The sequence below is a fragment of the Streptomyces coacervatus genome, from assembly GCF_029223485.1.
Taxonomy (GTDB): Bacteria; Actinomycetota; Actinomycetes; order Streptomycetales; family Streptomycetaceae; genus Streptomyces; species Streptomyces coacervatus.
In genome coordinates this window covers 451,418-507,452 of sequence record NZ_JARHTP010000004.1, presented here as the reverse complement: position 1 = coordinate 507,452, position 56,035 = coordinate 451,418, and the positions used below count along the sequence as shown (strand labels likewise).

Here is a 56,035-nt window from a genome sequence, read left to right as displayed (position 1 = left end):
TGCGGCAGGAGCCAGGTAGCGGCGCTGAACGGGCCGATGGCGAACCGGTCGCCGGGGGCGAACTCGTGCAGACGGTACGCCGGTGCGAGCATGCCCGGCCTGTCGAGCGCCAGCACCGCGTCGAGGGCCCCGTGCGGGGCGTACACGGGCAGGGGCGGGGGAGGATCGTCGCTCAGTGCGCGGGCACGGAGCAACGGGTTGAGGTCCGCGCAGTGGTCGGGGTGCCCGTGGCTGACCACTACGGCGTCGACTGCGTCGACGGTGTGGTGCTGCAGCAGGCGGGGCAGGGTGGCGTAGCCGGGATCGACCAGCAGGCGGAACCCGTCGTACTCGACGAGATAGCCGCTGCACGCCTGGGCTGCCGTGGGCCAGGCGCCGCAGCCGCCGAGAACCGTCAGTCGCATGGCACGAGAGCCTAACGCGATACCCGGAAAGCCAAGGTCGCGATGCCCGGAAAACCCAGAAGACGGGCCCCACCGCCCCCTGTTAGCGTTCGTTCCATGAACGTCAGGACCTGCTGTACTCCCACCGCAGCCGCGCGAGCGACCAGCTCCCCGGCTGCCGACGCCTGACCTCTCCACCCTTCCCCGGCGGCCGGAAACGGATCGCCGGGATGTGTTTCCACCCTCAGCGCAGATTCGCAGGCTGCTCCCGCGGTCCTTTCCGGTCCCACGACCCGATAGGGACACCGCCATGAACACCGACCGGACCGTACGGACGTTCACCGACTTCTACCGTGAGCGCGGCCACCACCTCATCACCGGAAGCTCCCTCCTGCCGCCGCCCTCGGACCCGGTGCTGTTCACTACCTCCGGCATGCACCCCCTCACGCCCTACCTCCAGGGCCGCCCTCATCCCCAAGGACGGCGCCTGATCAACGTCCAGCGCTGCCTGCGCACCACCGACCTCGACGAGATCGGCGATCCCACCCACCTGACGGTCTTCGAGATGCTCGGCTCGTGGTCGCTCGGCGACTACGGCCATTCACAGAGCCTGCGCTGGGGGTACGAGCTGCTGCGCGACGGATTCGGCATCCCGCAGGAGCGGCTGTACGTCACGGTCTTCGGCGGCGACGACCAGGTCGGCCCCGACACCGAATCTCTGCGCACCTGGCAGGAGTTGGGACTGCCCGTGGAGCTGACCGACGACGAGAACTGGTGGTCCAACGGGCCGGTCGGCCCCTGCGGCCCCGACTCGGAGATCTTCGTCTGGACCGGCGACCCCGGCACCCCGCCCCAGGGCACCCCCACCACCGACCCTCGATGGGTGGAGATCTGGAACCACGTGAACATGCGCTACCGCCGCAACGAGGACGGCACCCTCGACCCGCTGCCGCAGCCCGGCATCGACACGGGCATGGGCCTGGAACGGCTGACGACCGTCCTGCAAGGACACCGTTCGGTCTACGACACGGACCTGTTCGAACCGTGGATGCGTCTGCTCCCGCCCCTGTGGGACTTGTCCGTCCCATCGACGCGTCTCGTCTGCGACCACCTGCGGTCAAGCATCGTCGTACTCGGCGACGGCGTACGCCCGTCCAACACCGGCCGCGGCTATGTGCTGCGCCGCCTGATCCGCCGCCTCCTCACCACCCTTCGCCGCGACGACCCCTCACGCACCGTCACCGACCTGCCCATGGAACTCGTGGACCACACGCTGGAGCACTTCCGCCAGACCTGCGGCACCGGCACCGTCCGCGAGGTGCTCCTGGACGAGGAACAGCGCTTCACCAGTCTCCTCGAACGCGGCCAACGCGTGCTCTCCCGGCGGGAGTTCGTAGGCCCGCTGAGCGAGGAGCACTACCGCTACCTCCACGACACCCACGGCCTGCCCCGCGACCTGGTCGCCGGTCTGCTCACCGGCGACTGACGCGTCCGGGGACAACACCGCGGCTCCGAGCGGTTGACCGCTCGGAGCCGCGTCCGTGCTGTGGGCGTGAAGGGCGGTCGCCTACGCGGCGAAAGGCTCTGCAGGGCTTCAGCTGTCATTCCGCCTGACGTTCGGCGATGGCGCGTCAGCGGTGCTGGCAGGGTCAAGTAGGGTGCGCGCGTGGAGCGGATCCTGGTGGTGGGTGTCACGGGTGCGGGGAAATCGACGCTCGCGCAGGCCGTGGGCGAGCGTCTGGACGTGCCGTACCACGAGATGGACGCCCTGTACTTCACCGGTCCCGACTGGGCTGTCAATGACAGATTGACCGAGGCGGTGTCGAGCGTCGCGGCCGAACCCCGCTGGATCATCGACTCGATGGGCTACCCGGAAGTCCGTGACCTGCTCTGGGGGCGGGCCGACACCGTGCTCTGGCTGGACTACGGCAAGCGCGTCGTGATGCCCCGCGTCCTGCGCCGTTCGCTGCGGCGCTCGGTCACCCGTGAGCCCGTCTTCGGCGGCAACAAGGAGACCTGGGCGGGCTGGCTCAGCAAGGAACACCCGGTGTGGTGGGCCTGGTCGCAACACGCGGGACGCCGCCACGAGATCGCCCGGCGCACCGGCGATCCGCGCTTCGCGCCCCTGCACACCCTCCGGTTCTCGCACCCCGACGAGACCGCGGCCTGGCTCGCATCCCTGTGATGCCGGAACCGGGCCCTGCCCCTGCGGCACTCACACCTTCAGCGGCGGCAGCACCCGGCCCAGATACGGCGCCGTAGCGCTCCCCGGCACGCCCGCCACCTCCGTCGGTGTCCCCGCCGCCACGATCCGTCCGCCCGCGTCCCCGCCGCCCGGACCCAGATCGATCACCCAGTCCGCGCCCGCCACCACCGACATGTCGTGCTCGACGACGATCACGGTGTGACCGGCGTCGACGAGGCCATGGAGCTGGCGCATCAGGACCTCGACGTCGGCCGGGTGGAGACCGGTGGTCGGCTCGTCGAGTAGGTAGAGGGTGTGACCGCGGCGACCGCGCTGCAGCTCGCTGGCCAGCTTGATGCGCTGCGCCTCGCCGCCCGACAGTTCGGTGGCGGGCTGGCCCAGGCGCAGATAGCCGAGGCCCACGTCCAGCAGCGTGGTGAGGCTGCGGGCCACCGACGGGGTATCCGCGAAGAACTCCGCCGCGCTCTCCACCGTCAGGTCCAGCACCTGCGCGATGTTCCGCCCCCGGTACGTCACTTGGAGCGTCTCGGGGTTGTAGCGGTCCCCGCCGCAGTCCGGGCACGGCGCGTATGTGCTCGGCAGGAACAGCAGCTCGACGCTGACGAACCCCTCGCCCTGGCAGGTCTCGCAGCGCCCGCCGGCGACGTTGAAGGAGAAACGGCCGACGCCGTAGTCCCGGGCGCGCGCCTCGTCGGTGGCCGCGAACACCTTGCGTACGACATCGAACAAGCCCGTGTAGGTGGCCAGGTTGGAGCGCGGCGTGCGCCCGATCGGCTTCTGGTCGACCGACACCAGGCGTTCCACGCCCGTCAGGTCCTCGGTGCTCTCCCCGATGAGGGTCGACTTGCCGGAGCCCGAGACACCCGTGACCGCGGTGAACACGCCGAGCGGGAACTCTGCCGTCACCCCGCGCAGGTTGTGCCGGGTGACCGGGCCGACCTTCAACTGGCCGCGGGCAGTGCGTACTTGGCGTACGGCAGCGGGGGAGCGGTCGAAGAGGAAGCGGGCCGTCGCCGACTGAGGGACCGAGGCCAGTTCCGCCACCGGGCCGCTGTGCAGCACCTCTCCGCCGTGCTCGCCGGCCCGCGGGCCCACGTCCACCAGCCAGTCGGCGCCGCGCACGACATCGAGGTGGTGCTCGACCACGAACACCGAGTTGCCCGCCGACTTCAGCCGCTCCAGGACCGTGAGCAGGGCCTCCGTGTCCGCCGGGTGCAGTCCCGCGGACGGCTCGTCGAGGACGTAGACGACACCGAAGAGCCCGGAGCGCAGTTGCGTCGCGAGGCGCAGCCGTTGCAGCTCGCCCGCCGAGAGGGTGGGGGTGGAGCGGTCCAGGCTGAGGTAGCCGAGGCCGAGTTCGAGGATGGGCGCGATACGGGAGTCGAGGTCTTCGGTGAGGACGCGGGCGGTCTCGTCGCCCGCCACCAGATGGCCCGCGAGATCGGTCAGTGGCAGCGCGGCCAGCTCGGCGATCGTGCGGCCCGCGAAGGTCACCGCCAGCGCCTCCGGACGCAGCCTGCTGCCGCCGCACGCCGGGCAGGGCGCACTGGCCAGGAAGCGTTCGGCCTTGGCCCGCAGCGTGGGGCTCTTGGAGTCGGAGAAGGTCTTCATGACGTACCGGCGGGCGCTCATGTACGTGCCCTGGTACGGCCGTTGGATGCGGTCGGCGTCGCGTACCGGGTGCACGGTGACGACCGGCTGCTCGTCGGTGAACAGGATCCACTCCCGCTGCTCGGCGGGCAGTTCACGCCACGGACGGTCCACGTCGTGGCCGAGTGCGTCGAGGATGTCGCGAAGGTTCTTGCCCTGCCAGGCGCCCGGCCATGCGGCGATCGCACCCTCCCGGATCGACAGCGACGGGTCGGGAACCAGCAACTCCTCGGTCGTACGGTGGACCTGGCCCAGGCCGTGGCACTCGGGGCAGGCTCCGGCGGCCGTGTTGGGGGAGAAGGCGTCGGAGTCGAGGCGCTCGGCGCCGGGCGGGTAGTCGCCGACGCGGGAGAACAGCATCCGCAGGGAGTTCGAGAGATTGGTGACCGTGCCGACGGACGAGCGGGACGTCGGGGCGGAGCGGCGCTGCTGGAGGGAGACGGCGGGCGGCAGGCCGGTGATCTCCCCGACCTTCGGCGCACCGACCTGGTGGATGAGACGGCGCGCGTATGGTGCGACCGACTCGAAGTAGCGGCGCTGGGCCTCGGCGTAGATGGTGCCGAAGGCAAGCGAGGACTTCCCGGACCCGGACACCCCTGTGAACACGGTCAACACATCCCGCGGGATGTCGACGTCCACACCCTTGAGATTGTGCTCGCGGGCGCCGCGGACGCGGACGTAGGGGTCGTGTGGGTCGTGCATGAACGGGAACTCCGTGCGGGTCTTCGGCTGCGGCGGGGGACAAACGCCGCGATTCTAAGCCGTCGGCGTCGCCTGTGTGACGTCGTCCCAGCTCACGCCGGGTAGGGTGCGGCTTCGCGCGCCGACCGTAGTGCACCGGCCCACCAGGCCAACTGCTCGAGCAGCGTCTTGGCGTAGCCGGGGGCCTCGGGGTCGAGGGGGCGACCGTCCTGCCACGAGGTGAAGTAGTTCGGGAAGGCGAGACCGTCGCGGATCGTCACCGCGTGCAGTTCGGTCAGCACGTTCTCCAGATGCAGGACCGCGTGCCGGCCACCCGCCGCGCCGCCGTAGCTGACGAAGGCGACGGGCTTGGCCGTCCACTGGGTGAAGTGCCAGTCGATGGCCGCCTTCAACGACGCGGGATAACTGTGGTTGTACTCCGGCGTGACCACGATGAACGCGTCGGCGTCCTCCAGCGCAGACGTCAGTGCCGCCATCCCGGCCGGACGGGGGTAGGCGTCACCGGCGTACTTCGGCGACGCCGCAGGCAGTGCCAACGGGATGTCGATCTCGGCCAGATCGACGACCTCCGCGTCGAAACCACCGTGAGCGCCTGCCTGTTCGGCCACCCACGAGGCCACGGCCGGGCCGAACCGTCCGTCACGGACACTTCCGACGATGATCACCAGTTTGTGCTTGTTCTGCTTCATGCCCACCACGATCACGCGGCGCCGTGACGCCAACCAGACCGTGCTCAGGCTGGCCCCCACAGGGCCATGCTGAGCCCTCCGAGATTGGCGGGCAGCGTCTTATGCTCCCCCCATGGGCACGCCGTTGGGGGACTTCATCCGGGCCAAGCGCGACAGCATCCAGCCCGAATCGGTGGGACTGCCGACGCACGGCCGCCGCCGCTCGCCGGGCCTGCGGCGGCTGGACCTCGCCGCGCGGGCCGGCATCAGCGTCGAATACCTCACCCGCATGGAACAGGGCCGTGACCGCAACCCGTCGGTGGCGGTGGTGAACGCGCTCGCCGATGCGCTCAGCCTCGACCCCGAGGAGCGCAACCACCTGCGCTACCTCGCGAAGATCACCGGCGGCGAGTGCTCCGTTCACACCCAGCCCGCACCACCGCGCCGCCAGGTCCGGCCGTCGGTCCTTGAGACACTCCGCCTCCTCGAGCCGGGCATTGCCGTGGTCACCAACCGGTTGGGTGACGTCCTCGCCCACACCAGCAGCTACGAATCGGTGATGAGCGGCGCCGGACTGCTCGACGCGGACGCCCCGAACCTCACCCGCTACGTCTTCACCGACCCGCGCGCCCGGACGTTCTTCGCCGACTGGGACGACGTAGCCGACCAGCAGGCCTTCGACCTGTGGCTCGGACCCACCGTTGGGAGTTCCGAGTGGTTCACCGCCGAACTCGCCCCCGTTGCCGGCCCCGACTTCACGGGCCGTCTGAACCGGCACGTGGTTCCGCAGCGTGGCGCCCTCCGTCTCAACCACCCGTCCGGGCGCGAACTTCGGCTGGCCCGCGAGATGCTCGAACTCCCTTCGGACGCCCAGCAGTTGGTGGTCTTTCTGCCCGCGGACGAACAGACTGCCCAGGCCGTCGACCAACTCCGCAGCCGGCCGCGCGGCCGGCTCCGGGCCATCTCGTAACCCGGGCACCGCCCGCTTCCGGACAGTGATCACCACCGGCAGGCGATACGGGCAAGCCGCCGGTACGAGTCCAGCAGCGCCGCCCGGTCGTATGTACTCGTGGTGACCAGCACCTCCTGCGCCCCCGTCTCCTTCAGCACCGTCTCCAACTCGTGCGCGACCTGCTCCTCGGTGCCCGCGAGGTGGCCGGCGAGCCCGGACTCGTAGAAGCCGCGTTCCTTTGCGGTCATCGCGAGGGCCTCGACGCGCTCGGCGGGCGGCAGCGGTGGGAAGGTGCCGTGGGTGCGGGAGTACGCCATTGACCAGGCCTCCGGGACCAGCAGCCGCCGGGCCTCCTCGGGGGTGGCGGCCACGGCGATCGAGCCGGAGATGACGACGTACGGTTCGCTCGCCCACGGGGAGGGCCGGAAGTGGGTGCGGTAGTGGTCGATGCCGCGCTGCATCTTCTCGCGGCCCCGGAGGTCGCCGATGACCATCGGCAGGCCCGCGCGGGCCGCGACCGCGGCGCCCTCGCCCATGGCCAGCACGAACGGCGGCACGGTCAGGCCCTCCGCGGGGCGTGCGTGCACACCCGTCGGGGACGTCCCGCGGAACCAGCCCAGCAGTTCCTCCAGCTGTGCCCCGAAGTCCTCGGCGTCGCCCTTGTCCCGCCCAAGCGCCCTGCGCACCCCGTCCGTGAAGCCGACCGACCGCCCCAGCCCCATGTCGATCCGACCGGGGAAGAGGGACTCCAGCACCCCGAACTGCTCGGCCACGACGAGGGGTTGGTGGTTGGGCAGCATCACACCGCCCGTGCCGACCCGGATCGTGCTCGTCGCACCCGCGACGGCGGCGGCCAGCACGGTCGGCGCGGAACCGGCCACGCCCGGCACCCCGTGATGCTCGGACACCCAGAAGCGGTGATAGCCGAGCCCCTCCAGCTCCTGTGCCAGCCGCACGGTGTCGCGCAGCGCCTCGGCGCCGCTGTGCCCCTCGCGGGTGCGGGAGCGGTCGAGGACGGAGAAGCGGGTGGCGGCGATCAAGGAACTCACATGGAGTTCAACGCATGACGGGCCACGGCATTCCCGCCCCGCCCGCCCTATCGGTCACAACGGGTCAAGTCCAGTCACGTACGGTCAGATGATGTCCTGGTGATCCTCCGGTGCCTTCTCCAGCTGCTTCACCTCGTCCGGAGCGGGCTCCGCCGCCAGGAGCTTCTCGGCGCGCTGGTCGATGGTGCGGGTCAGCGCCAGCTGGGCCACCCCGAACACGACGGCGTAGGTCATGACGCCACGCCACGCATCGGGTGCCTGGATAACGGGCAGGGCGGCGGTGTCCACCAGCACCAGCCCGGTCACCGCGGTCAGGGCGCCGGTGGGCAGTTTGATCAGCTCCTGGAACAGCGGCAGCCCGTACGGGTTCCAGCTGCCGCCCATCTGCTGGAGCCGCGCCGCCACATGCAGGGCGGCGCCGAGCACGCCGAGCAGCATGACGACACCGACCTCGCGTACGCCGGGCGCCAGGGAGTCCGGGCAGTTGCGGCCCGCTTCGCAGACGGGGACGGCGCCGTCGACCCACAGGGGCGCGACGAGAGCGGCGGCGAGCAGGAGGCAGAGGACCGAGCCGGCCCGGATGAGCCGGTTGCGGAAGTTGCGGCTGCGCACCGCGCGCTCCTCCTGGAGGGCGTAGGCGGCCTGCAGCAGCGCGGCCAGGGCCCACGGCAGACACTCGTCGTCCGGATTCTGCTTGGACTTCAGCGCCCTGACCCGGGCGAGCCGCGGGTCCCCTCGGCGCAGCGGACGCGCGGTGACCAGGATCGTGTCGAGGCGCTGCCAGGCCCGGCGGGGCCGCGACATGGCGAGGACGGCGACGTCGGCGGCGTGCAGACAGGCCAGCGTGCCTTCGTAGGAGTGCCCGGACCACCAGCTGCGCAGCCGCCACAGCCATGACCGGCGCTCACCGGCCTCCTTGATCAGGTTCTGCGCCGAGTCGAGGAGGCAGTCGGCCCCGGTCTGCAGCACCGCGAACCGCACGCCGTCGCGGGCGGGCCGGTCCGGCGGGGGGTAGGTGGCGTCCAGTTCCATCCGCAGGACGCACAGGCGGGCCTGGGCGCGGTGCAGCCAGGTGTTGGGCCGCCGGGGGATGGGATAGGGATGGCTCCGGGGCCGGACGGGCCGGACACGGAGCGCCGACAGCTTTCCCGCAACCGGCTTGCCGGTACGGCGAGTCGGCGCGCGCAGGGGGCTGTGCCGGCGGGCGCGAGGGCTCATGGTTCCTCCGTCGCCGGGTGCCGTCAGCCGGCCGCGTCCGGCCCGGAGTGCCGGCGGTCCAGCCACCGGGTGAAGTCCCACGTGGACAGGAACTTGCCGGCCGCGTCCTTTCCTTGGGCCAGGAGGTAGTCGGCCTGCTCGCGGGTGAGCTGGAAGTCGGTGGAGCGCACGCACTCGGTGTCGATGAAGACGGTACGTTCCTGCACGGACGGGTCATCGATGTGGAGCCGGTCGTGTGCGTCGGTCATCGTCGAGATCAGCCGCTGGATCAGCGTGACCGGATTGCCGGCGGGGCGCCAGTCCTGGGCGGGCGTGGTCTTCATCGAGAGTTTGAGCCCCCAGGTGGGCCAGCGGGGCGGGCGTCCGTCATGGCGGTCGAAGAGGGCCACGGGGAAGTTGGACAGCATCCCGCCGTCGACCAGCACGAGGCGTTCCGAGCCCTGGTCGGGTCCGCATTTGAGGGGGACGGGCCGGAAGAAGAACGGGATGGACGCGGACGCCCGGACCGCGTCCGCCACCTTCAGCGTGTCCGGGTCCACACCCAACAACTGCTCACAGTCCCAGGGCAGATGCAGCTCCCGGCCCCGGCTGATGTCGCTGACCGTGACGACCAGGCGGTAGGGCGGCGTGCCGGGATCGTCCCCCGGCTCCTCGTGCCGCAGGTCCTTGAAGGTCACGACGTTCTTGCGGGCCAGACGCTCCTCGATCCAGGCGTGCAGCGCATCGCCCTTGAAGACGCCGTTGTGCAGCAGGAAGGCCAGCGCCCAGCCGGGCTTGCCGAAGTGGCGTGCCCAGCCGTCCTCGAAGGACGCGAACTGCATGTCCCTGAGGGTCTCTTCGAGCTCGGGCACCGTATAGCCGGCGGCCAGCAGCGCCCCGGCCACGGCGCCCGCCGAGGTACCCGCCACCCGCCGTACGGTGTGCCCCGCGCAGATCTCCTGCAACGCACCGACGAAGGCGATCCCCTTGACCCCTCCGCCTTCCAGAACCAGGTCCACCCGGGACTTCGTCTCCGGGCCGGCAGCCGCGTGTGGCTCCACCGCCCTCACCCCCGTCGCGGTCGCGGGCGCGCCCACGGTGGCGTGCCGCGCTGTCACACCGCTCGGATACGAGGATCCTCAGATGTGCGGACCATGTCCAGGATGTCGGCAGGAGTCGGGATATGGCGGACTTGTTGCTCGTGCTCGCAGATGTCGTCGATGCCGTACGTGTCCCAGGCGGGGAACGGGTCGACGTCAGGGAGGCGTTCGCCGGGCCTCATGAGGCAGTCCGCCAGGACGGCTTGAATCCTGTCCGCCTTCAACTGGACGCCGATCAGCACCAGTTCCTGCGCATACGGCGCCTCGGGATCACGCGCGGCCGACGGCTCGAAGCGGGCCACCGAGCCGGCCTGGGACCACAGGCCCGTCACCCGGGAGCGGCCGGCCAGGGTGAAGAAGCCCTTCGAGCGCAGGACCCGGCCGAATGCGCCGCCGTCCAGGTCCTCGGTCACGAACTGCCACAACCGGCCCGGGTGGAAGGGGAGTTCGGAGCGGAAGACGGTCGACGAGATGCCGTACTCCTCCGTCTCGGGCACATGGTCGCCGTTGAGCTCCCGCACCCAGCCCGGCGCCTGCTGGGCGCGTTCGAGGTCGAACAGGCGGGTGCCGAGGACCTGTTGGACGTCCACGCGCGCATGGGTGGCCGGGACGATGCGGGCGAGGGGGTTGAGGCGGGCGAGCGCCGCCCGCAGCCGGTCGGCGGTCCGGGAGTCCACCAGGTCCAGCTTGTTCAGGACGATGACGTCCGCGAACTCGACCTGGTCGACGAGGAGATCGCTGACGGTGCGCTCGTCGTCCTCGTAGGGGGCGAGGCCGCGTTCGGCGAGTTCGTCGCCGCCCTCCAGCTCCGGCAGGAAGTTCGCCGCGTCCACGACCGTGACCATGGTGTCCAGCTCGGCGACATCGCCGAGGGTCGCGCCGTCGTCGCGGGCGAACGCGAAGGTGGCCGCGACCGGCATCGGCTCGGAGATACCGGACGACTCGATCAGGAGATGGTCGAAGCGGCCCTCGCGAGCCAGCCGGTCGACCTCCTCCAACAAGTCGTCGCGCAGGGTGCAGCAGATGCAGCCGTTCGTCATCTCGACGAGACGTTCCTCGGTCCGCGAGAGGGCGGCCTCACCGCCGCGCACCAGCGCGGCGTCGATGTTGACCTCGCTCATGTCGTTGACGATGACGGCCACCCGCAGGCCCTCGCGGTTCGCGAGGACGTGGTTGAGCAGCGTGGTCTTGCCCGCCCCGAGAAAGCCGGACAGGACGGTGACGGGCAGGCGGTCGTGCGGCATGTCGTACGGCATTGCGGGCTCAGCCTTCGGGGCGCAGCAGCCCGCGCTCGTACGCCCTGACCAGGTGCTGCGGTACGAGATGGGTGACGCCGTCGAGGGTGAACGGGACGAGCTGCGGGGTGGCCGCCTTCCACTGGGCGCGGCGGTGGCGGGTGTTGCTGCGGGACATCTTCCGCTTGGGAACAGCCATGGGAAACCTCCTCGGTGGGCAAGCACCGAGGACGCTACATGAAAATGGATCCCATTAACAATTAGGGGTCCAGGATCGGGCGTCGAGTCAGCGACGGCTGCGCACCCGTGCGTCCCGCGGCGGCTGGATGAACTGCAGCTCCAGCGTGACCGGCGGCTGGGCGATGCCCGGTCCGCCCGCCGCCGCCCAGCCGATGACCTCCTCGGTGCAGTCGTCGTCCATCGCGAAGCCGACCCAGGTGGCCCGGCCACCGGCCCGGCGCCCCGCGGCCGACGGCTGTACGACGATGACGTTCGCCTGGTCGCAGGGGCCAAGGCAGTCGGTCGTACGGACCTGGAAGCCGGACTCGGCCGCCGCAGCGCGCAGCCGCTCCAACTGCCACACGTGGTCGGTGCCGGGGTGCTTGCGCGGGTCGCCGCAGCAGCAGCCCCGGCACACGACGAGCGTGCAGGGGCGCTGCTGGGCCGCGCCGATCAGAGTCGTACGAGGGGCGGGGAACCGGGATGACATGGGAGAAGCATGATCCATGCCCTCTGTTCCTCACACCACCGGGTCAGAACCGCGCCCCGATGTTCGCCCCGCTCCGCGGCACCAGGAACGCCGGCGCCGAGGGCAGCGAGCCGTCCGCCGCGCGCGGGCCCGTGAGGGGCGTCGGGTCCGTGCTCAGCACCGAGGAGGCGTTCCAAGTGCCGTCCAGATCCCAGGAGTTGCCCTTGGAGACGGTCGCCGAGCCGAGGGCGGCCGCCTTGCCGTCGGCGACGGACAGGTTGGCGGTGAGGGTGGCGGTCCCGCCGGAGACGTCGGCGTCGAAGCCGGTGCCGGCGTTGGCGTAGGCGGAGTCACGGGTCAGGCTGAGGGCGCCGGTGTTGCCGTTGTCGGTGAAGCCGTGCGCCGCGTTCTTGAAGGAGACGCTGCCCCGGACCGTGTGGGCCACCGCCGGGGCCGGGGTGCCGCCGCCGAGCTTGAAGCCGTTGCCGTCGCCCGCGAAGTTCGGGAAGTTCCAGCGGTTGAAACCGTTGCCGTACGCGACCGAGTTCTCGATCAGGATCGGCGAGGCGAACTTCCAGGCGTCGAAACCGTCGTCGACGTTGTTCCACAGACGGGCGCCGCGCACGACGTTGCCGGTGCCGCTGCCCTCCTTGATGGCCAGGCCGTCGGCGCTCTCGCCGTTCTTGCGCGGATCGCGGTTGAGGTAACTGTCCAGGTTCAGGATCTGGTTGTTGCTGGAGGCGCCCTGGAGCTGGAAACCGGTCTCGTAGTTGTCGTGCGTGGACAGGTGGGAGAAGACGTTGCCGTTGCAGCCGTCGCAGTAGATGCCGTACGGCCCGTTGACGATCTCCAGGCCGGAGATGCGCCAGTACGAGGCCTCCTGGTGGATGGCCCCGCGCTCGGCCCGCGGGATGCTGCCGCCGACCGGCGTGTGACTGGCGGGCAGTTGCTCGCCGTCGACCACGACCCGCTCGCCCTGGTAGGCGCTCAGCGTGATGGGCTGGGACGCCGTTCCCGAGGTGGCGATGGTGATGTTGTCGGTCAGGGCGTAGGTGCCGCCGCGGACGGCGATGACGTCCCCGGGGGCCGCGAGGTCCACCGCCTTCTGGATGGTCTTGAGGGGCCGGGCGAGTGTGCCGGGTGCGGAGTCGTCCCCGTTCGTGGCCACGACCAGGGTTTTTGAGGCGGCCGCCGCCTCGTCCGCCGTCCCTAACGCCGTCATCAGTGCCGCGCTCACGACTGCCGCCGTCCAGATCGCCGCATTACTGCGCATGGGGCCTCCCGTCTCCGTCTGTCTGCCGTGTCGTACGGAAGTGGTCGCCGCCGGCGGGGAGGTTGCCCGCCGACGGGATGCGGAGCCGGAGTGCTTGGACTACTGGACTGGCTGCGTTTGCTCGTCGGCGTGCTCTCGGTTGTTGCAGGCGTCCTCCAGGGCTTGGTCGGACACCGGCGCGATCACGGGGACGAGCGTGAGGGCTTCCCTGCAAAGAGCGGAGGAAAACGGGCTGTGGTGGCTGCTGTAGACGCGGGGGCCGGGGTTGTTGCCGTTGTCGGCGTGGGCGGGGGTCGCGAGCGCGAGTCCCGTCATGGTGAGGGCCGCGAGCGCGGTGATCTTCTTCATAGCCGGGTCAACGAGATCGGATCGCCCCAGGTCACGCCGCTGTTCGAGACCAACCCGTCGGCCGCCGGGACGGCGTGGTCAACGCAGCCGGTCGGCCAGAGCGATTGCATCCTCGGTCTTGGGGTGGGTCCTGCCCAGTCGGGTCTGGAGGATCTGCGCGCCCCGGCGCGCGAAATCCGCTGCGGTCGGGTCATTCAACGTGTGCAGGACCTGGGCCTTGAACACGAGGACGTAGCCGATGTACAGGTGGTCCGGCGCGTAGACGGCCTCGCGGATCTCCAACGCCCGTGAGATCAGCGGCAGGGCCGTGGCGTGGTCGCCGAGGTCGACGTGGACGTTCGCCAGTGCGATCAGGTCGAAGCTCACGTACGGGTCGTCCGGCCCGTGTGCCGCCTCGTCGATCTGCAGCGCCCGCTCGGCCAGTGGCAGCGCTGCCCGGTGTTCACCCAGAAGGCACAGTGTCCGCGCAAGCGTGGCCAGGTCCGTCGCGATGGCTGGACTGTCCGCCGGCAGGCAGGACTCGTGCAGCCGCAGCGCGCGTTCCGCCAGGGTGCGTGACCTCTCCGGCGCGTCGAGGTCGCGATGGATCTGCGCCAGCGTGATCAGGTCGAAGCCGGCCTCCGCGTCCCGGCCGTCGAGCGACTCGTCGATCGCGAGGGCACGTTCACACAGGGGCAGTGCCACCGAGCAGTCGCCGATCTGGATGAGGAACGTCGACGCCAGCCTCAGCAGCACCGCCGTCTCCGCAGCGCACTCGGCCGGTGGCTCGTCCTTGGTCACCGCAATGACGTGCGGGAGCAGCTCCTGCCACCGCGGCCGCGCGTCCGGGTCACCGTGGATGTCGTGCGGAACGGCCTCGACCAGTGCCCGACACAGCCGGCCCCGAGCGTCGAGGTGCGCCTCGTCCGGCATCGCGGCCCGGACGGCCGCCTGCACCAGCCGGTGCACCACCAGGGACGCGTTCCCGCGCCTCGCAAGGCCCAGACCGGCCAGGGCGCCGACCGTCGTGTCCCACGCCAGCGGGTCGTCTGCGCCCACGTTCAGGATTTCGGGGCTGCCGGTGAACAGGTCCAACGGGATCGGCTCCGGCGCCAGCAGCGCACACAGCTCCAGCAGCCGTACCGCCTGCGGCTGGTCCGTCTCCAGCCTTCGCACACTGAGCTGCCACAGGGTCGCGACCACCACCGTCGGCCGGTCGGCGAGCTCACCCCGCGCGATCATGTCCTCCAGCCGCGACGTCAGCAGAGTCAGATACGCCTCGGGCGCCGTGTGGTTGTAGCCCATGTACCCGGCCGCCTGCTCCAACGCCAGCGGCAGGTCCCCCAGTTGCTCGGCGATCCGGTCCGCCACCGTCGCGGTCATGCCGGGCACCCGCAGGGTCAGCAGTTCCACCGACTCCTGCCTGGTGAACACGTCCAGGTCGATGACGCCGGCTCTGCTCGACCAGCCGCTCACCCTGGTGGTCACGATGACATGGCCGTTGCCCGCCAGGTCACCCGACGGCAGCGCGTGCGTGAGCGCGGCCGGTTTCTCCCCGTTGTCGAAGATGATCAACCAGGGTCTGCGGTCCACCAACTTGCCGTACACCCGTGGGATGACCTGCCCGGAACTTGCCTCCGTCAGCCCCAGCTCCCCGGCCAGCGACACGAACTGCGACGCCACCAGATCGGGGTCCTCGGCGTCCACGAACGCCACGAACCGGTACTTCGACAGATGGCGGTAGGCGTACTCGACCGCGAGCTGGGTCTTGCCGACGCCGCCCAGCCCGTGCACCACCAGCATCGCGACGTCGCTCACCGAGGTGAGGCGCCGGCGCAGCTCCCGCAGGGTGCCGTCGCGGCCGGTGAAGTTGGTGTTGCGCAGCGGCAGCCGGTGCGCCACGGGCGCGAGCGACTCCTGCGCACGGTCGCGGCGCGGCGCCTGCCACAGCCCGATCAACGACACGGGTATCAGGAGGAGGAGCACCACCCACGGGTGGACCCGTACAAAGTCGAGCGGCCCCGGCCAACGGCTTTGCCCGGACGCCGCGTTGAAGGCGAGACTGCCGACGAACAGCACGACCAGACCGGCCACCGCGCCGGTCAGCGTTCGCCACATGGCTCCCTCTTCGGTATGACGGCTACCGCAACCATCAACAGCCCGCGCGATCTTACTCCCAGGAGTTGCCCCCGTGAGTGACTGGCCGCTGACCCAGACCTTCCGCAGTACCTCCGGCGACGTCCGCTGGAACCGCCTCGGAGAGCCCGGACAGGCCCCGGTCGTCCTCTGCCACGGCACGCCCTTCTCGTCGTACGTCTGGCGGGCCGTGGCCCGTTCGCTCGCGCGCCGGTACCAGGTGTTCGTGTGGGACATGCCCGGCTACGGCACATCACAGATGTACGCCGGGCAGGACGTCTCCCTGGCCGCCCAGGGCAAGGTCTTCACCGAACTCCTGGCGCACTGGGGACTTGCCGAACCGCTGGTGGTGGCCCACGACTTCGGCGGCGCCGTCTCCCTGCGGGCACATCTGCTGCACGGGGCCTCCTACCGCGCGCTCGCCCTGGTCGACCCGGTCGCGCTCGCGCCCTGGGGCTCCCCGTTCTTCCGGCTGGTCGGCGAGCACTCCGACGTCTTCGGACAGCTGCCGCCCGCACTGCACCGCGCTCTGGTGCGCGAGTACGTGGGGTCGGCCAGCAGCCCCGGCCTGCACCCCGCGGTGCTGGACAGGCTCGTCGAACCCTGGCTCGGCGACCCGGGTCAGGCCGCCTTCTACCGGCAGATCGCCCAGGCCGACCAGCGCCACACCGACGAAGTACAGGCCCGCTACGGCGAGATCGGCATCCCGACGCTGGTGTGCTGGGGCCAGGACGACACCTGGATCCCTCCGGCGAAGGGACACGAACTCGTCGCCCGCATCCCGGGCGCGCGCCTCGAACCCATCGCGGGCGCAGGCCATCTGGTCCAGGAGGACGCCCCCGCCGAACTCACCGCGGTCCTCATCGACTTCCTGCAGCACGCCCGCTGAAGCGCCTGGTCCGGTGCCCCTGTCTAGGGTGGCCGTGTGACCGACAGCAGCAAACGCCCGATCGCCGTGTTCGACCTGGACAACACCCTCGCCGACACGGCCCACCGCCAGCGGTTCCTGGAACGCAAGCCGCGCGACTGGGACGCGTTCTTCGCCGCCGCACCGCACGACCCGCCGATCCCGGAGGGCATCGCGCTGGTGCTGGAGAGCGCGAAGGAGTGCGAGATCGTCTATCTCACCGGCCGGCCCGAGCGCTGCCGGCGCGACACCCTCGACTGGCTCACCGCGCAGGGCCTGCCCGACGGGCGGGTCCACATGCGGCGCAACGACGACCGCAGGCCGGCCCGCCGCACCAAGCTGGAAATCCTGCGCCGCCTGGCCCGCACCCGGGACATCCGCGTCCTCGTGGACGACGACGAACTCGTGTGCGAGGACGCCGAACGGGCCGGCTTCACCGTCGTACGGGCACGCTGGACGGCCCCGTCGGCCGCGCTGGAGGCGGCGCAGGAGGGGGAGGGGCGGACCTGAGGGTTCGGGCCGGGGGGCAGGGCGCCAGACGCAGGTTGGTCGGGCTGGTCGATCCGGCAGCCGGGTCCGTCAGCTTGGCTGGGGGCTGGCCTGTCGGTCGGGTCCGTCAGTCTGGTTCGGTGGTCGATCCGGCAGCCGGGTTCGTCAGTCCGGTCCGGCGGATGGCGCGCCAGCCCGGTTCGTGAAGCTGGTCTGGAGGCTGGCCCGTCGGTCGGGTTCGGGCTGGTCGGGCGACTGCCCTGTGAGTCGGGTCCGTCGGAGTCCGGTCCGGAATCGGGCCCGGAGCCCAGCCCCCAACGCGGCCCGCCAGTCCGGCCGGGAGGCTGCTCCGCCAGCCGGATCCGTCAGTCCGGCCCGGAGGCCGGCGCGCCAGCCCGGTTCGTCAGGTTGGACTGGAGGCTGGCCTATCGGTCCGGTTCGTCGGGCTGGTCCGGCGGCTTCCCCGTCAGTCGGGTCTGTCAGTCCGGTCCGGAATCCGGCTCGGAGCCAGGCCCCCTCAACGCCGCCCGCCAGCGCGGCTCGGAGGCTGTTCCGCCGGCCGGATCCGTCAATCCAGCCCGGAGCCGGCGCGCCAGCCTGACCCGTCTGGCGACACCTGACTGATACGCGCCCGGCCCGTCTGGCGCCCGACCATCCCGCGCCCAGCCTGCCCAGCGCCCGCCCGGCCCGTGTCCGGCCCGCCCGGCACCCGTCCATCCCGTGCCCCGCCCGCCCGGCATCCGACCCATCAGGAGCCCGGCCGAAGACCGGCCCCTCAGGCCGACTCGTCCAGCCGGAAGCCCACCTTCAGGCCGACCTGCCAGTGCGCGATCCCGCCCTCCTCGATCTGGCCCCTGACCTGGGTCACCTCGAACCAGTCCAGGTTGTGCAGGGTCTGCGAGGCGCGGGTGATGCCGTTGCGGATGGCCTGGTCGACGCCGTCGGGCGAGGTGCCGACGATCTCGGTGACCCGGTAGGTGTGGTTCGACATGCGGGTGCTCCTCTCCGCCGTGACACCTGCGTCACGCGTCACTCCACCGTGCCCCAAGGCGGGGCTGAGCGCGACACGTCCTGGCTGCCGTCCTGTCTGGAGGTGCGCCGCGCCCGCCGTCGGGAGTGGGCGCCCTTCGCCCGCGGTTTGCGGGAGTCCTCGTCGTGGCCGGGCGGTGTTGTGGCGGCCCGTTGGTCGTTCCAGGCCTCGTATCCCTTGAACCCGTCCAACCCGTCCTGGGCATCCTGTGCGGCGAAGGATGCCGCCGAGACGCTGCGCCGAGATGAGGAGGCCTCCTTGAAGGCGGCCAGCGCCAGGGTTTCGACGTCGGGTTCCTCGCCGGCCGTGCGATATGTGATCGTGTCCGGCAGCATGACGAGCGACGTCGTGCCGGACTGCTCGCCGGCCGGGCGCAGCTGGACGCGGATGCCATGCCGACCGGCCAGTCTGCCGACCACGAAGAGCCCCATGTGCTGGGAGATGTCGGCGTCCACGGTCGGCGGATTGGCCAGCTTGCGGTTGATCACCGCGAAGTCCTCCGCGGGCAGGCCGATGCCCTTGTCGTGGATCTCGACCATGATGCGGCCGTCGGGCAGATGGGCTGCGGTCACGCGGACCTCCGAGTGCGGGGAGGAGAACGAGGTGGCGTTCTCCAGCAGCTCGGCGAGCAGATGGACCAGGTCGGTCACGGCCCGGCCGTGGATCTCGGCCTCCGGTATGCCGGAGAAGGCGATGCGCTCGTACTGCTCCACCTCGGAGGAGGCGGCACGGATGACGTCGATCAGCGGCAGCGGCCGGTCCCACTGGTGGGCGGGCTTCTCGCCGCCGAGTACAAGGAGGTTCTCGCCGTTGCGGCGGACACGGGTGGCGAGGTGGTCCAGTTTGAAGAGGTTCTCCAGCTGGTCCGGGTCGGTCTCGTGGTCCTCCAGGTCAGTGATCAGGGCCAGTTGACGCTCGATCAGGGACTGGCTGCGGCGCGACAGATTGGTGAAGATCGTGTTGATGTTGCCGCGCAGCAGGGCCTGTTCGGCGGCGAGCCGCACGGCCTCGCGGTGGACGTGGTCGAAGGCGCGGGCGACCTCGCCGATCTCGTCCGTGCTGGTGATCGGGATGGGGGCGACCCGGGAGTCGACCTGGCCGGGGACGGCGCGCGACAGCCGGGTGATCAGCGCCGGCAGCCGCTGTCCGGCGATCTCGATGGCGGAGGCACTCAGCCGGCGCATACGGCGACTCATCGTGCGCGCCACCCAGGAGGCGAGGAGGAAGGCGACGAGCACGGACGCGAGGACGAGCACCGCGTTGATGACGGCGTCCCGGCGGGCGTCGTCGGCGATGTCGCGGGCGCCCGCGAGGGCCGTGTCGGTGAGGTGGACCTCGATGCTGCGGTAGGCGCCGAAGCCGAGCGTGGACGCGGCGAAGAACGACTCGGGCGTGATGCCTTCGGCGCTGAGCTGCGCGGTCGTCTTTCCGGTGGCGATCTCGCCGATCATCGAATCCAGGCCGGGTGGGGCGAGGTAAGTCTGCCCTGCCTCCTTGGCTTTGGCCGCCGCCTCGGTGCGCTGCTGTTCGCCCTGTGCGTTCGCGGCCGCCAGTGCCGTCCGCAGCCGTGCCATGTCGTCGGCGGTGCCGGCACCGGCGTACTCCTGCAGCGCGACCTTTTCGAGGTAGGCGTACGAGCGGAAAGAGGCGAGCTGGGTCTCCAGTTCGCCCGCGGCGAGGGTGCCGCGGTCCTCCGCCAGCAGATGGGTGCCGATGGAACGGATCAGGGATTCGGCCGCCTGGGTCAGGGACATCGCGTAGAGGGTGCGGCCGAAGCTCGCCTGGTTGTTGCTGCCGAAGCCCAGCTCGTTCGAGATCTCCATCAGGGGGTGCTGGACGAGGTGGTAGCTCTCCTCCGTCTGTACGCCGGACAGGCGTGAAGTGAATGCGTTCGCGCGCACCGTCGGCAGCTGTTTCTCGCCGGCGCGCACCAGCCCGACCCGTCGGAGGAGGCCGGCGTTCTGCGGTATGCGGTCGACGGCTCTGTCGAATGCCGCGGCATCCTCGTCGGTGGTCCTGCGGGCTTGCACGACCGCGGCGGCGGTTCGTTCGCCCTTCAGCAGCGGGATGACGGACACATCGCGCTCGTTGATCGCGTCACTGGCGTATTTGTTCGCCGCCTGGACCAGCTCGGCCACGCGGACCGCATCGTCGGCGGCCCGCCAGGTGTCCACGGAGTGCTTCACCCGCAGGCCCCCGAGGACGAGGGCGACGAGTACAGGGATCAACAGAACGGCCCTCAGACGCCTGGCCACAGGCCAGTTGCCTGTCAGGGATCTCCGCGGTGTGCCTTCGGATGTCTGGGAAACCGTATTGGGCAAGATCGTCCTATCGCTTCGCTGCTGGATCGCCTCGCGTTCTACGCAGGCCCGGCACTCTCTTTACGTCCCGCCTACGGGCCACCGTTCACCCGGCGCAGCCATAACGGCGGCTTTCATGGGGTGCGTTGAGGCTTGTGCGCCGTCGGCGGCCGGCCGAGGAGCTTCTTGAACGCGGCCGTGTAGGCGGCAGGGTTGTCGTAGCCGAGCAGGGCCGCGATGCGCGTGACGGGCAGGCCCGCGGCGAGGTGTTGCAGGGAGTGCAGGATGCAGGCGCGCCCGCGCCACTGCGAGAAGCTCAGGCCGGTGCCGCTGCGGAATAGACGGGCGAGGGTGCGTTCGCTGATGTTGAGGGCCGCGCACCAGCGCGCTGGCGGGTCGTGGATGCCCGGCTTCTGCAGGAACTCCTCGCACAGGCTGCGGAGCCGCGGCTCGGACGGCAGCGGCAGGTCGAGCGGCAGCGGGGTGAGGGTCTTGAGCTCGTGGAGGATGAGGGCGGCGACCGCCGCATCGCGGCTGTGCTCTGGGTAGCAGGGCTCCATGTCGACGGCGGTCAGGATCAGCGCCCGCAACAGGGCTGAGACGTCGACGGCCTGGCAGCGGGCGGGAAACCACGGCACGGCGGCGGGCTCGATGTAGAGGCTGCGGGTGCTGACGCCCGTCATCGTGACCTGATGCCTGGTCATGGGCGGGATCAGTACCGCGCGGGCCGTGGGAATCGTCCAGTTGCCGTCGTCCGTCTCGACCTGCATGACGCCGGTGGCCGCGTACAGGACCTGGGCGCGGCGGTGCTCGTGCCAGATGAGCAGGTGGTCCTCGGGGTAGTCGGTGCCGATGGCCAGCACGGCACGGTTGAGGCCGTCCAACTCCGCGACCGGGATGTTACGCATCCAGGGAGGTTACGCGGGATCAGCCCCCTTGTCTGCTGCGCGTAGGAAACTGGCAATTGATCGATTGCCCGCCATGCCGCCCGATCCCTAGCCTCTGACCAGTGCTGATTTCGTTCTCCCCTCTCTTGACTCTCTTGTTCTTCGGCTGCCTGACCGGCCTCACGACCGTCCTCTTCGGCTTCGGTGGCGGCTTCATCACCGTCCCCGTCGTCTACGGCGTGCTGACCGCCACGGCGTGTTCGGCAGCGGACGCCATGCATGTCGCGGTGGCGACCTCGGCGGCGGTCATGGTCGTGAATGCCGTAGTGGCGGCGCTGGCCCAGTGGCGTCAGGGCCGACTGCGCCGCGCGTACGTCTGGCCGCTGGCGGCGTTCATCGCGGTCGGCGCCGTCGCCGGATCCTTCGTGGCCACCCTCATCGGCGGTACGGCGCTGCGCCTGCTCTTCGCCGTCTACCTGCTGGTGACGGTCGCCGACAGTCTGCTGCGCGAGGGCTTCCTCTCCGTGGCGCACCGGACGTGTCCGAAGCCCCTGGGCCGAGGTACGACCACCCTCGGCGGAATGGGCATCGGCCTGGTGGCCGCCGGCCTCGGCGTGGGCGGCAGCGTCATGACGGTCCCGCTGCTGCGCCGCAGGGGCCTTCCCATGGCCGAGGCGACCGCCATGGCCAACCCCCTCAGCGTCCCCGTCGCCCTGGCGGCGACACTCGTCTACGCCCTCGCGCCCAGCGCACCGGCCTGCACGGGGCAGCTCGGTTACGTCGATCTCGCCGCGGGCGCCGCCCTGCTCGCCGGCTCACTGCCCACCATCGCCGTGGCGAGGCGAGTCACCGCCCGGGTGCCGGACCGCGTCCACTCCGCCGCCTACGTCGCGCTTCTCCTGGTCGTCCTGGTCGTGATGGTGGCCATGTAGGGCCGCCACCCCATCAGAACCCGACCGGGCGGCGGCCGGTGTCCGGTATCCGCGTGGGTGGTGGTTCCGGTCACGCCGCCGTCGGAGGCACAGCGCGGCCGGTCTGCGGGGAGATCATGCCCGCGCACAGACTGCGGGCGGCCAGGCCCTGCGCGATGCGCGGGATCGCCGTGACCGTGTTGGCGGGCCAGTCGTGCATGAGGATGACCTGCCCGTTGGTGAGCCGGCCGGCGGCGGCCACGATCGCATCCGTACTGGCGCCGTTCCAGTCCTGCGAGTCCACGTTCCAGAGGATCTCGGTGAGCCCGTACTTGGCCTCCACGGCCTTCACCGTCGCGTTGGTCTCGCCGTACGGCGGCCGGAACAGTCTCGGCGTGCCGCCTCCCGAGGCCGCGACGGCCTGCTGGGTGCGGGAGATCTCCGAGTCGATCTGCGCCTGGCCGAGCTGGGTCAGGTGCGGGTGGGTGTAGCTGTGGTTGCCGACCCACATTCCGGCGGCGACCTGGGGCTTCACCTGCGCCGGGTAGGCGGCGGCGTACCGGCCCTCGTTGAACATGGTGGCCCGCAGCCCGTTCTGCTTCAGTGCGCCCAGCAGGGCCGGTGTGTTGCCGGACGGGCCGTCGTCGAAGGTGAGTCCGACATATCCGTTGCAGGTGGCGGCCTGCGCAGGAGCGGTGTGGAGGGCGAGGGTGCCCGTGGCGGCCAGCGCGACGGCGGCCAGGGCCGTCGTCAGGGGACGTAACGGGTGACCTCGTCCGGTGCTCATGCCGACACCGTGATGTTGGAGCTGCCGCTGCTCTGGTAACCCTCGGTCGCGAGGATCATGTAGTACTTGAAGCTGCCGAGGGGCATCCCGGTGCGGGCCCAGGCGTCGAAGTGGTTGCCGGTGGTGATGGTGCCGCCGGTCCGCTTCGACTGCCGCACGCTCCAGTACTGGTTGAAGGTCTTGGTGCCCTCGACGGACGGGGCGTTGTACCGCGTCGTCTGGTAGATGTCGTAGGTGCCGCCGTCGCTGGTCACGGTGCCCTTGTACGTTCCCGTGGGCCGGTAGGTGCCCCAGTTGTCGACGATGTAGTACTCGACGAGCGGGTTCGAGGTCCATCCGTACAGAGACAGGTAGCCGTTGCCGGACGGGTTGAAGCTGCCCGAGTAGGTCACGTTCCGGCGCGCGCCGGTGCTCCAGCCCTTGCCGGCGACGAAGTTGCCGGTGTTCCTCCAACTGGTGCTGTAGTTGCCGCCGGAGCCCAGGGTCATGGAGACGGTCCCCTGCGCGTCGGTCCAGAACGAGTAGTAGAAGCCGTTGTTGGTGCCGGTCTGGTTCGTGGTGATGACCGTGGCGGCGCGGGCGGTGCCGGGCAGGGCGAGCGCCGAGACGGCGCCCAGCAGCATGGCGCAGGCGGTCCTGCGGCTCGTGGGGTGTGCGGGTGTGATGTCCATGGGGCGCAGTGTTGGCCTGTCCCCGTCAAGCGTCAATACTTTCGGCATTGATCGCGAAACATTCGTCTCGCTGTACAGCACCTATCTTCTGAGTGCTGGGCTGAAGGGATCATTGGGGGGCAAGGAAGTCTCGAATGTTTCGAAGGCTTTCCGAACCACGCGGACCGCTGCTCCCATGAGTCGGGGCAGGTACCGAAGTCGGCACCTGCCCCAACCGTGCTGTGCTCCGCGACTACCGCGCCACGCTCAGCGACAGCGCGAACCGCTCCTCCCCGTCCGTCCACCAGTGGGCCAACTCCAGCCCCGCCGTGGACAGTTCGGCACGTACGCCCTCCTTGCGGAACTTCGCCGACACCTCGGTGCGCAGCTCTTCGCCCTCGTCGAAGTCGACGGCGAGGTCGAGTGCGGGGATCTTCACGGTCTGCGCGGTGTGCGAGCGCAGGCGCATCTCGATCCACTCGTTCTCGGTGTCCCACAGGGCCACGTGGTCGAAGGCGCCGGGGTCGAAGTCGGCGCCCAACTCGCGGTTGACGACGGTCAGGACGTTCTTGTTGAACGCCGCCGTCACGCCGGCCGCGTCGTCGTACGCCCTGACCAGCACCTTCTCGTCCTTGACCAGGTCCGTGCCGAGCAGCAGCGCGTCACCGGGGGAGAGGAGGGAGCGGATCGCCTTGAAGAACGCCGCCCGTTCGGCCGGGAGCAGGTTGCCGATCGTGCCGCCGAGGAAGGCGATCAGCCGGGGGCCCGGTGTGTCCGGCAGCGTCACGCTCGCCGTGAAGTCGGCGATCAGCGCGTGTACTTGGAGGCCGGGACGCTCGGCGACGAGCGCCTGCCCGGCCTGCGTGAGCGCGCTCTCGCTGACGTCGACGGGGATGTACGTGTGGAGGTCGGTCAGGGCGTCCAGCAGGTACCGCGTCTTCTCCGACGACCCCGAGCCGAGCTCGATCAGGGTGCGGGCGCCTGTCGCTTCGGCGATCTCGGTGGAGCGGGCGATGAGGATCTCCCGCTCGGCGCGCGTGGGGTAGTACTCGGTCAGCTCGGTGATCTGCTCGAACAGCTCGCTGCCCTGGGCGTCGTAGAACCACTTCGGCGGCAGCGTCTTGGGTGTGCCGGTGAGGCCGTGCTGGACGTCGGCGCGCAGGGCGGCGTCCGTGGCGTCCTCGGGCAGGGTGCGGGTGAGAAGGAACGGACTCACGTACGGGGCTCCTTCGGCAGTGCGGGTGCGGGTGGCGTGGCGTTGCTCGGCTCCTTGAGCGGCGTGAGCAGCACATCGGTGCGGCTCGCCGCGAGCAGTGTGCGGTCGGGGACCTCCTGCCAGTGCGGGTCGTCGTCGTAGGGCTCGGAGGCCACGACGGTGCTGCGGCCGGGCTGGGACAGGTACCAGAGGGTGTCGCCCCAGGTGGTCGCGGTGATGGTTTCGCCGTTGGTGAGAAGGAGGTTGAGGCGGGAGCCGGGGGCCGCTTCGGCGACCTCCACCACCGTTTCGGCCAGCGCCTGTGCCTCGTCGTCGCCGCCGCGCAGCCGCGCCAGGACCAGCGCCCACACGAGCGCCGAGTCGTTGCGGGCCTCCAGCGACAGCACGTCGACCGCGGGCAGGCCGGCCACCAGGGGGGCGAGCGAACCCGGCCACCCCTTCACGGCACCGTTGTGGCTGAACAGCCAGGGCCCGGCCGCGAACGGCGCCGCCGCGGCCTCCGCGTCGGCACCCGACAGGGTCGCATCCCGTACGGCGGCCAGGACCGCCCCCGAGCGCACCACGCGCGCCAGGTCGGCGAAGGACACGTCCGCCCAGATGGGCCCGGCCCGGCGATAGCGCGCCGGCACCGGGTCCCCCTCGGCGTACCAACCCACCCCGAAACCATCGGCGTTGACCGTCCCGTACCGCTGCCGCCGGGGCGCCCACGACTGGCGGTACAGGGCGTGCGCGGGCTCCAGGAGGACTCTGCCGAGCGGTTCCTCGGGACCCAGATACGCCAGGTGACGGCACATCAGACGGCTCCCGCGGACCGGGCGGTGCGGAACCCGGAGAAGATCTGCCGCCGGATCGGGTAGTCCCAGTTGCGGAACGTCCCCCGGCAGGCCACCGGGTCCACGGCGAACGAACCGCCGCGCAGCACCTTGTACTCCGGCCCGAAGAACACCTCCGAGTACTCCTTGTACGGGAAGGCCTCGAAGCCCGGGTACGGCGTGAGGTCGCTCGACGTCCACTCCCAGACGTCGCCGATCAACTGCCGTACACCGAGCGGCGATTCGCCCGCTGGGTAGCTGCCGGCCGGGGCCGGGCGCAGGTGTCGCTGGCCGAGGTTGGCGTGCTCCGGTGCCGGGTCCGCGTCACCCCACGGGTAGCGCATCGAGCGGCCGGATGCCGGGTCGTGGCGGGCGGCCTTCTCCCACTCGGCCTCGGTGGGCAGCCGCCGGCCGGCCCAGCGGGCGTAGGCATCGGCCTCGTACCAGCACACGTGCAGCACCGGCTCGTCGGGCGGCACCACCTCGGTGACCCCGAAGCGGCGCCGCAGCCACTGCTTGCCGTCGCGCTTCCAGAACAGCGGGGCGTGGAGGGAGTGTTCGCGGATGTGCGCCCAGCCGGCGGCCGTCCACCAGCGCTCGTTGTCGTAGCCGCCGTCCTCGATGAATGCCTGATACGCAGCGTTCGTCACCGGGGTGGTGTCGATGTGGAACGCCGCCACCTCGCGCCGGTGCGCCGGGCGTTCGTTGTCCAGCGCCCAGGGCTCGGTGGAGGTGCCCATGGTGAACGGGCCGCCGGGGACGAGGACTTCGGCCGGTCCGGTGAACAGCGGGACCGGGTCCGGGTCCGGGGCGGTCAGAGCCTGCGGGCCCTTGCGGAGCTGATGGGTGATCAGCATCGTCTCGTCGTGCTGCTGTTCGTGCTGCGCGATCATCCCGAATGCGAAGCCCGCCTCCGTGAGTCTTGTCCCGTGGAAGTCGGCGTTCTCCAGCAGGTCCATCACCCGCCCACGCACCTCCGACGCATAGCTGCGCGCCTCGGCGGGTGGCAGCAGCGGCAGCGAGGGGCGCTCGGAGCGCGGGTGCTCGAAGGCGTCGTAGAGGCCGTCGATCTCGGGCCGCATCGCCTCCCGGCCGGCGACGGCCCGCAGCAGCCACAGCTCCTCCTGGTTGCCGATGTGCGCCAGGTCCCACACCAGCGGAGACATCAGCGGCGAGTGCTGCGCGGTCAGGTCCGGCTCCTCGACACAGCTGGTCAGGAGCATGGTGCGGTCGCGTGCGGTGGTCAGGGTGGTCAGGGCCCGCTCGCGCAGGGTCTCTGCGTCGATTGACGATTCGTCGATGGCGGGGTCGGTCATGATGTGCGGATGTCCTTCCCGTGCGGGCGCCGGTCGGTGCCGCGCACCCGGTCCAGCAGGTCGTCGGCCGGGGTACGGCCCTGGATGACATAGCGGTCCAGGTACGCCGCCACGGCGTCCGTGACCTGGGTGGTGGCACCGAGCCTGGGCAGGGCCTCCAGCGCTGCCGCGAAGCAGGCGATGGCCGCCTCGTGCAGCTCGGGGTCGGCCAGGCCGTACCGGGCCGCGTCGATCCACAGCGGATTGTGCGGCGCTGCAAGCCCGAGGGCCCGCTCGGCCAGGGGCTTCACGGTGCGGTACGCGGTCTCGGCGGCCGCCGGGTCGTCGAAGAGCGCCGTGGCCACGGCCAGCGGGACGATCCAGCCGTCGTCGCCGGGCTGTGCGTCGATCATGCGCAGTTCGAGGAAGCCACGCGGTCTGACCGGCGGGAACAGCGTCGTGATGTGGTAGTCGAGGTCCTCGCGGGTCGGCGGCCGAGGCGCGCCCGACCTGGTCCACTCCCGGAAGGTCAGCCCCTCCGGAACGTCCCAGGGCCCGTTGTCCCCTCGTATGCACATCACCGGCGCGTCCAGGACGTGCCGGGCCCAGGCCCGGCGCGGGTCCCCGTCCAGCGGGGGCGCGCCCGCCCGGCCGGCGCCGATCTCCAGCCACAGCAGCTGCCGGGTGGAGCGCCAGCCGGTGGGCTCGCGACCGGCCAGCGGGGAGTTGGCGAAGGCGGCCACCAGGACCGCGCCCAGCTGGTGCGCCAGCCACCAGCGCCGCCCGTGGCCGAGGGGGCCCGGCTCCTCGTGTCCGGCGTCCAGGCAGACCTGGACGGAGGCCGAGTTGCACATCATGCGGCGGCCGGAGGGGCCGGTGCGGTCCAGGCAGGTCTCCATGGCGTCGTAGCGCGACTCGTGCAGGAACCGGCGGGGCGGGTGCCAGGGATCGTGGCCGATGCCGACGAGGCCGAGACCGTGACCGGCGAGGGCCGAGCGGACGGTGTCGAGGTCGGCGGAGACGGTACCGATGCACTCCATCAGGGAGGTGGCGGGCGGCGAGCTCAGTTCCAGCTGGCCGCCGGGCTCAATGGTGAGCGCCGACCTCAGGGGCACGGTCCGCAGTGCGGCGTAGGCCGCTTCGAGTTGTTCGGGTGTGACGGGGAGCTGCGGTGTGTGCAGCTCATGGACGAGCCATTCCACTTCGACCCCGACATTGCGGGGCGGGCCGGTCTTGAAACAGATGCCCCGGACCAGTGCCTCCACCTCGGGTGGGGTGAGGGCGGTGCGGGGCTCCGTACAGTCGCTCGCCTGAGCGGTGCTCGGCGTATCGGACATGTCGGGAACCTCCTGAGATTCGACTGTGCCACCGCCTCGGTCCGTCAGGTGCCCGGACGGCAGCACTCGTCCCACCCAAGACCCTCCCGCCGCATCGCACAAGGGTGCGTATCGGCACGTTCCGACTCGGTAATCTCTTCGTTCCGAGCGTTTGTTCCAATTTTCCTGGGCGTTTGCGGACGTGGAAACTCTGTTGCACCGCATGTCCAGCATCGCCCAGGATCGATCCATGAGCACGACGGGGGAGCGCGCACGGCGCGCGAGCATGGCGCACACGGGGGTGGCGCCATGAGCGCGCGCCTGCGTGCCGTAGCGCAGCAGACGGAGCAGATCGTGGCGGCGGGTGCGTATCGCGCATCCGACGGGCGCGAGGTGTCCATTGCTACGGCGGTGGAGGCGGCGCGGGCCGGTACACGGATGTACGGGCCGGACCCGGTCCGCATCCCACAGGCCGCTCCTGTCGACACGTTCTTCGAGGTCACGGGCGAGAGCAGCCTGGAGGCCGCGCGCCGGCTCGGCGGGAAGGCGGCGGTCCTGAATTTCGCCTCGGCCCGCAACCCCGGCGGCGGTTTCCTGAACGGCGCCCAGGCGCAGGAGGAGGCCCTGTGCCGCTCCTCCGCGCTGTACACCTGCCTGCTCAAGGTCCCGGAGTTCTACGACCAGCACCGCACCCACCGTGACCCGTTCTACACGGACCGCGTCATCCACTCACCGGCGGTGCCCGTCTTCCGGGACGACCGCGGCCGTCTGCTGGACGAGCCGTACACCGTGGGCTTCCTGACCGCCGCGGCCCCGAACGCCGGAGTGATCAGACGTACGGCACCGCAGCACGTCCCCGACCTGCCACAGGCCCTGGCCGTCCGCGCCGAGCGGGTGCTGGAGACCGCCGCGGCCCATGGCTACCGGCGCCTGGTGCTGGGTGCCTGGGGCTGCGGAGTCTTCCAGAACGACCCGGCGCAGGTGGCGGGCGCCTTCCGGGCGCTGCTCGGCCCCGACGGCCGCTTCGCCCGGACCTTCGAGCACGTGGCCTTCGGCATCCTGGACCGCACGACGGGCAACACGGTCCGCGGCGCGTTCGTACGGGCGTTTCCGGAGCGCCGGCTCCAGCCGGAAAGGTGAGTCCCCCGCAGACGGGGGATGCTGCGGGGGACTCGTCCTGGAAGACGAGCGAGATGCGGCCCGCGTTCCGGGCCCGACGAAATTCCTTCTCGTCGACTGCCGCAGCAGTGCCATCTCACCTGTGCCCGGTGCCTCGTTCCGGGACGGCTTCCCGCGACGGCACCGCCGGGCAGGCGAGGCCGTCGTCGCACACCTCCGGAAAATTCACGTACTCCGAGGGAACGTTTCGCGCGGACGGCTCCTCAACAGGGCGACGGAATCCGCTCGCTGACGTAGGAGAACCCATGCCGTACCGGCCCGCGACCCCCGCCCCGACCCGTGCCGCCGCGCTCGTCGCCTCGGTGCTCACTGCGGACGCCGCGCTCCACCTGTACTGGACGACGGGAGCCACCTGGCCCGCGGCCGACGACAAGAGCCTGTCCTACGCGGTTCTCGGGACGGACGTGCCGTTCACACCACCGGTCCTGCTTCCTCTTGTCGCTCTGCTCCTCACCGCCGCCGCCTTCGTCCTCGCCCGCTCTCGCCGGCCCCGCCGCGTGCTGTTCCGCGTCGGCACCCTGGCCGTGGCCGCGGGCCTCTCGCTGCGCGCTCTGGCGGGGATCTACTGGCTGTTCGCCAAGGAGGCCGGCACCGCCTTCTACTTGCTCAACCTCCTTCTCTACACCCCGCTGTGCGCCGTCCTGGCCGTCGCCGCGCTGCGCGTGGCGCGCTGGAAGGAAGCGGCCCGTGCCTGATGAACGCCCCGATGACCGGACGGCCCGGCTCGTGCGAGCCGCCCAGCGGGGCGACACCCTCGCCATGGCCGAACTCCTCGACGTCCTCGCCCCGTACGTGGGCCGCATCTGCGCTCCAATAGCCCTCGGTCAGGGCGCGGACGCTGCACAGGAGGCCCTGGTGGCGGTCTTCAAGTCGCTGCGCACACTGAAGGACCCGGCCGCACTGCGCGGCTGGGTCCGTGCCATCGCGGTACGGGAGGCGATCCGCACCGCACACCGTGCCGCCCGCACCGTTCCGGCCGATCTCAGCGCGCTGCCCGCCCGGGGCGATCCCCAACTCTCCGCCGACATCAGGGACGTACTGGACCGGCTCTCCCCCGAGCACCGTGCGGTGCTGATGCTGCGTGACGTCGAGGGCCTGGACGAGCGCACCGCCGCCGCCCTGCTCGGCGTGCGCACGGGCACCGTCAAGTCGCGGCTGCACCGGGCCCGCGACACCTTCCGGAAGGCGTGGACGTCATGAACGAGCCCTGGCCCACCACCGACCTCGACCCCGTGCGCCGCCTGCACGCCCTGGCCGGCGGCATCCGCGGCGCCCACGTGACCGAGGCGTACATCGACGCCCCCTTCGAACAGGTCTGGGCCCTGCTGGGCGACCTGGAGGGCGCCATGGGGCAGGTCGTGCCCGACATGGAGCGGCTGTGCGTCGTCCGTCGGCAGGGCGAGCGTGTGGAGGCGCTGGCGCGCAGCAAGTACGGGATGCGGGCACGACTGCGCGGGGTGCAGCGGCCCGGCTGGTGCTGGCTGCAGAGCCGGTTCCTGCTGCTCGGCGTGGCGGCGGCGCCAGAAGGCCCGGGCACTCGGGTGGCGTTCACCGGTGGCGTGCGCGTGCCGGCCCATGCCGCGCTGATCCCCCTGGGCGTACGACGTGAGGGCAGCCGCAGCGTTCAGCGCCTGACTGCTCTGCTGTGACCGGGAAGGCACACCGTCCGGTTCCAGAGACAACCTCGATCGCGCGGAACCGGTCTTCCCAGGCGGTGCGGACGTCGCGAGACTGCCCGTGACCAGCGAGACCCACTTGCACCACCCGATAACATGTTCGAGCTCACGATGATCATTTTCATAGTCCGCCCTCTACCGAAAAGCCCTGCCATCCGGCACGACAAGTGACCTGACCAACCACCGTCTAATAAATCGGCCAACCAATTGATACCTAGTGAATCGCGGTTGTCTCCGCGAATAAGACGCAGATTTTCATTCGCCACGTGGTGTCAGCCGCGGACGATACTGTGGACCGCAGCGGGTGTGGTGGTCCTCGGATTCCTCATCGCATTGGAGATTGCCGCACGCCACTACGGTCTGCCGGGGCCGCTCACGACCCAGGCGCAGGAAGTCATACTTCCTCCCAAGTCGGGCTTCCTCCTGTACGCCAGCATGGCGTTGATGATGGTGGTGCTCACCCGGCGGCAAAGGTTCATCGCGGCTGGTACCGCGATCGGCATCGACATTGTCTTCGTGCTGGTGCGGTGGGCGTGCGACGTCAAGGTGACCGAAGAAGGCCACCACCCGTTCGGGAACGGGGCGTTGTGGGTGATTCTGGGCTGTGCCGTCATCGCTGTCACGCGCCGCACCGGCCAGGAACGTGTCCTCCTGCTGAAGGGCGTCGGCCTGGCCCTGCTGCTGGTGGCCGGCCGCAAGACCGGCGACACCTGGCTGCTCATCACGTCGAAGGCGCGTCCGACGGTGCTCGACCAGTACGTGGCCACCGCCGATCGCGCGCTGGGCGACCCGTCGTGGCTGGTGGGCCGGGTGGTCAAAGCCTCCGGCCCGATCGGCTTCCATTTTCTCGACCTCGTCTACGGCCAGCTCGCGGTGGCCGCCGTCATCGTCGCGCTCTATCAACTGCGCAACGTGGCGGTCGAGCGCCGCTTGCCGAGCCATCATCTGGTGCGCACATTTCTGGTGATCGGCCTGCTCGGGCCGGCCATCTACATGCTCTTCCCGGTGGTGGGGCCGATCTTCGCGTACGGCGCCGGCGTCGACCACTGGCCGAGCCCCGACATGGGGCCGGATACGCCGCCCACCGTGCACTTCGCGGTGGCCGACATATGGCCGCACACGCTGCCGTCGCTGAGTCCGCCGCACCGGATGCGATTCGACGAGTTCACCCCACGCAACTGCATGCCCAGCCTGCACACGGCATGGGCGACGGCGATATTCATTCATTCGCGGAAGGGCCCGCGCATTCTGCGATTCGCGGGCACGTTCTGGCTGATTGCCACGCTCTGCGCAACGCTGGGATTCGGCTATCACTACGGCGCCGATCTCATTGCCGGCATGGTGTTCACGCTCACGATCGAGGCAGCCCTGCGCGCGCACGACCGCGGCTGGGATCGATCCGGCATCCAGCTGGTCGCTTACGGCGCCGCGGTCTTCGCGGCGCTCCTGGTGTCGTATCGCTGGTTGCCGTTGGAGATGGCCAGGCACCCGTGGGCGTTCGGGCCGCTTCTCCTTCTGGCGCTGGCCTCAGTGATCTACGGCTATGTACGGACGACCAGGGCGTGGGAACCGGTGCTCGCACCGGTACGGCAACGCGAACCGCAGCCCGAACTCGCCTGACATGCAGGTGATGCCCCGGCCGGCCAGGATGCTGTTGCATCCGGTCAGGCCGGGGTTGTGCGTTCAGCTCCAGCCGTAGCGCTCCGCCAGCCGCTGCCGCACCAGGTTGAAGCGCCCCCGGTCCAGCGCGCAGGCCTCCCGGCGCATGCCGTCCTCGTGCAGCCGCAGCACCCGGTCCACATCGATCCAGGAGTCGCGCCCGGACCGGTCCCAGGGCCCGCTGCCGATCGCCACCCACTCCCGGTCGCCGTCGTGCCGCTTGCTGGACAGCTGCACGGCCAGGACGGTCCCGGCGGCTTCGCGGGCAACGACGAGTACGGGGCGGTCCTTGCCGCGGCCGTCGTTCTCCTCGAAGGGCACCCAGGTCCAGACGATCTCGCCGGGGTCGGGGTCGCCGTCGTGCGCGGGGGAGTACTCGGTGCGCACCTTGCCGACCTGGCGGGGGTCGGCCTCGGTGGTGGCGGTGGGGCCGAAGCGGCCCGGGACGTTCTCATCGGTAGACGCAGTCACGCAGGCACCTTAGAGGACCGGTCACCCGGAGTCGTCCGAGGCCTGTTCGCCCAGGCGCTGGACCAGGTCCTTGGCCTTCTCCACGCCGGTGTCGATCTGGTCGCTGTACTTGCCGTCGGTCTTGTCGTCGACGAGATCGCCTGCCTTCTCCAGCCCTTCGCCGATGGCCTCGCCATGGGCCTCGGCGACGTCTTCCGCCTTGTCCTTGAGGTTCTTCAGGGACTCGAACATCGGGGCGTCCTCCTTGAGTTGCACACGTGACGGGGCACAGGGCCGATGCTCTCCGCGTGACAGCGGCCCGGGCAAGAGGGCGCTCGAAGCGCACCGGGGGTACAAACGGGCCTGGGGCCCTCGAAACATACCGAGGACCCCAGGTGCCGTAGGCCGTCCGTCTATCCCTCCTTCTCCACCGGCACCTTCTGCGAGGGCGGTGCCGTGATCCCGTTCAGGGACGGCGAAGTCCCGTTCGGGGTCTGGCCGTTCTGGTTCATGGAAGCCAGCAGCTGGCGGGCGAGGCCGAGGCCGGTGCCGCCCATGGTGAGTGCCTTGGCGAGCATGTCGGCCATGCCGTCCGCGCCGTTGAGCACCACCATGTTGTCGACGCTGCCGAAGGCGGACGCACCGGCCTTGACGATCTCCGGCCAGTTCTCGGCGAGCTGCTGGGCGACGACGGCCTCCTGGTTCTCGGCGAGGGCCGCGGCCCGCGCCTTGATGGCCTCCGCCTCGGCCAGACCCTTGGCCTTGGTGGCTTCGGCGTCCGCGAGGCCCTTGGCCTGCGCGGCGGCCGCTTCGGCCTCACCGGTGGCCTTGGTCGCCGTAGCGGCAGCGGCTCCCCGTGCCTTGGTCGCCTCGGCCTCGGCGCTCGCGGCCGTCTTGACCCGGGTCGCCTCGGCGGCGGCCGCCAGCTCGGTCTCCTTCGCCTTGGCCTGCGCCGCCGAGATCCGCGCGTCGCGCTCGGCCTCGGCCAGCGTGCGCTTCTCGTAGGCCTTGGCGTCCGCGGGCTTGCGGACGTCCGCCTGGAGCTGCTGCTCCCGCCGGTGCGCCTCGAGTTCGGCGACCCGTGTCTCCTGGACGACGACCTCCTGCCGGGCCGCGGCGTCGGCGAGCGGACCCGCCTGCCGCGCCTGTGCGGCCGCCTTGTCCCGCTGGGCCTGGTAGCCGGCCTGCAGGATCTCGCTGTCCCGGGTAGCCTCCGCCATCCGCGCGAACGACTGCTGCTCGGCCTCGGTGGCGAGCCGGTTCGACTCCGCCTGCGCGATCCGCGCGTCCCGCTGTACGGCGGAGGCGTGCGGCGCGGCCAGGTTCTGGATGTACCCCGTCGGGTCCTCGATCTCGTGGATCTGCAGGGAGTCCACGATGAGCCCCAGCTTCTCCATCTCCGTGCCGCAGGCGGCCCGGGTCTGCCCCGTGAGCTTCTCCCGGTCGCGGATCATGTCCTCGACCGTCAACCCGCCGACGATGGAGCGCAGATGACCGGCGAACACGTTGTGCACGCGCTCCGACATCATCTTCTGCTGGTCGAGAAAACGGCGCCCCGCGTTGGCGATCGACACGAAGTCGTCGCCCACCTTGAAGATGACCACGCCCCGCACCTTGAGCGGAATGCCCTGGTGGGTCACGCAGTCCACATGCAGTTCGGTCTCGTTCAGGTCGAGCGAGAGCTTGCGCACCGCCTGCACACCGGGCAGCACCAGCGTGCCGCGTCCGGTGACGATGCGGAATCCCATGCCCTCCTCGAGCCCCTCCGTCTTGTGCTTGGAGCCGGAGATGATCAGTGCCTCGTTGGGTTCCGCGACACGCCACATCATCTTGAACAGACCGACCAGAACGAGAATGGCGGCGACCACCACTCCCGCAACGACGCCGACAACCATCGGCATACGCCCCCTTTGCATGGTGCCCTTTCGGCACCGAACGAAGGGAGTGTGCTCCTGCGCGAAGCCCGGGTGAAGACGCTGACGAATCCTTGTTGCAATCTTGACGCACAGGCCCTTGAAGGGGCTCTCACCTGCGCGGAAGCAGGCTCACGTGTTAATTGAAGTGGCGGCTCAACTGTCGTACGCCTCAGTCACATACACCGTTCTGGGCGGCAGGTACTCCACCACCATCACCACCGTGCCGCGCTCGATCCGCGCCGTCCCCGTGGCCGGATAGGCAAGGAAGTGCTCGGCCCCGCCCCGCACCCGGACGATCACCTCGCCGACGAGCCCGGGCCCGACCGTACCGGTGACCCGCCCCATGAGCCCGACCATCGACGCATCGTCCATGGTCACAGGGTACGGGCCGAACCCGCCTACGCAGCCGGGGAATCCGTGACGGCCTGCTGCGGCGGCCATGCCTCGTGCCAGCGCAGCTCCGCCTCCAGCTGCGCGGCGAGCGAGATCAGCAACGGCTCGCTCCCCGCGGGCCCGAGCAGCTGCGCCCCGACGGGCAGCCCGCCGTTCACGAACCCGGCGGGGACATTGACCCCGGGCCAGCCCAGCACGTTCCACGGCCAGGCGTACGGACAGGCGGCGATCATCGCGCGGTCGGTGGCGAAACCGCTCAGCGGCAGCATCGAGCCGATGCGCGGCGGGGGAGCGGCGGTCGTCGGCGCGAGGACGACGTCGTACGACTCGAAGAAGGCGCCGATACGACGGTGCAGCACCGCCTCCGCACGCCGCGCCGCCCTGAGCGGTGCCCCGCCGAGCAGCCGGCCCAGCCGGGCGGCGTCGCGCGTGCGCCGGTCCAGGAGCGCGGGGAACGGCGCCTCGGCCACGCGCTCGGCGAGGCCGACGGTGGCGCGGGGGACGAAGGTGAGCCCGATCTGCCCGTAGGGCGGGTCGGCTTCTTCGACGACATGCCCCAACGCGCTGATGTTTTCGGCGAGTTGGAGCACCCGGGCGCGTACCTCCGGCTGCAGGCGCGCAGGCATGGCGGTGAACGGCGGCTTGAGGGAGAGCGCGATGCGCAGCCGCCCGGGCTCGCGGCCCACGGCCTCGACGGCGTTGATGGCAGTCGGCCGGTGCGGATCGCGCTCGTGGTTGCCGCTCGCCGCATCGAGCAGCAGGGCCGCGTCCGCGACCGTACGGGCGAGCGTGCCGTTGACGGTGATGCCCTGGAAGGACTCGCCGCGCGGCCAGGTGGAGATGCGGCCCCGCTGCGGCTTGATGCCCACGAGGTGGGTCCAGGAGGCGGGGATGCGCACGGATCCGGCGCCGTCCGAACCCAGGGCCGCGGGCACGAGGCCGGCGGCGACGGCGGCGGCCGACCCGCCCGACGAGCCACCGGGAGTGTGCTCCGGATGCCAGGGATTGCGGGTGGCGCCGAAGGCGGGCCCCTCGGTGAAGGGCCACTGCCCGAACTCGCAGGTGTTGGTCTTGCCGACGATGACGGCCCCGGCCGCCCGCAACCGCCGTACGGCCTCGCCGTCCTCGGCGACCGGCGGGAACGGCCCCTCGCAGCCGAACGCCGTCGGCTCACCGGCCACGTCCATGTCGTCCTTGACGGCCACGGGGACACCGAGCAGGGGTTTCCGCACCCCGGCGGCCAGTTGCTCGTCCGCCGCCTCGGCCTCGGCGAGGGCGGCCTCGGCCCGCACGATCCGGAAGGCGTTGAGGGAGGGCTGAGTCGCCTCGATCCGCGCGAGGGCCTCCTCGACGAGCGCCCTCGAGCTGGTCTCCCCGTCGGCAAGTGCCCGGGCGGACTCCGCCAGGCCTGCGGCACGGTCGAGCGTCATACGGGACACCTCTCCGGGACGGCATTGTCTACTGAACGGTAACGTCTGACCGTCTCCCGCGGTACGGAATCTCGAACATCCTTACCCCCGGCGGCAGTTCGACGGGAACACAGTCGTCACACAGGCGTCATCCAGCCCTGCTCAAACCATTGACGCACACAGGCCTCACCTTTACCTTCTGACCGACTTGCCGAACTGTGTTCGATATTCCGGACATCACGGTTTTCGGTTGGACCAAGGAGCCGCACGTGAGCACTCGACCCCCCGCCCCGTCCCGCCGCGCCCTCCTGCGCGCGATGGCCGCCCTGCCCGCCTCGGCGCTCGTACTGGGCGAACTGCCCGGCCTGCTCGGCACGGCATCGGCCGCCGCTCCGGCGAGCGGCTCCGCCACCCGCTACACCATCGTCCCGTTCCTCAACAGCAACGACGGCACGGTCAACGTCTACCAGTCCGACGACGCAACCGACTTCCGCCTCGTCCAGGCCTCGGCCTACACCCCGCCCAGCAACAGAATCCGCGACGCAAGCGTCTTCAAGCACACGGACGGCTACTACTACCTCACCTACACCACGCACACCTGGCAGGACGTCAGCACGACCATCGGCTTCGCCCGCAGCTCCGACCGGGTCAACTGGACGTTCCTGTACGACTACACGGTCCCGATCACCAACCTGTCCCGGGCGTGGGCGCCGGAGTGGTTCGTCGACAGCGACGGCAGCGTCAACGTCATAGTGTCCTGCTCGCTCACCAGCGATGAGTGGATCTTCACGCCGTACGTCCTGAAGGCAACCAACTCCGCGCTCACGGCGTGGAGTTCACCGGTAGCCCTGTCCGGCATCGGCTCGAACCACATCGACACATACATCGTGAAGGTCGGCTCGACGTACCACGCGTTCACGAAGAACGAGACGGCCAAGTACATCGAGTACGGCACCGCGTCGAGCCTCACCGGCCCGTACACGATCACGAAGACCGGCGACTGGGCCGGCTGGGGCAGCTACCGCGAGGGCCCGTCCGTGATCCAGCTCGACAACGGCGGCTGGCGCATCTTCTTCGACGGCTACGGCGACGGCAACTACTACTACAGCGACAGCTACGACACGTTCGCGACCTGGACCACTCCGAAGGCACTCCCGTCGATCTCCGGCACGGCACGCCACTTCACGGTCATCAAGGAGACGGTGTCGGGCGGCCCGACCCTCACCAAGAACGTCACGCGCTCCTTCCAGTCGGCGAATTACACGACCCGCTACTGGCAGGAGCAGTCCTCCCTGCTCAACCTCCCGGTCGTGACCAGCTCCAGCACAAGCGCGGAGAAGACGGCGTCCACCTTCACGGTCGTTGCGGGTCTCGCCGACTCGAACGGCTTCTCCTTCAGGGATGCGTCGGGCAATTACCTGCGCCACTACGACTTCCGGGGCCGCTTCGACGCGAACGACGGGACGTCGACGTTCGCGAAGGACGCGACGTTCATCGCCAGGACGGGCACGGCATCGGGCTCGATCCGCTGGGAGTCGTACAACTATCCCGGGTACTACCTGCGGCACTACAACTACCAACTGCGGGTGGACGCGACGGCCGGGACGGATCTGTTCCGGCAGGACGGTTCGTTCGTGCCGGTGACTGCCTGGGGCTGAGCTGATCGGCGAGCCTCTCGATGCAGTCGGTCCGGGAGAGGGCGTCGGGGTCCGTGCCCGTGTCGTCCAGGGCACGGTCGGGGCCGTTCTGGGTGGGCATGCGTGTTCTCCCTGCTGGGCGTTGCCGTAGTAATGGCTGCAGAGACAACGGATATCGCTGACCAGGGAGCTGGTCGGCAAGCCGACCGAGGCCCGCCTCGCGCTGCGACGAGACCTACCGCAGGAAGATCGCCCGGCAGCTCAACAAGGGCGAATCCCCGCACTCGCTGCGCCGCAGCCTGCAGTACGCGCACGAAGGCGCGATCCGGCACCGTCACCTGGCCGCGCAGACCGAGCAGGCGTGGTGCCTGACGCTGCTGACCAACTCAGTGGTGACCTGGACCATGGAGTACTACTGCTTGGCCATCGCCCAGATGCGCGCCGAGGGCCGCGCGGTCGACGACGAGCTGCTGGCGCACATCTCCCCGGCCCACAGCGAGAACGTGAACTTCTTCGGCACGATCAACGTCGAGGTCGACACCGAGCTCGCCAAGCTCGATCCTGCCGGCCACCGGCCACCGCAGCCTCGACGCCCGGACCGGGCCTGAGGAGCCAGAGAGAGGGGCTCGCGAGCGGGATGGTTCCGGGCCGTACGGGTTGGTGAGTTCGCGGTCGGGCGCGGCCAGTGGCCCTGGGCGTGTGTCCCGCTCCGGAGCATGCGCCGGAGCGCGGATTGTGCCGCTGCCATGTGTCCTGTCTGGCTCTGCCTCGTGTGCCCTCTTCGGGCGAGGGTCGCGGTGGCGGGTTCAGGGGATGTTGAAGTGTGTACGGGTGATGGGTGCTCTCGGGCACACAATTCACCGGTGGTCTGCTGCCGGCGGATCGGCGGATCGGCGGATCGGCGGGTACAAGCCACAAGCGGGGATCCGGGATGAGGATGCAGGCGGCAGGGCTGCCGGAGACGGTCAGGGGTCCGGGACACGGTGGAGGATCCGCACCCCTCTGCTGCCTTGTCGCACGCGGACGGGCTGGCCAAAGCCCAGAGAGACATGGTGGCCATCACCGGGGCCGTCACGATGTAGAAGGACATCGCGCCGTGAAGGAAATCCTGGACGCGATCCAGTCGCCGGATGCCACGTCCGCCGACTTCGCAGAAGTTCCCCTGCCCGACTCGTTCCGCGCGATCACCGTGCACAAGGACGAGACGGATATGTTCGCCGGGCTGGGGCCCCGCGAGAAGGACCCGCGCGAGTCGATCCACCTCGACGAGGTGCCCCTTCCTGAAATCGGTCCGGGCGAGGCCCTGGTGGCCGTGATGGCCTCCTCGGTGAACTACAACTCGGTGTGGGCCTCCATCTTCGAGCCGCTGCCCACCTTCGGATTTCTTGAGCGGTATGGCAAGCTCAGCGAGCTCACCAAGCGGCACGACCTGCCTTACCACATCATCGGCTCCGACCTCGCCGGCGTTGTCCTGCGCACGGGAGTGGGCGTGAGCGTCTGGAAGCCCGGCGACGAAGTCGTCGCGCACTGCCTGTCCGTGGAGCTGGAGTCCGCTGACGGGCACAACGACACGATGCTCGACCCCGAGCAGCGCATCTGGGGCTTCGAGACCAACTTCGGCGGCCTGGCGGAGATCGCCCTGGTCAAGTCCAACCAGCTCATGCCCAAGCCCGCCCACTTGAGCTGGGAGGAGGCCGCGGCGCCGGGCCTGGTCAACTCCACCGCCTACCGCCAGCTCGTCTCTCGCAACGGCGCCGCCATGAAGCAGGGCGACAACGTGCTGATCTGGGGCGCGTCCGGCGGACTCGGCTCGTATGCTACCCAGTTCGCCCTGGCCGGCGGCGCCAACCCCATCTGCGTCGTCGGCAGCGAGCAGAAGGCCGATATCTGCCGGAAGATGGGCGTGACCGCGATCATCAACCGCACCGCCGAGGATTACAAGTTCTGGAAGGACCAGCACACCCAGGATCCGCGTGAGTGGAAGCGGTTCGGCAACCGCATTCGCGAGCTCACCGGCGGCGAGGACGTGGACATCGTCTTCGAGCACCCGGGCCGCGAGACCTTCGGCGCCTCGGTGTACGTCACGCGCAAGGGCGGCACGATCGTCACCTGCGCCTCGACGTCCGGCTACCTGCACGAGTTCGACAACCGCTACCTGTGGATGTCCCTGAAGCGCATCATCGGCTCGCACTTCGCCAACTACCGCGAGGCGTGGGAGGCCAACCGCCTGATCGCCAAGGGCAAGATCCATCCCACCCTGTCCAAGGTCTACCCCCTCGAAAAGACCGGCCACGCCGCATACCAAATCCTCACCAACCAGCATCGGGGCAAAGTCGGGATCCTGACGCTCGCCCCGCGTGAGGGGATGGGCGTACGCGACGAGGAGATGCGCGCTACGCACATCAAGGCCATCAGCCGCTACCGTCTGAACGGTCAGGATGACGAACTCTCATGACGAATACCCCCTACCAGCCGAACATCGGCCCCACCGCCGACGCTGTCGTCGTGGCAGACAGGAAACCCGAACCTGTATCTGTCGGCATCCGTTCGCTGGGTGCCTATGTACCGGGTGGAGTGGTCACGAACCAGATGGTCGCCGACTGGGCGTCGGCAGATCCTGAGTGGGTTGCCGTTGCGACCGGTATCACGGAGCGCCGCATCGCCGCTGTCAGCGAGTCCACCTCGGCCATGTGCGAGCCGGCCGCCCGCGAAGCCCTGCAGGGCGCGGCCGGGCCGATCGACGCGCTGATCCTCGCCACGTCCACCCCGGATCAGGTCACCCCGCCCACCGCGACGGCCCTGCAGGCCCGCTTGGGGCTCGACGGTGACGGCATGGCCTTCGATCTCAACGCCGCCTGCGGCGGCTTTGTGTATGGCCTTGCGGTGGCCCGCGGCCTCATCAGCACCCTGCCGACCGTGCAGAACATCCTCCTCGTCGGAGCCGACCAGTACTCGAAGTACGTCAACCGTTCTCACCGCGCCACCGTCGCCCTGTTCGGCGACGGCGCAGGCGCCGTGACGGTCGGCCCCGTCCCCGACGGTTATGGCATCCAGAGCATGTCGCTGGCCGCCTACAGCGAGTTCCACGACGAGGTGGGCATCTTCGCCGGCGGCACCCGCGAACCGCTCACGCCCGAGGTCCTCGAAGCACACCGGGACAAGATCCACATGAACGGCAAGGTCGTACGCCGGGTGTTCGTCGAGAAGGTCACCGCCCTCACCCGGCAGGCAGCCGGCGAGGCCGGGTGGAGGCTCGCTGACATCGACCGGTTCGTGTTCCACCAGGGCAACCCGGTGATGCTGCAGGAAGTCGCCGACGTTCTGGGCATCGACGCCGACCGGGTCGGCGTGACCGGCAACCTGTACGGCAACACCGGATGCGGATCCATGCCGCTGACGCTGCACCACATGAACCACGTCGCGCCGCTGCGCCGCGGCGAGAAGGTCTTGTTCGCCGGGGCCGGCGGAGGCATCACGGTCGGTGCCGTCGCCCTCACCTGGTGGTGACCGGCCCATGCCATCCCTACCCTCGTCCGTCCCGGCACGAAGGACACCCAGCATGGACAAATCCGCGAAGCAGCCGGTCGACCCGCTTCTCCTCGCCGGTACTTGGCAGTTGCTGACCCTGACCGGCACCGCAAAGGGCGAGATCACCCATCCGCTCGGCGCGGACGCCCACGGCCAGCTCATCTACACCATGGACGGCTGGCTGTCCGCTCAGATCGGCGGCTCGGACGGATACGTCGGCTACGCGGGATGGTACGAGCTCCACGGCCAACAGGTCATCCACCACACGACGGTCGGCAGCACCCCCCAATGGGAGGGAGCCGAATTCTCCCGCACAGTGGAGTTTCAAGATGGTCTGCTGATCCTGCGCGCCGAACCAGCGAACGGCTTCCCCGCGATGACGGCCGTGTGGAATCGGCCGGACCGCTGATGGACAGCTTCCCGCACGTCCCGGACCACAAAGCGGTGTTCCTCGCTGCCGGGCAAGGCACCGACCCCACCGGCGCCCTGGCCAGCCTCTACGACGGCACGAACGGTGCCCTCCCGCCCGGATCATGGGATGAGGCGGGCGAGGCGCTCGAGGAGATCACGGAAACCGCGGCCGGGTACGGCTACCGGGCACCCGGCGCAATCCAGGAAGTCCTCCTGGGCCGCAGAGCGGCCGCCGCAGCACCGCACGGGACGAGTCTGCTGGCGCAGTTCGCCGCGTCGGTGGTCCTGTCCCGGATCCTCGCCCGGGCGGGCACCATGCCGTCGCTGATCGTGTCGCAGAGCCTCGGCGAGTTCGCCGCCCTGGTAGCAGCCGGGGCGCTCACCACCGCCGAGGGGACCCGCCTGGTGTGCGCGCTGAGCGACGTCTACCGCAATCCTGACACCCGGGGGGCCATCGTGCTCATCCAGGCCGGGGAGGAGGAGACCCGGGCACTCCTGGCCCGCACGGGGCGGAACGATCTCGGGCTCGCGTGTGTGAACACGCCCCGGCAGACCGTCGTCAGCGGCTCCACAAACGCTGTGGCAGCCCTGATGGGGCTCGCCGGACCTCGCCGTAAGGTGCTGCCCGTGTCCCTGCGCGGGCATGAACCCGCCTTGGAGAAGTGCCGGGACCTTTTCCTCGGCCTCATCGGGGAACTCCACCGAGAGCCGCTGCGAGTGCCGGTGTACTCATCGACCAAGCGCCGGTGTTATACCGCAGCCGACAAACTCGGCGAGGCTCTGGCGGACCTGTGGGTGAAGCCCACCTATCCGATCGACGCGTTCGCCCGGCTCGCGCCTCCCGGCCGCCGCCGGTTCATTGAACTCGGCGTCGGTCATGCCCTTACTTCCTGCGTGCGGGAAGTACTCCCCGGGGCCCAGACACTAGCTCCTCTCGACCCACCGGGAGTGTCCAAACAACCACCCAGGGCATGACGGGTCAGCACTGCGCACCCCTGCCGTGCACAAGCCCGGCTCCGCCTAGGAATTGCATGACCGCTGACACACACGTGAAGGCACCGCCGAGACCACCGTGGCCGATCTGGTCACCGACCGCCAGCACGATGGCTCCCGTACCTGGATTGACCGCCCCACGATGGGGTTCCGGCGGCGGGGAGTTGCTCCGCCGCCGGAACCGGAACCGTTCAGTCGGCCATGGCCTCCCGCACGAGCGCCGTGTCGACGAACTGCTCGAAGCGCACGATGAGTCCGCTGCGTACGACGAAGTGGTGGGCGACGCGGACGTCGATCGGCTTACCGGTGGCCGTGTTGACGGCGGTGTAGCGGGCGAGGACGACGACGTTCTCGCCGTCGACGACGTAGGTGTCGTCGTGGGCGGCCCAGCCGTCCCAGTCCTGGCCGAGCTTCTCCATGACATTGGAGGTCACCCCGTCCGGGGTGCGGTAGGTACCGGCGAGCGGGAAGCCGGCCATCTCCGTCCACTCCACGTCCGGTGCGAGAGTGGCCCGCAGGGCTTCCAGGTCGCCGGCGGCCGAGGCCAGGTACTGACGCCGTACGACGTCCGCGGGGGCGGTGGAGATTGCGAACTCGGCCATGGTCAGCCCCACTTCATCTCGCCCTTGGCGACCTTCGCACCGATCTGGGCGGCGATCAGCATGCCGTTGTCGGGGTAGCGCTTGACGAGCGCCTCGGTCAGCGCGGCACCGTCGGCCGCCTTGCCGAGCTCCTCCTCGAACGCCAGGAGGTAGTCGCGGGTGGCGGCGATGGCGGAGGCGTCCGCCGGGGTGCCGGGCAGACGGTGGCCGGGGACGACCAACTCGGGGTTGAGGGCGGCCATTTCGTCCAGCAGGTCGATCCAGGAGGCGCGGTCGCCCGGGGTGGGGGTGTCGGCGACCCAGACGTGCTCCTGCTGGAAGAGCAGCACGCCGCCAAGGAGGGCGCGGTGCTGGGCCTGCCACAGGTAGTGGCGGTCGGGCAGGCCGGCCGGGCCGCCCTTGAGCTCGAAGCGGTGGCCCTCCAGGGTGAGGTCGCCGGTGAGCGGGGTGAGGTCGACCAGACGGGTCGGCAGGTTCGGGCCGAGTCCGGCCCATGCCTTGAGTTTGCCCTCGTAGGAGTGCTGGATGTGCTCGATGACGATCGGGGTGGCGACGAACGTCGCGTCCGGGAAGGCGTCGGCGAGGATCTCGGCGCCGAAGTAAAAGTCGGGGTCGGCGTGGCTGACGAAGACGGTGGTCAGCTTCTTGCCCGAGTCGAGGATCTCGGCGGCCAGCCGGTGGCCGTCGGCGCGGGTGAAGGCGGCGTCGACCAGGAGTGCTTCGTTCTCGCCGGTGACGAGGGTGGCGGTCTTGTTCTTGCTGCCGGCCGGGAAGTCCAGGTCGAGGACCTTGAAGGTCAGGGTGCTCATGGATGACTCCTTGCGGGAAGAGGGGAGAAGGGTGGGTGGGGACGGGGGAGGTTCAGCGGGTACGAAGAGTCGCCAGCCGTCGGTCGACCTCCTCGGCGGTGGCATGGCCATGGGCCACGGGGGTGACCGAGTCGCCGTCGACGGCCAGCAGCGTGGGGAAGCCGGTGACACCCAGCGAGGCGGACCGGTGGAAGTCGGCGCCCGCCGCCACCCGCGCCTCGGACCCTTCGAAGGCGGCGACCACGGCGTCGGCGTCCAGCCCGGCCTCCTCGGCGACCTTCCGGTAGGTCACGGAGTCGGAGAGGCTCAGGCCGTCGACGTAGAAGGCCTGTTGCAGGGCGACGGCCAGTTCCGCTGCACGGGTCGGGGCTGCTTGGCGCAGGGCGGCGACACCACGTGCGGCGGCCTCCGAGTCCATCACGAACGAGCCGTCGGCGATCAGCCGCTCGTACGCCTCACCGAACTCGGCGCCGGTCAGCTCGGCGATCTTGGCGTTGGCGTCCTGGACGTAGCCGAACTCGCGGATCGGTACCCGGCGTGACCCGGTGAACAGGCCGCCGGAGACGACCTCGACCGGCAGCTCGGGGTGAAGGGAGACGACCTCGTTCAGGGTTCCGGAGAACCCGTGCGACCAGCCGCAGTAGGCATCGAAGACGTAGACGAGCTTCATCGAGAACCTCGGGAGAGGGGCGGCGCCCGCCGGTTGCGAGCGGTTCATCTGACAAAACAGTAACTGACGCGTCAGATATTTCCTGATGCTTGTGGCCTGGGCCACATGGGCGCGGCTGAGGTCATTGCATCAGCGTCCCCGCTGGTCCGCAGGTCAGGGCAGGCGGGGAAGCAGGTCCCGGGCTGTGTGGCTGAGGATGCGGAGATCCTCCGCGAACCGCTTCCGGTCGCCCGCGGGCAGGGGGTCCACGAGGTACCGCTTGATGTTCTCCAGGTGGACCCGCGACGCGCGTACGACCGTCTCCTCGCCCTGCGCGGTCAGCCGCACCAGCCGGCCGCGTCGGTCGTCGGGGTCCTCCGCCCGTTCGACCAGCCCGGCCGCCTCCATGCGGTCCACCAGCCGGGTGGCGCCGCCCGTCGTCAGGACCTGTTCCTGGGCGACGGCCCGCATGGAGAGTCCCGGCTCGCCCGCCCGGCCGAGGATCAGCAGCACCTCGAACATCAAGTGACTGATGCCGCACTCCACCTCGAGCGCCCGGCCGAGGATGTACTCCAGCCGGTTGGCCGCGCCCTGCAGGCGGCCGAACGCCAGGATGAGTTCGTGATCCGCAGCCTGTTTCGCCGTCGTGATCTCCGCCTGCTCGCCCACGGTCGCGCCGCCCCTCTGGTCGTCCCGGTAGCAGCGTACCGATCATGCCTTGGAGGGCCGGGGCGACCATGGACATCAGCCTCTACGCCCCCGGGTGCAGCCCGAGCCAGCCGGGTGTCGGGTCGCCCTTGACCTCGCCGAAGTACAGGGCGAAGGTCTGCTTCCAGCGTTCGATCCCGGCGCGGTCGGCCATGAAGCGGGGGAAGCCGTCCACGTGGGCGTTCGGGTACTCCCAGAGCGGTTTCAGGCCTGACGGCGGGGTGATGTCGGTACGGACGGACCAGCCGTTGAAGGAGCCGTTCTGCATCTCCTTCGACAGCTGCCAGTTGAGGAAGAGTTTGGCGGCCGTGGAGTTCCTGGCCTGCTTGAGGATCGCCGTGCGCTGACCCCAGCCCATGAACGGGTGCCCGGCGCCGACGGCAAACGTCACCGGCGAGGAGCTCACCGCAGACCCGGCAGTGCCCACGCCGATCGTCTTCTGCCCGCCGAAGACCGCATCGCCCGGCGAGTTGCTGCCCCGCGCGAACTGCACGTCCTGCGCCGCGAACCTGGCCACCCAGTCCCAGCCGTACGTGCGGGCGTACAGCGTGAAGAGGTAGAGGACCGCGTCGTCGTCGTGCGGGTAGGCCGAGGCGATCCTGCCCTTCCACTTCGGGTCGACCAGGTCGCGCGGGGTGAGTGGCGTCTTCGCCCCGACCGTCGCCGTGTCGTACAGGAAGCTGAACGCGATCGCGCCGGTGGCCACCCACGCGCCCTGCGGGTCCTTGAAGGCGTCGTGGACCTTGGCGAAGCCGGCCGGCTTGTAGTGCAGCAGGCGGCCCTGCTGCTTCCAGCGGTCGAAGTCCTGGAGGGTCTGGAACTGCACGACGTCCGGGACGAGGGTGTCGGTGGCGAACTGGTTGTCGACGCGGACGTCGTGGTACTTGCTGTAGTCGACGATCAGCGTGAGGTCTATCTCCGGGAAGCGCGCCTTGAAGGCCGCCTTCGTCCCGTCCTGCTGGGTGGGCGTGTCGCCGCCGGCGTAGACGACGAGCTTGCCGCCCTCCGCGAGCGCGGCCTGGTAGAGCTCGTCGAGCGTCCGCGTCTCCTCGCGCCCGCCCTTGCCGCGGAATCCCGCCGGGGCGGCCGCGGCCGGAGTCGTCGTGGCGCCGAGCGCGCCGACGCCGAGGGCGGCGCCGGTGGCCAGGACATGTCGTCTGCTGAAGGTGGACATGTTGAGGGTGCCTCTCTGGTGGGGGGTGCCGTACAGAGGTCCGGCGTTGGAGCAGGGCAGCGCCATCGGGTGCCCTCTCGCCATGTCCCTTCCGTACGATGGGCAACGTTACCCAAAACTTGAACTTGCAATCAACTGATGGCTTGGAGGTCCCACGGGCCCCGGTGCCGAGGTTCTCAGTCCGACGGCCGCGTCGTGCTCCGGCGCGGCACGAGCGTGGGGGAGAGGATGACTTGAGTCGATGGACGGCCGCGGTCGGCGATCCGTTCCAGGAGAAGTCGTACGGCGTTCCGGCCCATCTCTCGGCCGCCCTGGTCCACGCTGGTCAGGGAGATCGGGCCGAACGCGGCGAACGTGGTGTTGTCGTAGCCGGCCACCGAGAGGTCGCCGGGAACGGACAACCCGGCCTCGGCGACGGCTTCGAGTACACCCATGGCGACGATGTCCGCCCCGGCGAAGACGGCGGTCGGCCGGTCGGGGACGTGACGTGCCAGCAGTTCCTGGGTGCCCCGGTAGCCGCCTTCCTGGGTGTAACTGGTGGAGACCACGTCGATCCACTCCTCCAGCCCGTGCGCCCGCATGGCCAGCCGGTATCCGTCGGCGCGGCGGGCGTTGGGCATCTCCCTGAGGCGCGTCGGGTCGGTCTCGTGATGCTCGATATGGGCGATCCGGCGATGTCCGAGGCCGGCGAGGTGGTCGACGACCAGGGCCGCGCCCTCGATGTCGTCGTCGGCCACGGTGTCGTACAGCGGAGAGGACCCGTGCCGCCCGACGACGACGGTCGGCACCGCGGTTCCGACAAGCTCCAGGTGCGCGCGCGACGACACCGGCGCGACCAGGATGATGCCGTCCATGCCGCGGTCGACCATCGCCTCGGTGACGCGGGCTTCCTCCTTCTCCCCGTTGCAGCCCGGCCCCAGGAGCACCTGGTACTCGGTGTCCGCCAGCGAGGCGGTGATGCCGTCGAGGATCTCGGGGAAGAACGGGTTGCGGATGTCGGGCAGCATCACGCCGATGGTGTACGTCTGCCCGCGCAGGCCCCGAGCCCCCGCGTGCGGCCGGTAGCCCAACTCGTCGATCGCGCGGCGTACTTTCGCACGCATCGCCGGGCTGGCCCCGTAGGCGTTGCGCAGCACCTTCGAGACCGCGGTGGTGGACACCTGGGCGTGGCGGGCGACGTCGACGATGGTGACCCTGCGGCGTGGTGCTGGCGGCTCCATCCGGTCCTTGCCTCTCGGGGAATCCTCGCCGCCGAGTCTAAGGACCGATCACGCGGTTCAACAGGTGCTTTGCGGCGGGGCGTGAGCTCACCGCCGTAACAATGACGCAGCTTGCGCGGCATCTTGACGTCACGCGGGACGCTCTCTAGGGTCTGGCCACACCCCGTTGGGAAACGTTACCCATCAAGTAGCCGGGCGCCTAGCGGCCCGGCATCCGGACCAACACGCCACCAGGACACAGGAACCGACAGGCGTCCATCGCTTGCGCTGGTCGGACTCCACATTCGGCGACCCGTTTGAAACGTTTCAGGAGAGGAGGTTCCCGGTGACTCTCGCCCCACACGAACAGCTTCCGGACCACGATCACCCCCCGGACGGGGTGCCTGCGCCATGCGTCCGGCGGGCCCGCACCACCCCGCCCTGGTGGTTTGCGCTGCCCGCGATGCTGCTGTTCGCCTTCGTCGTCCTGGTGCCGAGCGCACGCGGTGTGTACTACGCCTTCACCGACTGGGACGGCCTCGACCCGCACTTCTCCTTCATCGGCCTGGACAACTTCTCCGAGATGTTCCGCGACGCGGACGCGAAGCAGGCCATCTGGCACACCTTGCTGATCGCCGTGTCCATCACCGTCGTGCAGAACGCCGTCGGCCTGTTGCTGGCGCTCGGCGTCAACACGGCCATCAAGTCCCGCAATCTGCTCCGGGTCTTCCTGTTCGCGCCGGCCGTGATCACCCCGATCGTCACTGCCTACCTCTGGCGCAACCTCCTCGGCCCGGACGGCGCGGTCAACAGCCTGCTCGGCGCGGTCGGTCTGGACGCCTGGCGGCAGGACTGGCTGGGCAGCCCGCGGCTCGCGCTGTGGGCGGTGGTCGGGGTGATCGTCTGGCAGTTCGCGGGCTACTCGATGGTCATCTTCCTGGCCGGGCTGCAGTCGGTTCCGAAGGAGGTGCACGAAGCGGCGGCCATCGACGGGGCGGGTGCCGTACGACGCTTCTGGTCGGTCACCCGGCCCCTGCTGGCCCCGGCCTTCACCATCAACCTGATGCTGTCGATCATCGGCGGGATCAAACTCTTCGACCAGGTCTACGCGTTGACGGGCGGCGGACCCGGCCACGCGACCGACACCCTCTCCACCCTCATCTACAAAGACGCCTTCACCCTGGGCGAGTTCGGCTACAGCATCGCGCTCGCGGTCGTCCTCACCATCATCGTGGCGGTCGTCTCGACCGGGCAGTACGCCGTGCTGTCCCGCAGCGAGAGGGCCACGTCGTGAACCGCTACCGCCGCCGTACCCTCGCCCTGGAACTGGCGATGATCGCTGTCGCCCTCTTCATCGGCTTCCCGGTCTACGTCCTGGTCAATCTGGCCGTACGGCCGGCATCCGACACCTCGTCACCGATCAGCCCGACCACCTCGCCGACCCTGCACAACTTCAGCCAGGCCTGGCAACAGGGCGCTCTCGGCGGGGCGTTGGCCAACAGCGTGCTGGTGACGGTGTGCAGCGTCGCCGTCGTGCTGGCGGTCTCGTCGCTCGCGGCGTACCCGCTGGCCCGCGTCACGGCCCGCTGGTCTCGCGGAACGTACCTGGGCTTCTTGTTGGGCTTGGTACTGCCCTTCCAGCTGGCCTCGTTGCCCCTGTACCAGACCATGCGCGACATGGGCCTGCTCGGCACCCCCTGGGCACTGGTCCTCTTCTACTCCGGCCTCCAAGTCCCGTTCACCGTCTTCCTCTACGTCGGCTTCCTGCGTGCCCTGCCCCGCGACTTCGAGGACGCGGCGCTCATCGACGGCTGCACCCCGCTGCAGGGTTTCCGGTACGTCGTCCTGCCGATGCTCAAGCCGGTCACGGTGACGGCGCTGGTGCTCAACGCGGTCGCCGTCTGGAACGACTTCTTCACCCCGCTGCTGTACCTCAGCGGCAGCGCCCAGCAGACCATGCCGGTCGCGATCGCGGGCTTCGTCGGTCAGTACGTCACCGACTGGAACCTCATCTTCGCCGCGCTGGTGATCAGCATCCTGCCCGTCCTGATCGTCTACTTCCTGCTGCAGCGCAGCATCATCAACGGCTTCGCGGGAGGGCTGCGGGGATGACACCCCACTCGGGGACGACCCCCGACGCCCACCCATCCCTCATGCCCGGTGGCTCTTCCCCGAGGGGGACATCATGAACACACGCACACTCCCGGTCCTGATCGCCGCGGCGACGTCCATGGCCGTGCTCGCCGCGTGCAGTGGCGGCACCAAGGCCGGCTCCGGCGGCGGCTCGGGCGGATCCAAGACACTGACCCTCGCCTCCGTCGACCAGGGCTCGGTCGAGGACGTCGTCAAGGCGTTCGAGAAGGCCAACCCGGGCGTCAAGGTCCGCTACACCACCAGCGGCGCCGACCAGTACCAGCAGCAGATCCGCACCCAGCTCTCCTCGGGCACCGCGCCCGACGTGATGTCGGTCTGGCCCGGCAACGGCAACCCGGGCGCCACCTACGTCCTGGCCAAGCCGGGCTATCTGCGCGACCTCTCGGACCAGCCCTGGGCCGCCAAGATGCCCGGCCCGATCAAGACGGTCGCCCAGTACAACGGGAAGACGTATAACGCGATCTTCGGGCAGAACGGCATCGGCGCCGTCTACAACCAGCAGGCCATGGCAAAGGCCGGGCTCACCCCGCCGGACACCTGGACCAAGCTGCTGGCTTTCTGCAAGGCCGCGAAGGCCAAGGGAACTCCCGCCTTCGCGCTGGGCAACCAGGACAACTGGGTGACTCAGCTCGTCCTGTACGCGTTCGTCGCCACGACCGTCTACGGCCACGACCGCGACTTCGACAAGAAGATGCAGGCCGGCCAGATCACCTTCGCCAAGTCGCCGTGGACCACGGCCCTCGACAAGTACCTGACGATGGAGAAGACCGGCTGCTTCCAGAAGAACCCGCTGGGCACCAACTACGAAGCCAGTCAGCAACTCGCCGCCACCGGCAAGACGTTGGGCATCGTGCAGGGCAACTGGGTGATCGCCCTGCTCAAGCAGAAGAACCCGAAGGCCACCTTCACGCTCAAGGCGCTGCCCGCCACCGACACCCCGTCCGAGACCCTCATCCCGGCGGCAGCCGGCGCCGGCTACGGCGTCAACGCCAAGGCGAAGAACCCCGAACTCGCCCTGAAATTCGTGAACTTCGTGATGTCACCGGAGGGCATGAACCTGTTCGTCAAGAAGCAGGGTGGTCTGCCCTCCCTGCCAGACACGGGCTTCGCGGCGGACCCCTCGCTCGCCGAGCTGAGCCAGTTCATCAAGTCGGGCCGCACCGTCCCGTTCATGGACCAGCTGTGGCCCAACGCCAAGGTCCAGCAGACCATGCTCAGCGGCCTCCAGGAGATCTTCAGCGGCCAGTCCACCCCCAAGAAGCTCCTCGACGAGATGGACGCCGACTACAAGGCCGGCTCCTGACCGCCCTCTGCAACGCGTGTGGAAACCGAAGGGATGATGGTGTGAGCGATGAACGACACGACGCAGTCGACGCGGACCGTGGCGTCGAGAACAGTGACCGGCCCGGCAGACACGCCGGCGGGGTCCGCCGTCGGACCGTGCTTGCGGCGACGGCGGGCGCGGCGGTAGTGGCCCGCACCCTGAGCGGCGGAGGCACGGCGTACGCGGAGTCCTCCCGGCGGGTGGAGGATTCCGCCGTGTCCGGTCTGACCGTGGAACACCGCACGGAACCCCTGGGCGTGGACGCCGCCCGACCGCGCTTCGGCTGGTTCATGCGGTCGGCAGTCCGTGGCCGAAGCCAAGGGGCGTACCAGATTCTCGTCGCGAGCTCGCCGGACAAACTGACCTCCGCCCGCGCGGACGTCTGGAACAGCGGCCGCGTCCGCTCCTCCGACTCGGTGGCCGTCCGCTACACGGGCAGGTCACTCGGCGCCTCGACCCGCTACCACTGGACCGTCACCGTCTGGGACGCCGAAGGCCGCCCCGTCGGCACCGCATCCCCCTCGTTCTTCGAGACCGGCCTGATGAGCACCGACGGCGCGGCCAACTGGGACGGGGCGCAGTGGATCGCGATGAAGGGAAAGACGTCCAACTCGGCCGGGGCACCGATGCTCAGAAAGGAAGCAGCTCTCAAGAAGAGGTCACAGATCCGCGAGGCACGGTTGTACGTCGCCGCCCTCGGCGTCTACGAGGCCTACGTCAACGGACACCACGTCACCGTGGAGCAGGACGGCGGCACCACCATCGAACTGCTGCCTCCGGGCTGGACCAACTACGACACGCGCCTCAACTACCTGACCTACGACGTCACGGACCTGGTGACACGGGAGCCGGCCGTCACCATCGGGGTCGTCCTGGGCAACGGCTGGTACAACGGCCGTATCTCCGACGGGAGTACGTACTACTCCAGGAGCGGCAACGCCCTGGCGCTCAAGGCCAAACTGCTGATCCGATACGCCGACGGCACCTCGCAGACGGTCGTCACGACATCGGAGGGCGGCTGGAAGGCCACGGACACCGGCCCGTACCGGGCCGACGACATCTACGACGGCCAGAACTACGACGCCCGGATGGAGCTGTCGGGCTGGACGTCGCACGGCTTCGACGCCTCGGCCTGGTCGGACGTGGAACGCGTCGCCTTCGAGGACAAGTACCCGGACGTACAGCTCCTCGCCTACCCGGGCGAGTCCGCACGCTTCATGCACCGCTGGGACCGCCGACCGCAGTCGATCACCGTGGCCACCGGGGTGACCGGGCAGGACGGCAGCCCCAACGGCCGAGGGCACATCGTCGTGGACCGCGCCCGGACGGTGACCGACCCCGCGAAGGCGGCCTCGGCTCCGGTCACGATCGCCGGCGGAGAGGCCGCGATCTTCGACCTCGGGCAGAACATGGTCGGCGTGGCCCGCTACAGTCTGCGCGGACCGGCCGGGGCCAAGGTCGAGTTCAAGTTCGGCGAGATGCTCAACGACGACAGCACCGGCGCGGACGGCCCCGTGGGCTCCGTCTACCGGGCCAACCTCCGCAGCGCGAAGGCCACCAGCACCTACATCCTCAAGGGCGACCGGCACGGCGAGACCCACCAGGACTCCCTGACCTTCTACGGCTTCCGCTACGTGTCCGTCACCGCCTCCGAGAAGGTCACGATCACCGGCCTGACCGGCAAGGTCGCCACGTCCGCGATCCGCGAGATCGGCACCGTCACCACCAACGATCCCGACATCAACCAGCTGGCGAGCAACATCCGTTGGGGACAACGAGGCAACTACCTCTGGGTGCCCACCGACTGTCCTCAGCGCGACGAACGCCTCGGCTGGACCGGCGACACGCAGGTCTTCTCCGCCACCGGCCTGTACAACGCCGACGCCGGTGTCTTCCTCAGCCACTTCCAGGACACGGTCGTCGACTCCGCGGTCATCTACGGTGCGGACAAGGCCCAGTTCACCGGGGTCGCCCCCGGCGGGCGGTACAACTTCCCCGGAGGCGGTAGTGGTTGGGCGGACTGCGGGGTCGTCCTGCCGTGGACCGTGTGGCAGATGACCGGTGACACGACCGTCATCGAGCGCAGCTGGCCCGCGCTGACCCGCTACCTGGACTGGATCCGGCAGCAGACCGGCGACACCTACGCCGGACAGGGCTCCCTCACGGGTGACTGGCTGGCCCCGCAGAAGACCAGCGCCCAGATGATGAGCGACATCTACTACGGCTACAGCGCGCAGCTGATGGCACGGATGGCCCGCGCGATCGGGCGGCCGGCGGAGGGGGAGACATACGAGCAACTCTTCGCGCGTATCAAGCAGGCCTTCATCACCAAGTACCTGTCCACCGAGGGCGGCACGATCACGGTGAAGTCCAGCCTCGGTGACGCCTCCCCGATCGAACCGGGTGCCGATCCCAACCAGAAGACGGAGGACAACAGCCAGACCGCCCTGCTGTGGGTCCTCAAGCTCGGCTTCTACGAGACGGAAGCCCAACGCCGCACGCTCGTCGGCCTGTTGGCGGACAACATCGGCAACGACGCGGCCTACAAGGCGGCCCATCCGAACAGCAGCCGGGTCAAATACGCAGAGAACACCCTCTCCGTCGGCTTCCTCGGCGTTAACGTACTCGCACCCGTCCTCGCCGACGAAGGCCGCGCGGACCTGGCGTACAAGCTCCTCCACCAGGACGCGCTGCCGTCCTGGCTGTTCTCGGTGAAGAACGGTGCGACGACGGTCTGGGAGCGCTGGAACTCGTACTCGAAGACGGACGGGTTCGGCCCGGTCAGCATGAACTCCTTCAACCACTACGCCTACGGCGCGATCATGGAGTGGATGTACGTGTATATGGCCGGCATCGCCCGCGACCCGGAGAGCCCCGGCTTCAAGCACTTCGTCCTGCAACCCCACATCGATCCCACGGGTCGGATCACGCGAGTCGCGGGAGCGTACGAATCGCCGTACGGCGAGATCCGCAGCGAATGGGCGGTCGAGGACGCGGGCCGGACTCTGGTGTACGACGCTGTCGTTCCCGCGAACAGCGAGGCGACGCTTCGCCTCCCGGCCGCTTCCGCGGATGCTGTCCGCGAAGGACGAAGGCCGCTGTCAGGAGCGGACGGGGTGCGTTTCGTCGGCCACGCGGACGGGGTGTCCTCGTACCGGATGCCATCCGGCCGGTACCACCTGACCGCCCGACTGCACTGAGTGGCGGGCGCGGTACGGATTAGTGACCCGTCTGCGGTACCAGTACCGCAGACGGGTCCTGGTCGGTCTGATGTTCCGGAGCACTGACTTCGGTCGTTCCGCTCCGGCTTGGCCCGCACCGGGACGCTGGGGCCTACGGGTTGGGAGTGCCTTCCGGTTTGGCCTGCCCGCGTGCCGGCGACTGGGGTGTGGAGTGCTCGCGCCCGGTGGACGTGGGTGTGGTTGCGACCCAGCTTCGGAGCAGGTCGAGGGCGTCGGCCGATGGGGTGCCCGGCTCGGCGAGGTAGGTGACGAGCTTGACGTCGGGACTCGATCCCAGCGCCAAGGTCTCGAAGGTGACCGTGAGTTCACCCACGACGGGGTGGCGGATCGCTTTCGTTCCGGCTGCATGGACCGTCACCGTGTGACCTGCCCACCAGGTACGGAACTCGGGGCTGTGCGTGGCGAGCTCGCCGACGAGGGTCATGAGGGCGGCGTCCGAGGGGTCGCGACCGGCGATGAGGCGTAGGGCCGACACGGCGTGGCGGGCGCTGCCTTCCCAGTCGGTGTAGAACTCGTGGGCGCGATCGTCGAGGAAGAGGTAGCGCGTGTGGTTGAGTGGTTCGCCGGTCTCGGGGAACAGGTGCGGGAACAGTGCACGTCCGAGGGCGTTGGCCCCGACCACGTCGCCGAGGCGCCCGAGCGCGACGGTCGGGACGTCCCCCATGGCATCGATGAGCCTGGCCGCCGCCTGCGGCAGACGGGGCCGCGGCCTGGCGCGGGGCGTCCTGGCTCCTTGGGAAGCCGCTCTCGCCAGGTC

General features: G+C 69.8%; 53 protein-coding genes and 1 pseudogene (2 of these 54 cut by a window edge). 21 read left to right on the top strand and 33 right to left on the bottom strand.

Annotated elements, in window-relative coordinates:
- Positions 1-404 carry the 5' portion of an MBL fold metallo-hydrolase gene (locus P2Q00_RS13215; RefSeq protein ID WP_275772598.1) on the bottom strand. The gene continues 343 nt to the left of window position 1, outside the view, so the window shows 404 of its 747 coding nt (coding positions 1-404); it begins with the start codon at positions 402-404; its stop codon lies beyond the left edge, outside the window.
- A gap of 289 nt (positions 405-693) precedes the next feature.
- Between P2Q00_RS13215 and P2Q00_RS13210 the strand changes: the two genes are divergently transcribed.
- Positions 694-1,869, top strand: a complete 1,176-nt coding sequence (locus P2Q00_RS13210; protein WP_275772596.1) for an alanine--tRNA ligase-related protein — start codon at positions 694-696, stop codon at positions 1,867-1,869.
- A gap of 180 nt (positions 1,870-2,049) precedes the next feature.
- A complete protein-coding gene (locus P2Q00_RS13205; protein WP_275772594.1) occupies positions 2,050-2,568 on the top strand; it encodes a P-loop NTPase family protein in 519 nt (172 codons plus the stop codon).
- Positions 2,569-2,598: 30 nt separating this feature from the next.
- Here P2Q00_RS13205 and P2Q00_RS13200 read toward each other — a convergent pair whose 3' ends face one another.
- Both P2Q00_RS13200 and P2Q00_RS13195 read right to left on the bottom strand, forming a co-directional pair.
- Positions 2,599-4,941, bottom strand: coding sequence for an ATP-binding cassette domain-containing protein (locus tag P2Q00_RS13200; RefSeq protein ID WP_275772592.1), 2,343 nt, complete (start codon positions 4,939-4,941; stop codon positions 2,599-2,601).
- 92 nt (positions 4,942-5,033) lie between these two features.
- Positions 5,034-5,630, bottom strand: a complete 597-nt coding sequence (locus P2Q00_RS13195; RefSeq protein WP_275772590.1) for an NADPH-dependent FMN reductase — start codon at positions 5,628-5,630, stop codon at positions 5,034-5,036.
- Positions 5,631-5,742: 112 nt separating this feature from the next.
- Between P2Q00_RS13195 and P2Q00_RS13190 the strand changes: the two genes are divergently transcribed.
- A complete protein-coding gene (locus tag P2Q00_RS13190; protein WP_275772588.1) occupies positions 5,743-6,579 on the top strand; it encodes a helix-turn-helix domain-containing protein in 837 nt (278 codons plus the stop codon).
- Between the two features lie 29 nt (positions 6,580-6,608).
- On the opposite strand, the gene P2Q00_RS13185 is transcribed toward P2Q00_RS13190, so the two are convergent.
- The 9 genes from P2Q00_RS13185 to fxsT all read right to left on the bottom strand — a co-directional run bounded on the left by P2Q00_RS13185 (position 6,609) and on the right by fxsT (position 15,548).
- The gene (locus P2Q00_RS13185; protein WP_275772586.1) at positions 6,609-7,610 is read right to left on the bottom strand and encodes an LLM class flavin-dependent oxidoreductase; all 1,002 of its coding nucleotides are present in this window, start codon (positions 7,608-7,610) and stop codon (positions 6,609-6,611) included.
- Positions 7,611-7,694: 84 nt separating this feature from the next.
- Positions 7,695-8,828: a hypothetical protein gene (locus P2Q00_RS13180; protein WP_275772584.1), complete on the bottom strand. Its 1,134-nt coding sequence runs from the start codon at positions 8,826-8,828 to the stop codon at positions 7,695-7,697.
- Between the two features lie 23 nt (positions 8,829-8,851).
- A complete protein-coding gene (locus tag P2Q00_RS13175; RefSeq protein WP_275772582.1) occupies positions 8,852-9,925 on the bottom strand; it encodes a patatin-like phospholipase family protein in 1,074 nt (357 codons plus the stop codon).
- Positions 9,922-11,151 (bottom strand): GTP-binding protein, encoded by a 1,230-nt coding sequence (locus P2Q00_RS13170; protein WP_275772580.1) that lies wholly within the window; start codon positions 11,149-11,151, stop codon positions 9,922-9,924. The genes P2Q00_RS13175 and P2Q00_RS13170 overlap by 4 nt, the downstream gene beginning before the upstream one ends.
- Before the next feature lie 19 nt (positions 11,152-11,170).
- Entirely contained in the window at positions 11,171-11,341 is a 171-nt protein-coding gene (rpmF, locus tag P2Q00_RS13165) for a 50S ribosomal protein L32 (protein WP_275772578.1), read from the bottom strand.
- Positions 11,342-11,428: 87 nt separating this feature from the next.
- A complete protein-coding gene (locus tag P2Q00_RS13160) occupies positions 11,429-11,851 on the bottom strand; it encodes a (2Fe-2S) ferredoxin domain-containing protein (protein ID WP_275772576.1) in 423 nt (140 codons plus the stop codon).
- 43 nt (positions 11,852-11,894) lie between these two features.
- On the bottom strand, positions 11,895-13,103 hold the full coding sequence (locus P2Q00_RS13155; RefSeq protein WP_275772574.1) for a right-handed parallel beta-helix repeat-containing protein: 1,209 nt from the start codon (positions 13,101-13,103) through the stop codon (positions 11,895-11,897).
- A 99-nt stretch (positions 13,104-13,202) separates the two neighbouring features.
- Complete coding sequence (locus P2Q00_RS13150; protein ID WP_275772572.1) at positions 13,203-13,451, bottom strand: hypothetical protein; 249 nt, start codon at positions 13,449-13,451, stop codon at positions 13,203-13,205.
- Between the two features lie 78 nt (positions 13,452-13,529).
- On the bottom strand, positions 13,530-15,548 hold the full coding sequence (gene fxsT / locus P2Q00_RS13145; protein ID WP_275772570.1) for an FxSxx-COOH system tetratricopeptide repeat protein: 2,019 nt from the start codon (positions 15,546-15,548) through the stop codon (positions 13,530-13,532).
- A gap of 73 nt (positions 15,549-15,621) precedes the next feature.
- Here fxsT and P2Q00_RS13140 point away from each other — a divergent pair, with 73 nt between their 5' ends.
- Both P2Q00_RS13140 and P2Q00_RS13135 read left to right on the top strand, forming a co-directional pair.
- Entirely contained in the window at positions 15,622-16,455 is an 834-nt protein-coding gene (locus P2Q00_RS13140) for an alpha/beta fold hydrolase (RefSeq protein WP_275772569.1), read from the top strand.
- 36 nt (positions 16,456-16,491) lie between these two features.
- Entirely contained in the window at positions 16,492-16,983 is a 492-nt protein-coding gene (locus P2Q00_RS13135) for a phosphatase domain-containing protein (protein WP_275772568.1), read from the top strand.
- Between the two features lie 754 nt (positions 16,984-17,737).
- Here the strand turns inward: P2Q00_RS13135 and P2Q00_RS13130 are convergent.
- The 3 genes from P2Q00_RS13130 to P2Q00_RS13120 all read right to left on the bottom strand — a co-directional run bounded on the left by P2Q00_RS13130 (position 17,738) and on the right by P2Q00_RS13120 (position 21,200).
- On the bottom strand, positions 17,738-17,953 hold the full coding sequence (locus P2Q00_RS13130) for a dodecin (protein ID WP_275772566.1): 216 nt from the start codon (positions 17,951-17,953) through the stop codon (positions 17,738-17,740).
- A 38-nt stretch (positions 17,954-17,991) separates the two neighbouring features.
- Complete coding sequence (locus P2Q00_RS13125) at positions 17,992-20,247, bottom strand: sensor histidine kinase (protein WP_275772564.1); 2,256 nt, start codon at positions 20,245-20,247, stop codon at positions 17,992-17,994.
- A gap of 179 nt (positions 20,248-20,426) precedes the next feature.
- Complete coding sequence (locus P2Q00_RS13120; protein WP_275772562.1) at positions 20,427-21,200, bottom strand: AraC family transcriptional regulator; 774 nt, start codon at positions 21,198-21,200, stop codon at positions 20,427-20,429.
- Between the two features lie 101 nt (positions 21,201-21,301).
- Between P2Q00_RS13120 and P2Q00_RS13115 the strand changes: the two genes are divergently transcribed.
- Positions 21,302-22,111: a sulfite exporter TauE/SafE family protein gene (locus P2Q00_RS13115; protein WP_425579580.1), complete on the top strand. Its 810-nt coding sequence runs from the start codon at positions 21,302-21,304 to the stop codon at positions 22,109-22,111.
- A 70-nt stretch (positions 22,112-22,181) separates the two neighbouring features.
- Here the strand turns inward: P2Q00_RS13115 and P2Q00_RS13110 are convergent, their stop codons facing one another.
- The 6 genes from P2Q00_RS13110 to egtA form a co-directional block, all read right to left on the bottom strand.
- Positions 22,182-22,877, bottom strand: a complete 696-nt coding sequence (locus tag P2Q00_RS13110; protein WP_275772558.1) for a polysaccharide deacetylase family protein — start codon at positions 22,875-22,877, stop codon at positions 22,182-22,184.
- On the bottom strand, positions 22,874-23,548 hold the full coding sequence (gene xynA / locus P2Q00_RS13105) for an endo-1,4-beta-xylanase XynA (protein WP_275772556.1): 675 nt from the start codon (positions 23,546-23,548) through the stop codon (positions 22,874-22,876). The genes P2Q00_RS13110 and xynA overlap by 4 nt, the downstream gene beginning before the upstream one ends.
- A 232-nt stretch (positions 23,549-23,780) precedes the next feature.
- Positions 23,781-24,743 carry an L-histidine N(alpha)-methyltransferase gene (gene egtD, locus P2Q00_RS13100; RefSeq protein ID WP_275772555.1) on the bottom strand — a complete coding sequence of 321 codons (963 nt, stop codon included), beginning with the start codon at positions 24,741-24,743 and terminating at the stop codon, positions 23,781-23,783.
- Complete coding sequence (egtC, locus tag P2Q00_RS13095) at positions 24,740-25,537, bottom strand: ergothioneine biosynthesis protein EgtC (RefSeq protein WP_275772553.1); 798 nt, start codon at positions 25,535-25,537, stop codon at positions 24,740-24,742. Before egtC ends, egtD begins: the two co-directional genes overlap by 4 nt.
- Positions 25,537-26,871, bottom strand: a complete 1,335-nt coding sequence (gene egtB / locus P2Q00_RS13090) for an ergothioneine biosynthesis protein EgtB (RefSeq protein ID WP_275772551.1) — start codon at positions 26,869-26,871, stop codon at positions 25,537-25,539. Before egtB ends, egtC begins: the two co-directional genes overlap by 1 nt.
- Positions 26,868-28,187: an ergothioneine biosynthesis glutamate--cysteine ligase EgtA gene (egtA, locus tag P2Q00_RS13085; protein WP_275772549.1), complete on the bottom strand. Its 1,320-nt coding sequence runs from the start codon at positions 28,185-28,187 to the stop codon at positions 26,868-26,870. Before egtA ends, egtB begins: the two co-directional genes overlap by 4 nt.
- Positions 28,188-28,475: 288 nt before the next feature.
- On the opposite strand from egtA, the gene P2Q00_RS13080 reads away from it, so the two are divergent.
- The 5 genes from P2Q00_RS13080 (at position 28,476) to P2Q00_RS13060 (ending at position 32,641) form a co-directional block, all read left to right on the top strand.
- The gene (locus P2Q00_RS13080; protein ID WP_275772547.1) at positions 28,476-29,306 is read left to right on the top strand and encodes a TIGR02452 family protein; all 831 of its coding nucleotides are present in this window, start codon (positions 28,476-28,478) and stop codon (positions 29,304-29,306) included.
- A 284-nt stretch (positions 29,307-29,590) separates the two neighbouring features.
- Positions 29,591-30,040, top strand: coding sequence for a DUF3995 domain-containing protein (locus P2Q00_RS13075; RefSeq protein WP_275772545.1), 450 nt, complete (start codon positions 29,591-29,593; stop codon positions 30,038-30,040).
- Positions 30,033-30,545 carry an RNA polymerase sigma factor gene (locus P2Q00_RS13070; protein ID WP_275772543.1) on the top strand — a complete coding sequence of 171 codons (513 nt, stop codon included), beginning with the start codon at positions 30,033-30,035 and terminating at the stop codon, positions 30,543-30,545. The genes P2Q00_RS13075 and P2Q00_RS13070 overlap by 8 nt, the downstream gene beginning before the upstream one ends.
- On the top strand, positions 30,542-30,994 hold the full coding sequence (locus P2Q00_RS13065) for a hypothetical protein (protein ID WP_275772541.1): 453 nt from the start codon (positions 30,542-30,544) through the stop codon (positions 30,992-30,994). The genes P2Q00_RS13070 and P2Q00_RS13065 overlap by 4 nt, the downstream gene beginning before the upstream one ends.
- A gap of 333 nt (positions 30,995-31,327) precedes the next feature.
- Positions 31,328-32,641 carry a phosphatase PAP2 family protein gene (locus tag P2Q00_RS13060; RefSeq protein ID WP_275772539.1) on the top strand — a complete coding sequence of 438 codons (1,314 nt, stop codon included), beginning with the start codon at positions 31,328-31,330 and terminating at the stop codon, positions 32,639-32,641.
- A 63-nt stretch (positions 32,642-32,704) separates the two neighbouring features.
- Here P2Q00_RS13060 and P2Q00_RS13055 read toward each other — a convergent pair whose 3' ends face one another.
- From P2Q00_RS13055 to P2Q00_RS13035, 5 genes are all read right to left on the bottom strand, one after another.
- Positions 32,705-33,151 carry a type II toxin-antitoxin system PemK/MazF family toxin gene (locus tag P2Q00_RS13055; protein ID WP_275772537.1) on the bottom strand — a complete coding sequence of 149 codons (447 nt, stop codon included), beginning with the start codon at positions 33,149-33,151 and terminating at the stop codon, positions 32,705-32,707.
- 21 nt (positions 33,152-33,172) lie between these two features.
- The gene (locus P2Q00_RS13050) at positions 33,173-33,382 is read right to left on the bottom strand and encodes an antitoxin (RefSeq protein WP_275772535.1); all 210 of its coding nucleotides are present in this window, start codon (positions 33,380-33,382) and stop codon (positions 33,173-33,175) included.
- A gap of 161 nt (positions 33,383-33,543) precedes the next feature.
- The gene (locus P2Q00_RS13045) at positions 33,544-35,031 is read right to left on the bottom strand and encodes a flotillin family protein (protein ID WP_275772532.1); all 1,488 of its coding nucleotides are present in this window, start codon (positions 35,029-35,031) and stop codon (positions 33,544-33,546) included.
- Between the two features lie 168 nt (positions 35,032-35,199).
- Positions 35,200-35,418 carry an NfeD C-terminal domain-containing protein gene (locus P2Q00_RS13040; protein ID WP_275772530.1) on the bottom strand — a complete coding sequence of 73 codons (219 nt, stop codon included), beginning with the start codon at positions 35,416-35,418 and terminating at the stop codon, positions 35,200-35,202.
- 26 nt (positions 35,419-35,444) lie between these two features.
- Positions 35,445-36,869: an amidase gene (locus tag P2Q00_RS13035; protein WP_275772527.1), complete on the bottom strand. Its 1,425-nt coding sequence runs from the start codon at positions 36,867-36,869 to the stop codon at positions 35,445-35,447.
- 248 nt (positions 36,870-37,117) lie between these two features.
- On the opposite strand from P2Q00_RS13035, the gene P2Q00_RS13030 reads away from it, so the two are divergent.
- The 6 genes and pseudogenes from P2Q00_RS13030 to P2Q00_RS13005 all read left to right on the top strand — a co-directional run bounded on the left by P2Q00_RS13030 (position 37,118) and on the right by P2Q00_RS13005 (position 43,399).
- Positions 37,118-38,506: a glycoside hydrolase family 43 protein gene (locus P2Q00_RS13030; RefSeq protein WP_275772525.1), complete on the top strand. Its 1,389-nt coding sequence runs from the start codon at positions 37,118-37,120 to the stop codon at positions 38,504-38,506.
- Positions 38,507-38,724: 218 nt separating this feature from the next.
- Positions 38,725-39,093, top strand: a pseudogene (locus P2Q00_RS13025) (Tn3 family transposase); the annotation flags it as partial.
- Positions 39,094-39,581: 488 nt separating this feature from the next.
- Complete coding sequence (gene ccrA, locus P2Q00_RS13020; RefSeq protein ID WP_275772523.1) at positions 39,582-40,940, top strand: crotonyl-CoA carboxylase/reductase; 1,359 nt, start codon at positions 39,582-39,584, stop codon at positions 40,938-40,940.
- Positions 40,937-41,992 carry a 3-oxoacyl-ACP synthase III family protein gene (locus P2Q00_RS13015; protein ID WP_275772521.1) on the top strand — a complete coding sequence of 352 codons (1,056 nt, stop codon included), beginning with the start codon at positions 40,937-40,939 and terminating at the stop codon, positions 41,990-41,992. Before ccrA ends, P2Q00_RS13015 begins: the two co-directional genes overlap by 4 nt.
- A gap of 52 nt (positions 41,993-42,044) precedes the next feature.
- A complete protein-coding gene (locus P2Q00_RS13010) occupies positions 42,045-42,422 on the top strand; it encodes a lipocalin-like domain-containing protein (protein ID WP_275772518.1) in 378 nt (125 codons plus the stop codon).
- The gene (locus tag P2Q00_RS13005) at positions 42,422-43,399 is read left to right on the top strand and encodes an ACP S-malonyltransferase (protein WP_275772515.1); all 978 of its coding nucleotides are present in this window, start codon (positions 42,422-42,424) and stop codon (positions 43,397-43,399) included. The genes P2Q00_RS13010 and P2Q00_RS13005 overlap by 1 nt, the downstream gene beginning before the upstream one ends.
- A gap of 209 nt (positions 43,400-43,608) precedes the next feature.
- Here P2Q00_RS13005 and P2Q00_RS13000 read toward each other — a convergent pair whose 3' ends face one another.
- The 6 genes from P2Q00_RS13000 to P2Q00_RS12975 form a co-directional block, all read right to left on the bottom strand.
- Positions 43,609-44,019: a nuclear transport factor 2 family protein gene (locus tag P2Q00_RS13000; protein ID WP_275772513.1), complete on the bottom strand. Its 411-nt coding sequence runs from the start codon at positions 44,017-44,019 to the stop codon at positions 43,609-43,611.
- Between the two features lie 2 nt (positions 44,020-44,021).
- Complete coding sequence (locus P2Q00_RS12995) at positions 44,022-44,828, bottom strand: MBL fold metallo-hydrolase (protein WP_275772511.1); 807 nt, start codon at positions 44,826-44,828, stop codon at positions 44,022-44,024.
- A gap of 52 nt (positions 44,829-44,880) precedes the next feature.
- Positions 44,881-45,498 carry a DsbA family protein gene (locus tag P2Q00_RS12990; protein ID WP_275772716.1) on the bottom strand — a complete coding sequence of 206 codons (618 nt, stop codon included), beginning with the start codon at positions 45,496-45,498 and terminating at the stop codon, positions 44,881-44,883.
- A gap of 153 nt (positions 45,499-45,651) precedes the next feature.
- The gene (locus P2Q00_RS12985) at positions 45,652-46,146 is read right to left on the bottom strand and encodes a MarR family winged helix-turn-helix transcriptional regulator (RefSeq protein WP_275772509.1); all 495 of its coding nucleotides are present in this window, start codon (positions 46,144-46,146) and stop codon (positions 45,652-45,654) included.
- A gap of 82 nt (positions 46,147-46,228) precedes the next feature.
- Complete coding sequence (locus tag P2Q00_RS12980; protein ID WP_275772715.1) at positions 46,229-47,359, bottom strand: ABC transporter substrate-binding protein; 1,131 nt, start codon at positions 47,357-47,359, stop codon at positions 46,229-46,231.
- Positions 47,360-47,535: 176 nt separating this feature from the next.
- Entirely contained in the window at positions 47,536-48,579 is a 1,044-nt protein-coding gene (locus P2Q00_RS12975) for a LacI family DNA-binding transcriptional regulator (RefSeq protein WP_275772507.1), read from the bottom strand.
- A 325-nt stretch (positions 48,580-48,904) separates the two neighbouring features.
- Between P2Q00_RS12975 and P2Q00_RS12970 the strand changes: the two genes are divergently transcribed.
- The 4 genes from P2Q00_RS12970 to P2Q00_RS12955 all read left to right on the top strand — a co-directional run bounded on the left by P2Q00_RS12970 (position 48,905) and on the right by P2Q00_RS12955 (position 55,236).
- The gene (locus P2Q00_RS12970) at positions 48,905-49,852 is read left to right on the top strand and encodes a carbohydrate ABC transporter permease (protein WP_275772505.1); all 948 of its coding nucleotides are present in this window, start codon (positions 48,905-48,907) and stop codon (positions 49,850-49,852) included.
- Entirely contained in the window at positions 49,849-50,670 is an 822-nt protein-coding gene (locus tag P2Q00_RS12965) for a carbohydrate ABC transporter permease (RefSeq protein ID WP_275772504.1), read from the top strand. Before P2Q00_RS12970 ends, P2Q00_RS12965 begins: the two co-directional genes overlap by 4 nt.
- Before the next feature lie 73 nt (positions 50,671-50,743).
- A complete protein-coding gene (locus tag P2Q00_RS12960; RefSeq protein ID WP_275772502.1) occupies positions 50,744-52,015 on the top strand; it encodes an ABC transporter substrate-binding protein in 1,272 nt (423 codons plus the stop codon).
- Between the two features lie 41 nt (positions 52,016-52,056).
- On the top strand, positions 52,057-55,236 hold the full coding sequence (locus P2Q00_RS12955) for a family 78 glycoside hydrolase catalytic domain (protein WP_425579581.1): 3,180 nt from the start codon (positions 52,057-52,059) through the stop codon (positions 55,234-55,236).
- 133 nt (positions 55,237-55,369) lie between these two features.
- Here the strand turns inward: P2Q00_RS12955 and P2Q00_RS12950 are convergent, their stop codons facing one another.
- Positions 55,370-56,035 carry the 3' portion of a helix-turn-helix transcriptional regulator gene (locus tag P2Q00_RS12950; protein ID WP_275772501.1) on the bottom strand. It continues 261 nt past the right edge of the window, so only the last 666 of its 927 coding nucleotides appear in the window; its start codon lies off the right edge, out of view; the stop codon is at positions 55,370-55,372.

Coding starts and splice junctions, on each gene's coding strand:
- P2Q00_RS13210 (WP_275772596.1), top strand. CDS start 694: ATGAACACCGACCGGACCGTACGGACGTTCACCGACTTCTACCGTGAG.
- P2Q00_RS13200 (WP_275772592.1), bottom strand. CDS start 4,941: ATGCACGACCCACACGACCCCTACGTCCGCGTCCGCGGCGCCCGCGAG.
- P2Q00_RS13195 (WP_275772590.1), bottom strand. CDS start 5,630: ATGAAGCAGAACAAGCACAAACTGGTGATCATCGTCGGAAGTGTCCGT.
- P2Q00_RS13190 (WP_275772588.1), top strand. CDS start 5,743: ATGGGCACGCCGTTGGGGGACTTCATCCGGGCCAAGCGCGACAGCATC.
- P2Q00_RS13180 (WP_275772584.1), bottom strand. CDS start 8,828: ATGAGCCCTCGCGCCCGCCGGCACAGCCCCCTGCGCGCGCCGACTCGC.
- P2Q00_RS13170 (WP_275772580.1), bottom strand. CDS start 11,151: ATGCCGCACGACCGCCTGCCCGTCACCGTCCTGTCCGGCTTTCTCGGG.
- rpmF (WP_275772578.1), bottom strand. CDS start 11,341: ATGGCTGTTCCCAAGCGGAAGATGTCCCGCAGCAACACCCGCCACCGC.
- P2Q00_RS13160 (WP_275772576.1), bottom strand. CDS start 11,851: ATGTCATCCCGGTTCCCCGCCCCTCGTACGACTCTGATCGGCGCGGCC.
- P2Q00_RS13155 (WP_275772574.1), bottom strand. CDS start 13,103: ATGCGCAGTAATGCGGCGATCTGGACGGCGGCAGTCGTGAGCGCGGCA.
- P2Q00_RS13150 (WP_275772572.1), bottom strand. CDS start 13,451: ATGAAGAAGATCACCGCGCTCGCGGCCCTCACCATGACGGGACTCGCG.
- fxsT (WP_275772570.1), bottom strand. CDS start 15,548: ATGTGGCGAACGCTGACCGGCGCGGTGGCCGGTCTGGTCGTGCTGTTC.
- P2Q00_RS13130 (WP_275772566.1), bottom strand. CDS start 17,953: ATGTCGAACCACACCTACCGGGTCACCGAGATCGTCGGCACCTCGCCC.
- P2Q00_RS13120 (WP_275772562.1), bottom strand. CDS start 21,200: ATGCGTAACATCCCGGTCGCGGAGTTGGACGGCCTCAACCGTGCCGTG.
- P2Q00_RS13110 (WP_275772558.1), bottom strand. CDS start 22,877: ATGAGCACCGGACGAGGTCACCCGTTACGTCCCCTGACGACGGCCCTG.
- xynA (WP_275772556.1), bottom strand. CDS start 23,548: ATGGACATCACACCCGCACACCCCACGAGCCGCAGGACCGCCTGCGCC.
- egtC (WP_275772553.1), bottom strand. CDS start 25,537: ATGTGCCGTCACCTGGCGTATCTGGGTCCCGAGGAACCGCTCGGCAGA.
- egtB (WP_275772551.1), bottom strand. CDS start 26,871: ATGACCGACCCCGCCATCGACGAATCGTCAATCGACGCAGAGACCCTG.
- egtA (WP_275772549.1), bottom strand. CDS start 28,187: ATGTCCGATACGCCGAGCACCGCTCAGGCGAGCGACTGTACGGAGCCC.
- P2Q00_RS13080 (WP_275772547.1), top strand. CDS start 28,476: ATGAGCGCGCGCCTGCGTGCCGTAGCGCAGCAGACGGAGCAGATCGTG.
- P2Q00_RS13075 (WP_275772545.1), top strand. CDS start 29,591: ATGCCGTACCGGCCCGCGACCCCCGCCCCGACCCGTGCCGCCGCGCTC.
- P2Q00_RS13065 (WP_275772541.1), top strand. CDS start 30,542: ATGAACGAGCCCTGGCCCACCACCGACCTCGACCCCGTGCGCCGCCTG.
- P2Q00_RS13050 (WP_275772535.1), bottom strand. CDS start 33,382: ATGTTCGAGTCCCTGAAGAACCTCAAGGACAAGGCGGAAGACGTCGCC.
- P2Q00_RS13045 (WP_275772532.1), bottom strand. CDS start 35,031: ATGCCGATGGTTGTCGGCGTCGTTGCGGGAGTGGTGGTCGCCGCCATT.
- P2Q00_RS13040 (WP_275772530.1), bottom strand. CDS start 35,418: ATGGACGATGCGTCGATGGTCGGGCTCATGGGGCGGGTCACCGGTACG.
- P2Q00_RS13035 (WP_275772527.1), bottom strand. CDS start 36,869: ATGACGCTCGACCGTGCCGCAGGCCTGGCGGAGTCCGCCCGGGCACTT.
- P2Q00_RS13015 (WP_275772521.1), top strand. CDS start 40,937: ATGACGAATACCCCCTACCAGCCGAACATCGGCCCCACCGCCGACGCT.
- P2Q00_RS13010 (WP_275772518.1), top strand. CDS start 42,045: ATGGACAAATCCGCGAAGCAGCCGGTCGACCCGCTTCTCCTCGCCGGT.
- P2Q00_RS13005 (WP_275772515.1), top strand. CDS start 42,422: ATGGACAGCTTCCCGCACGTCCCGGACCACAAAGCGGTGTTCCTCGCT.
- P2Q00_RS13000 (WP_275772513.1), bottom strand. CDS start 44,019: ATGGCCGAGTTCGCAATCTCCACCGCCCCCGCGGACGTCGTACGGCGT.
- P2Q00_RS12995 (WP_275772511.1), bottom strand. CDS start 44,828: ATGAGCACCCTGACCTTCAAGGTCCTCGACCTGGACTTCCCGGCCGGC.
- P2Q00_RS12990 (WP_275772716.1), bottom strand. CDS start 45,498: ATGAAGCTCGTCTACGTCTTCGATGCCTACTGCGGCTGGTCGCACGGG.
- P2Q00_RS12980 (WP_275772715.1), bottom strand. CDS start 47,359: ATGTCCACCTTCAGCAGACGACATGTCCTGGCCACCGGCGCCGCCCTC.
- P2Q00_RS12975 (WP_275772507.1), bottom strand. CDS start 48,579: ATGGAGCCGCCAGCACCACGCCGCAGGGTCACCATCGTCGACGTCGCC.
- P2Q00_RS12960 (WP_275772502.1), top strand. CDS start 50,744: ATGAACACACGCACACTCCCGGTCCTGATCGCCGCGGCGACGTCCATG.